Raw genomic sequence first — 56,700 nt, forward strand, 5'->3', positions numbered from 1 at the left:
TCAGATAATCATTGCCGGCGACTCTGCTGGTGGAAATCTTGCATTAACAACGGCTATTCGCTTGCGTGAAGCAAAGCAGCCAATGCCTGCGGCTCTCGTGCTTATGTCACCGGTTACAGATATGGCTGTAACGGGGGAGTCTGCGTTTACAAAAAGTAAAGATGATCCTTTTTTCGATTTAAGCAGCTTATTGTTGATGAGAAATAACTACATCGGATTGCAAAACCCTTGTGAGCCTGATGTCTCTCCTTTTTATGCCGATTTACATGGATTGCCACCGACTTTTATCACCGCTGGCACGGAAGAGGTCCTAATGGATGATGCTATTCGTACCGCCAATAAGATGAGTGAAGCAGGGGGAGATGTAACGATCAATATCGTTAAAGGTGTGCCTCATGTATACCCATTGTTTTATCAGCTAACCGAAGCGCGTGAAGCCATTAAGCTTATGTCTGAATATATTACAGGCAAATATAAAGAAGCTAAGCCATTAACGAAAAAGGCCAGCTAACCCCTTTCTTTCTGATAGCCTTTTTAACCGAAGGCTACCGTCCTAAAATCCTATCTCTTTGGCATTAATTTAAGTTGTATTGATTGTGCTTTCATATTGATACGTATCACTGTTTGTGGCGCCAAATTACATGCAGTTATTTACTTTGTGTATTAATTGATTATTACTTTATCAAAAAGTAATAAATACGTGATCTTGCCCAGATAAAGGTGTGATCAACACCATACTGTCACGAAAAAACTATAAGATAAGTATTCTGGTCTGTGCAGTTTTAGCGCCGTTTAGATGTAGATTAATGCTAGGGCTAGCCCAAAGGGCACGAAAGAATGAAGAAAGGTAATCAGATGAATAATGCAAACGTGTTAATGGTTGATGAAAAATACCAATCCTACCCAGAGGGGATTCGTGACAAGTTATTATCACTGCGTCAATTAGTGATTGATGTATCAAAGAAAATTGATTTGCCAGCGCAAGTTCAAGAAACAATCAATGCTAACGAACCCAGCTTTGTTGTTGATGGTGGTAGCCCGATTCGTATTGATTGGAAATCACATACACCCAATCAATATGCAATGTATTTTCAATGTAAAACTAAATTGGTCGATACATTTAAAGAATTATATGACGATACTTTCCGTTTTGATGATGATAAAGGCATTGTTTTTACCGTTGACGATGACATTGCAACTCGTGAGTTAGCACACTGCATTTCACTGTCGTTACGTTATCATCAAATTAAGCATTTACCGCTGCTAGGTGTGTAGGTTTTGAGTCAATCCTAAGCAGTTGAGACTGGAAAGAGTCAGATAGCATTTGTTAACATTGTGAATTACGTAGAATTAAGTAACTATACATCTATATAAATTGTCGCCTAAGAAGTGTGGCAATAAGACAATATAGGAAAAAGTATGGCGAAGAAATTTTACGTTGTTTGGGCTGGTCGAGAAACAGGTGTTTTCACAAGTTGGCCATATACGAAAAAGCTCGTCGATAAATTTCCGCAAGCACGTTATAAGTCATTTCCTACAGAGCAAGAAGCTGAAGCCGCATTTGCATCGGGTCGTGTAAGCACCCCAAGATCTTCAGTTAAAAAGACAGCGTCTAAGCCGTCTGCATCTCTTGCGCCTAAAACTTCCAACTTTGAAGTTAATATCTATTGTGATGGCGCGTGCGATCCTAACCCAGGTAAATCAGGCTCTGGTGTAGCTGTGTATCGCGATGGCGCATTAGCTGAGCTTTGGTATGGTTTATATAACCCTATGGGTACAAACAACACGGCAGAGCTAAATGCACTGCATCAATCGTTGCTTATTGCCAAGCAGGAAATTGAGAAAGGTCTGCGTGTTCAGGTATTAGCGGATTCTCAGTACGCGATTAATTGTTTAACGTTGTGGGCCTATAGCTGGAAAACAAAAGGCTGGAAGCGAAAGGTCGCAGGGGATATCAAAAACCTTGAATTGATTCAGCAAGCTCATGCTCTTTACGACACAATCAAAAACCGCGTAGTGGTGTCACACGTAAAAGCGCATATTGGTGTTGAGGGCAATGAACTTGCCGATCGCATGTCGGTATATGGCGCCGATCAAGAGCAGTACGACTTTTGCCAGTACTCAGATGCATTAGATATAGAAAAGATTTTAAATTATAAGCGTGGTTAATGCGTTTTATAATCATGCTATTTGATAAGTGACCAAAATAGAAAACGGGTCGTTAAGTCGGATTGTAAACCGATTTAACGACCCATTTTAGAATCATAATAAAGTATGACTTAGCCTTGTAAATCAGCCAATTTTACTTGTTGGTAGTTTTTCGCTGAATCAGAAATTTTGCCGCTATTACCAGTTTGTAGCCACTTTTTAATGCGACCAGCATCGCCAATAGGAGTGAGCTTGCCTTGCGCGTCAAGCATTACCATTAAAATTTCTTTACCATCAATCTTGGTGATCATTGTTAAACAGTGACCAGCAATGTCTAAATAACCCGTCTTAGTCATTTCTACATCCCATTTTTTACCACGAGCCAAAACATTTGTATTGGTGTAACCCAATTTGTATTTTGGTTTAGTAAAGTAAACGGTGTGAACGGGCGTTGTACTGTATTTACGGATCTTCGCATATTTATAGGCGGCTTTTGCCATCTTATTAATGTCTGAAGCTGTTGATACGTTTTTAGGATTGAGGCCTGAACTATCCACAAACCTTGTGTTGGTCATACCTAAAGCTTTAGCCTTCGCATTCATGGCTTTAATAAATGCGTCGTAGCCACCAGGGTAGTTCCCTGCCAGTGCTGCTGCAGCCAAGTTTTCAGATGACATAAGTGCAATGTGTATAGTTTCGCCACGGCTTAATCGTGATTCCATACGAATACGTGTGTAACCGTTATACATCCGTTTCTTATCAATCGGCTTGAAGGTTATTTTCTCATCTAAAGGCAATTTTGCATCGAGTGTAACCATTGCTGTCATAAGCTTAGTAATAGAGGCTAATGGCATTACCACGTTCTGGTTCTTTTTATATAAGGTTTTACCAGATTTTAAATCGGTCACATAAGTACTGACTGACGCTGTTTGAATGTTATTGGGATCTAATTTGGCAGTCGTGGCATGTGCGGAAGTGGCGATACTTACGCTTACCAGGGAAAAAATGAATAATAATGCTCTGCCCACAATTGCTCCTTGAGGATGAAATAGTCGAAATGGATAAAAAAGGAAAGAGTGCATTGTTCCCTTTAATGCCCAATACGTGCAAGTCAAGTTTATGTAAAAAAATGGAAAGATGCTGGATAATTAAGCAGTCAGACGCAGGTTTTAATGAAACGCAATGCAATTAGATGAATCAATATGCAGTGTGTGGATTATAATGAGAAAATATGTCTGACAAGTGTTGGTGAGGAGGTCATATGAAAATGGAACAATTGGAAAAATACCTGCTTAGCTTAAAAGGGGTTCAAGGTGGTTATCCTTTCGGCCCTGAAGCATATGTATTTAAAGTGATGGGGAAAATGTTTGCACTGACTGCCATTCATAATGACGCTCCCAGTATGACGTTAAAGTGCCTTCCTGCTGATGGTGATTTTTTAGTTAATGAGTTTGCCTCTATCATTCCTGGCTATCACATGAACAAGCAACATTGGATAACAATCGCTTTAACGGGTGAGCTATCAGAAAGTGTGCTGCAAGACTTAGCCGATAAATCTTATAATCTGGTTGTGAGTAAATTAACACGTGCCGATAAAGAGGCATTGTCTGCATTATAAGTGTTAGCTGCAATCGTTGCCTGTATCTACCATCAGCCTATTTAACCAGCTTCGTTCGCTGGCTAAATATGGGCTAGGTACTCATGGCTTAGGGCATTACTCAGCTTGATGCCATCGCTCGTTATAGGCCGCAGAGTAATCAGGTTCTGCTATCGTTTCTGATAAATCGGAAGTCGCGATTAAAGGCCCAATCACGGTGCGATAGGGTATAACACCAGCCCAAACGGGAATGTCGAGATCGGCGGCATCATCATTTACACCGTGTTTACCAATTTTAACTGACACTTCAGTTAGGGGTATAGCAAGAAGCTCTGTGGCGTTAAGTTCTTTATCGTTACTTAGTCTGATTGTTTCTGTACGCTTCGGAGCAATTTGTTCAATAAAGTGATTGAGTAAACGATCTTTTTCTTGGTTATCATCAATGGTTGTAAAAGTGCCAAATACCACGGCAGAACGATAATGTGCACTGTGATGAAATGCAGAGCGTGCCAATACCCAACCATCGAACAATGTGAACGTTAAACAGGTTTGTTGCCCGCCTTTAAGCCTTCTTAGTAATCGGCTGTTTTTCGCGCCGTGAATGTATAACGTCTCTTCTACACGCCATGCCAACATAGGAATAACCACCGGTCCGGTATCTTCCAAAATAGCAATATGAGCAATTAAGCTGTCATCAATGATTGCATGTAATTCTGTTGTATCGTAAACAGCTTTTATTTTGCCTTTTTTGATTGTTGTTCGTGGGGTACTTGAAAGCATAACGGCTCCTTTTAATTATGTCTTGTTGGCAATCTATCGCTTAACTGGTAGCTTAATAAGTACCACTTATTACTTTATTATGGATCCAGTTATGCCTGAGTCGTCGTTGCTGAACACCCCGATGAACGTATCATCAGTCTCGCAACCGATTGATACCGGTGACTTGAACTTGAGTCGTTTTTCTCTGGCTAATAAGAAGTTAAGCCGTCAGGAAGCATTATTTCATGCGATTCAAGAGAAAATAATTGAAGGTTTGTGGCCAAAAGGTGGAAAGCTCCCTTCAACCAGAAAATTAGCGGTCGAATTGCATGTAAGCCGTAATACTGTCATTTTTGCGTATGAACAATTAGCGGCGGAAGGCTACATCAATAGTAAAAAAGGCTCAGGGTTTTATGTGGCTGTTAAGTTACCTGAACAGTATTTATTTAAATCAGGCGAAACGTCAACGATAGCTGTCGACAAGATAGCTCCGTTGTGTGTTAACCCACTAAATATGAATAGTGCTTTTGCTCCTGGAATTCCTGACTTATCGGCTTTCCCTCACGCCAAATGGCAACGTTTTTTACAACGTCATACTTCAAGAAACGGTCTACTTGGTAACCAATCCATTCAAGGGGAATTATCGCTTCGAGAAGCCTTGAGTGATTATTTGGCCAGCAGCCGTTCTGTACGTTGTAACCCTGAACGCATTATTATTACTTCCGGTGCACAACAGGCATTGTCTATTGCTGTTATGGCAGCATTAGGTAGAGATAGTGCCGTGTTAATGGAAGATCCTGGGTATATTCAAATGAGAAAAGTACTTCAATTATTTGGTATTCCTATTGAAAATGTAAAAGTACATGAACATCAAGGGCTCGATTTAGATGCGGTGTTAAAGAGTAAGGCGCAAGCTTTGTATGTCACCCCCAGTAATCAATATCCGATGGGCACGACTTTAAATACGGAACAACGCTTACAGTTGATTGAATGGGCAAGTCAGAGTAATCGTTGGCTTATAGAAGATGATTACGATAGTGAGTTTCAATTCGCGCACCGTCCGTATACTAGTTTGCAAGGGTTAGCCGGGCAGATGGGGAAAGATGGTCATGTGCTGTATATAGGCTCGTTCAGTAAAGTCATGTTTAATGGATTACGTTTAGGTTACTTGGTAGCGCCAGAGCACCTTGTTGAACGCTGCCTAACAATAAAAGATGCACTCTCGGGCGATTCGCCAACTCATACACAAGCAGCGTTAGCCGATTTTATTATTGAAGGTGAGTTACTTCGCCACATTCGTAAAATGCGCCGTTTATACCAAGCAAAACATCAAACGTTGGTTGCGGCGATTACTCGCACGTTTTCTGGACGACTAGAAGTAATAAGTCAAGCTGCAGGGTTACATATAACGGTGAAATGGCATGGAGGGATTTCAGAGCAAGATTGGTGCGCGAGAGCACAATCGATAGGTATCATTATACGTCCGCTAACCTTCTATGAAAGCGACAGAGATAATAATGATACCAACGGTACAGAGAGTAGGGAATGGCGAAGTGTGGTCATGGGGTTCGGGAATATTGCACTGACTGATATAGAACCTACTATCGCTCAATTAGCCGACGTTTTTGATTAAGTTTATATATCCAGATTCGTTTTATAAACCAAAGTTGATATTGCACTCTGTTGATGCATTGCCAGCCAATAAAAAGCCAGCTCATTGAGCTGGCTGGTAATGCGAGTGACGTCAGTCTTTTTTTTTCAGTCAAAGAGGGGGATAGGCTTAGCTTGAAAAGTTATACGTTAAGCTAACTGGGCTTGTGATACTTTGAATTGATGATTCTTGTTTATCATCAAATTTAGCCAGTATCGAGTATTTACCTTTTGATACTTTTACTGAGACATTATTGCCGTTTCCTACTGGTAACCCATCAATGTAAAACACTGCATCTTTATTGCTTACAAGCAAGATATCAAATGAGTTAATGCCGACTTCTTTCATGATTTGAGCATTGATTTGTTCATTATATTGAACAAACAAGTTAAAGCTGACGTTGTAATCAACATTCCCTTCAAAGTCCATACTGGCTGAATTGACCGTAAATTGATTGGTACTGCTTGTAATATCAATCTGACCAAAGCGAGATTCAATGGCATCATTAACAAGCTTACTTGTGGTTTGTTTGCTTTCAAAGCAGGCACGAATAGACTCATAAGGGGAGCATTGCAGCTTACCTTCTATTTTAATAGGAAGGGGTTTTGAAAATTCAGTTTTTATACGGGTAACAACGCTATTTTTGATGGCTGTAAGCTTATCGCTATACACGTTTTTAGATTGGCGAATAGAGTGATTTAGCTTCTCAAGTTCCGCGTTATATTGAGTGACAAGTGCCGTATTTTTGTGAATTGTATCATTGTTCGTTTTAATCTTATTTGATGTCTTTTTCATTGACTCAAAGTAGTAATTTGTATTTTCTTCTGTGCCAGAGAGCATCTCTTTACTTAGTTTTTGTTGGTACTCTTGGTAGGCTTTTCTTTCGTTAACAATGGAGGCTTTTAACTGACTCGTCTGGTTGGTTAACGTGAATATACTGCTATTAACTTTCGTTAATTTTTGTAATTCAGCAGTATCATTAAACTGTTCTCTTACAGAGCTGACTTGCTCTTGCTCGGTTTTTGTTAGCAATGGGGTCGCTTGAGTACAAAACGAAACACCCACTGATATAAGAATAATGGCTTTTTTTAACATGATATAACGAACCTTAGAAATATGAGAATAGTATAAATTTTCTTTAAGTTAGTAATGTTTAGTCTGTAATTTTCGATAAGTAGTGAATTCAGTGTCTTTTATATTCCGGTTTGTCATATGACTATCGATTATCTCGAGTTTAAAAGGTTCGTACACGGTTATCCATTACGTGTAAGAACTGTACCAGAAGACTACTTTGAATATCTTTATATACTTAGGTTAGATATTTAATAATTATTCTTCTACAAAGTCATTATATTTATTAAATTTAACCATATAAATTATACATTTATCATTGTTTATGATATTTCCAATGATTCAATGCGCAATTGATTTCTTATCGTTTTGTACGTTTTATTTGAATAAAAGCTGTTTCGTCAAAAATAAGGCGATTAACAAGTCAAAATATCAACGAATTAATGGTGGAAATATAAGGGCAGATAAATAAAAAGCGGATACGCCGTAACATGATTCATATCGTTACGGCGCTGAATAAATTAGTTAACCAGTTCGTCTAATAAATCTTGGTGTGTGTAGAACGGCGACTTTGCAGATTCAGTTAAGTAAGGTTCTACCATTGAAATTAAACGTAATACGCCAGCACGAATGAGTTCCGTTTCACTGTATTTATCATCTAATAGTGTTTGGTAGTTTAACCAATTCAAACTGACTAAAAGTAAGTTATCTGATAATAGCGGTAGACTGTTATTATCGCATTGCAGCTTTCCTAAGCTAACTAAATGCGCAAGCATATCGCTACTGAGTTGCCGTAATTTTAAAATTAACGTACGAATTTTACGTTTTATCTGTGGGTTTTGACCATTCAAGTTATCTAAATTTCTGAACATGAAACGATAATGGGTAAAGAGTGCCATCACGGTATGCATGAACGGCCAGTAATCATCAAAATCTTGAACTTGTTTGGGGTACTCAATACTGATAGTTGATACTGAATTTTGTAATTCATTAATCAAAGTCGCAATAATCTCGTCTTTACCGCGAAAATGGTAATATAAATTACCTGGGCTAATTCCCATTTCAGTAGCAATGATCAAGGTACTCACTTGCGAGATACCATTCCGATTAAAAAGGTCAAGACTGACTGATAGAATCCGATCTCGAGTCTTCATTTTTCTTCCTTGTCTGACGTTTTTGGTTGTAGTTAGAATTTCGTTGTTACCAAAAGGTCTAGTGGCAACAACGAAAGGGTCAATAAGCACAACGATATTTCTATAGTCGTTTTGTAAACTTGCGTATTACTCTGTTAATAACGCAGGCAGTGCTTCAAGCAAAAACTCATATTCTGTCTGCATTTGCAGCTTTATGTCATCGCAAATGAACGAAACTAATGTGCTACCAATGAATGGCACAGATGAACTAATGGTCATCTCCACATTATTACGCGTTGTAGGGCCACTTTTTAGTTTTGCTGCGGGCTCACTAAATAGCATTTGACCAGTAATCGCCGCAGGCACACCGATAAGCTCAACTTGCATCTCACACTTTAGTTGATCACCTTCTAGCCAGTGCCATGTTTCAGATTGCTTTATTGTGTTGTAATTACCTAACAGGCTTTTTAGCATACCTGGTACATTCGCTGGCACTTCTCGTTGTGTCTCCACAAGGAAACCGTCTTCTGTTTCTTCAATTTTTACGATACGTACATTACGCGCACCGAGTTTTTGATACTTTTCGATAATCAATTCTTCTTCGCTGAAGAAACGTAAAATAGTATCGAGATCTTCTTGGTAATCATGAATCGCTGAGACTTGCATAATGTGTCCTTACATATGTATTTCACGGATGAGATTGGATAACGCCATTACGTCAGCACTATTTTGTTTAGGATCGCTGTCGTGTTTTTTCCCATCAGTTTCGGGTGCCATGTTAAAACCGGTATTCATTACCAGTTCACCTAATTTAGGGTAAACGCCGTGAACTAACGCGGCAAAAAGACCGATGCGGTTTGCAATACGTTTCGGCTTTTCAATAATTGCTTTGATAATTAAATCAGCGGCTTCCTCTGACGATAGCAGTGGAATGCCACCTTTTGCTTTACGATAATGATCGGCGATCATCGGGGTTTCCACTAACGGCATATTAATGGTCGTGAAGTTAACCCCTTGTCCACATAATTCAGCACTTGCTGTACGTGTAAATGAATCTAACGCCGATTTAGAGGCTGCATAAGCAGAAAAGCGAGGTTGGTTTGTTAATACAGCAACAGAAGACAAGTTGATGATATGCCCTGATTGCTGTTCAACCATACCTGGTAGGCTACTCAGAATTAAACGTAGCGCGCCAAAGTAGTTAATTTGCATGGTTCGTTCATAATCGTGCAATCGGTCTGTTGAATGCATAACAGAGCGGCGAATTGAACGACCTGCGTTGTTGATCAAAATATCGATGTTGCCGTGATGGCGTTTAATTTCATCCATCACCTTGTTACTTTCTTCTTCTTTGCTGAGATCCGCCTGATAGATGAACGCGCGTCCACCTCGGCTTTCAACATCATTTCGAGTTTGTTGTAGGCGTTCTAAATCACGGGCAATCAAGACCAATGTTGCGTTGGTGTCTGCCAGTTTTAATGCCGTGGTGTAACCAATACCTGAAGAGGCGCCTGTAAGTACAACCACTTTATTTTCGACACAGCCTTTTAAGGTGTGATCGATATGAAGTGATGGGTCAAGGTTGCGTTCCCAGTAATCCCAAATCTTTGGTGCGTAATCTGTTAAACGAGGGCAATTGATTGTGCTGTCTTCTAACGCTTTTAATGTGTTGTGGCAATCGAATTGGGTAGGATAATTAAACAAACATAATGCTTCTTTCGGTACTTGCATCTCTTGGCTTAACGCATCCATGAAACGACGAAGTACTGGTAACTGGCTTAACTCTTTCCATAAATGCGTTGGTATCATGCGGAATAGTCGCATATCTAAACGCATTGCCATACGTGGCGCGTGACCGGCTTCAGCAAAAATATTGATAACCTCACCTGCGCGGTAAGGGTCGGGATCGACAATATGGAAAGCTTGTCCGTCTAATTCATCTTTGTGGGCAATATGATCGATGCTATCAACAACATAATCGACAGGCACTAAATTTAAACGCCCACCTTCAAGGCCCAGCATCGGCATCCATTCTGGTAATGAACGACGTAGTTTTTGCAAAATCTTAAAGAAGTAATAAGGACCATCGACACGTTCAGCTTCACCGGTTTTTGAATCACCGATAACGATACCCGGTCGGTATGCTCGCCAAGGGATGGTTGCTGTTTCTTGAACCAGCTTTTCAGCGTCATGTTTAGTTTTGAAGTAAGGGTGTTCCAAATCTGTTGCTTGCTCTAGCATGTCTTCTCTAAACCAGCCACGAAATAGACCTGCTACGGCAATTGAACTTACATGATGGAAACAGCCTGCTTGAATTCGTTCTGCTAGCCGAAGGGCATTTTCTGTGCCTTCAACATTGGCACGCATTAAATCATTTTCATCTGCTTCTAAATCGTAGACTGCTGCAAGATGGAAAAAGTGCGTTATCTTGCCTGTTAAGTGTTTGATGTTTTCTGTAGAAAGTCCCAGATTTGACTCTGTAATTGAGCCTCTTACGGTATGAAACTTATCTTGAGGAAAAGCATGCTTTTCAATTAAATCTTGAAGTTTCTTCTCAGAAGATTCGCTACGCGCCAATACGTAGAATACTCCAGGACGTTTTGCCATACGTTGCAATAAATGGGATCCGATGAACCCTGTTGCGCCGGTAATGAAATAATTCATAACCACTCCTTACGCGTTTTTTGTTTTATAAATAAAGTCATCCACAACAGCAGCCAAACTGGTCGGATGAGGATTTTCATTATGCTACTTGTGGCGTAAATTCTCAAAGAGGAGCAACCAAAAATATCGAGTAGATCAATATTCCTTCATGGAATCTTTAGATTTAGAGTAACTGCTCACATTTGGGGTGTGCAGCGATGTGAAATCAACTCATTTAGTGCATTAGTTTTTGTATTGGTAATAGTGATGAGTCAAAGATAGAAGGTAAGCCGGTATTATATTTTTTGACTGATATACCTAGCATTAGACGTACATTTTGATCTCTGAGAATAGATAGCGGCTGGTGGCAGGGCGAATTCACCGTATCACTACAAATCAATGTTATATCGTGGTTTTCTACAAAGAAGAGATTATTCTACATAGTAAAAGCATTCATTTACTAAGAGGTGAATGACGATATTTTATTTTATGATGGCTTTTTGTGGCAAGGAATAACAGGTTGCTTGTCAGAATTGCAATCATTGTTGCTGTGTGGCCAGAGCAAATATTAAAAACGAAGCATTAAATACTTGCTCTGGTCCTGGCTATTACAAGCGTAATCCGTTGTGTAATACCATTCTGGATAAGTAAATGGTCAGATACTTGTCTAGATTAGTATTAGTTAGCACTCCATACTTGCTTGCCGCTGCGTGCAAAGTTATAACCGCCTAGTTGATCACCCTTGGCTTGTATTTCCATATCAGATAACGATTGCAGTAGCTGTTGTTGTAAGGTGCGGAAGTAAATGTTTTTAGGTATTACTAATTCAAATGCTTCTCTACATAAAGGTATAAAGCCCAAACCAAATTCACCAGCTGTGCTTTGGCTTGCACACCCCACATCTGCAAGCCCACGTGCTATGTAAGAAGCAAGCTCACGTTCACTGTTACACACATCAGCCTTTGTAAGCATACTGATATTAAAGGCATGACCATGTAACCATTCTTCTAAGGCGCGCATACTACCGGCACCTTCTTGGCGTAACGCCCAGCGCCAGCGTGAGGCGAGTAATTCTTGTGGGTTTAACGAACGTGAGTTAACGGCTTCTGCAATGTCATGACTCACGACTAGCCCTTGTTGGCGTTCGAAGGCATGTATTAGCACCCAGTTTTTATGACCTGGATATTGTTGTAATAGAGCAGGGTGACGCAAAGCCGCTTCTTCTGCATGGCCCCAATGAATTGCGCATATATCTACATGCCCTTTACTTAACATGGCTAACCCTTGTCGAGTACCTGTCGAGGTATAACCGACTAAGGCGGTACTGCCTAATTGGTTCGCCATTTTCCCAACCACCATCTGTAATAAAGGGTCGTCAGATCCCGCTATTAATAAGCGATCGTTTAACACGCCGTTATGGCAAGATTCTAATAGCCATTTATCGAGCATCGATTTAGGGAATAGCCATTTACCCGTTACTTTCGTTGCGGGTAACAATGCATCGTTTGCCAAGGAGTAGACTTTCTTTTCATTCAGATCTAAATATTCAGCGACTTGTTTAGCATTCATAAACTCTGGAAAGCTAGTGGACATTACGCCTTACCTCCAGAACGATCACCTCGATGTGCACCTTTGGCTTTATCATCTAAGTTGAAGCCAGACGCATCACCTTTCACATCTAAAATCAGGTTATCCATACCGTTATAAACTTGGAAACGATTTCCTTTCGCGCGGGCTATCATGGTAATTCCCAGCGTCTTTGCTAAGTCATAGCCCATCTGAGTCGCCCCTGAGCGAGAAAGCAGAACTGGGATACCCATTTGCGCGACTTTGATGATCATCTCTGACGTTAAGCGACCTGTTGTGTAGAAAATCTTGTCTTCACCGGTTTCGCCTTTTAACCACATCTCGCCGGCTAAGGTATCAACGGCGTTATGACGACCTACATCTTCAACAAAAGATAAAATACTGGTGTCTTTACATACTGCGCATCCATGAACGGCGCCTGCGGCTTTATAGGTTTCATTATGATGAGTAAGGGATTCAAGTAAACCGTATAAGGTTGACTGGGTTAATGTCGGTTGAGGTAATGTAACACCTTCTAGTTTCTTCATTACGTTACCGAACATGGTGCCTTGACCACAGCCTGAGGTAACGGTTTTCTTACCCAGTTTCTTCTCTAAACCGTCAGTGTTCTCTTTAGTAATTACCGCGGCAGAATTGGTATCCCAATCAATAATGACAGATTCAATGGCTTCAATATCATCAATAAACCCTTGGTTTTTTAAATAGCCCAACACTAGCGCAGACGGTCTTTCACCTAATGTCATTAAGGTAACAACTTCAATCCAATTTAAGTAAACGGTAAGGGGGTGCTCGCAGGCGATCTCTTTGGTCATCATGTCGCCGTATTCATCCATCACGTCGACGGTCATTGTCTGACTGACAGAAGAGTTTGTTTTTATAATTTTTGGCAATTGGGGCATCAGAAAATCCTGCTGGTTCATCAATGTCTGTAAACAGATTATATGTATTTTTATTCTAAGGGTTCAGTATTTTAGGTGCGTCATGTTTTCTTAAATACTGAACTCGCCATATCTCACATTAACACTATGCTATATAGAGCTTAGTACTTGAAATATAGATAGAGCGAGAGATAAAGCAAGGTTCATTCCAACTTAACGATTTTTTATTTTTAAGTTAACGAGATCGTTTATTTAGACGGATTTGTTACTAGGTGATACCTCCTCCTTAGGGGTAATCTTTCCTTTATTTTTCATAATTATTCAACTTGGTCTAAATATTGCTTTTGTACGGTAGAAGAGAATCACTGTTGAGCATAACAAACAAGGATTAAGGAGCATGTGTGCAACAACTCGATGAACATAAGCGACTACAAAAAGATGAATCTATTTGGCCTATTGCCTTTCGTTTAGTGTCGGAAGAAAAGCAAGTAGGTCGTTGGACGACACTGTCTTGGACGATTGAAGATGTTGTTCTTTACGATCAAGACAGGGTGCATGAAATTGATGAATCTAAAGGCAGTTATGAGCGATTTTTAACACTTTATCGTGATGAGCGCACAGACTATCGCTTTAACCTTAGTTCTCAAGACCCTCATTTATTCATTGTTTGTGAAGAAGATAATGAACAATTATCCCCGTTATTAATTACTGCTGCGCAAAGTGTCGCCAGTAGTTATATGGACGGTGACTACCAAGTTTTACACATTAAAACCCCATTACCTGTACAGGCGTGGATGGAAGCATTCATTGGGCGACATGGCGAGTTAATTGAATTCAAGCGCAAGCGCTGTAAAGACAAGAAAGGACGTTCTAGTGGCAACTAATTTTTTCCAACGTTGGTCTAGCCGTAAATTGACTGCCAAGGAAGAGCATGAAGAGCCAACTAGCAACGATGCTTCTGTATCTACCATAACGACAAGTACTGAAGCGCGAGAGGCTGCCAGTATTGATGATTCATCGGATAGTCTTGAATCAAAATATGTTGAACCTGAACTCGGTGAATCTGCAGAGACGGTTGAAGCTGATGCAACAGACTCGTCTGAATCATTGATTGATGTTACTGAAGATAAGACTTTAACGATAGAAGATGCAGCGGATGTCACGTTTGATAGTGGTGTTGCCTCTTTTTTAAAGCAAGGTGTTGATAAAAAAGTTAAAAAGGCAGCCTTGCAAAAATTGTTTCACTCTGATGAATTTAACTACATCAGCGATATGGATGATCACACCGAGGATTTCTCGAATATTCCAACGCTAGATCCTAACGTAGCAAAGCAACTGCGTGGTTGGGTGAATAATGTATCTGAAAGCATTAAGAAAGTAACAGATGCGTTAGATGATGGAAAAGAAAGTGCTGGTGGTGATCTGACTGACGCCAATCTTATTACAGATGCTAGCACTGCGTCAGAAGGTGACGCTGCAAATCTTACTACAACAGATGAAGCATTATTATCACAAGAGCTTCCTCAAGAACTGTCACTAGTAGAGATAGCAGAGGAACAAAAGACAACAGAAGAATTAACCGAAGGTGAATCTATCCCTACCTCTTTATCTCAGATTGATAGAGAAGAAGATTTGCTTGTCGGTGTAGAAACTTACAAAAATTAATAACGAAAAAGTCTTAAAGAAAGGCAGTTGAGACATTAAGGGAATAATAACCCTATAATTGATCGGGACAAATTGACGCATTTGCATTCAAGCGAAGAGACAAAATGTCCCGACCGAGGTTGTACAAACTGTCCCTTTCCGACTTTAGTTCCTTATAGGTCATTTTATTCCGTTAAAAGTTGGTTCGGTTATTGCTCTTATAGAAGCAGAAGAACTTATCCCGTTCTTTAATCGACACTGACTAACGGTGACGAGTACACAGGAATAAGAATGTTAAAAAGTACACTAGAAGCATTTTCTGATACGAATGGTCAAGCTCGACTGAATGCCATTATAGGCACAGTAGAATTGTCGAATTTGATTCCCCCTACGGTTTCTTATGAGAGTCGTGGTGATTTATTGATCATCGGTGCTCAAGATTCGATTACAACACTGGCAAACCAATTTTCAGCCCTTCACTCTGTAACGCTGCTTGCGACAGAAAAGACGGCGATTGATGAAACGTCAAAGTCAACGAAAACTGAAAAATGTGCAAATTTGTATTTCAGTAAAAAGGTTGCCATTAAAGGTTACCTTGGCGCGTTTGAAGTGACATGTCGTGTAGACGGAACCATTACAGAAACGAAAGCCAATTTTGCGAAAGTAGCTATTGGTCGTGATTGTTTTGATCTTGTATTAGACATGACGGAAGAAGGGATAATAGCGACTGAAATTCCTGCTCCGGGTTATTACCCTGTTGGCGCAGGTAAAGCGAAGTTGGCTGATGTGATTGAAGAACTGCCTGCTATGTTAGGTACGTTTGATAAGCCTAAATACTTTCGATTAGATCCTGATCTTTGTGCGCACTCTTCTCGTGGTGTGAATGGTTGTAATCGTTGTGTTGATGCATGTCCTGCAGGTGCCTTATCAAGCCTTGGTCATGCTATCGAAATTAACCCTTATCTTTGTCAGGGAGTGGGAACATGTGCAACGGCTTGTCCTACTGAAGCGATTACATACGCATTACCTGATCCTGAAAAAACACAAAATTTTGTGCATCGTTTACTTACTCGTTATCAAGAAGAAGGGGGTGAAAAACCAACGATCCTTTTTTATGGTAACCGCGATGAAGAAACCATTACTCAAACACTGACTACACTTCCTTCTAATGTCATTCCTATTGCTTTGGAAGAGTTAGCAACTGTTGGTGTTGATACTTGGTTTGGTGCATTGGTTTATGGTGCGCATCAAGTTTTACTTGCAACTAATACGGCTTATATTCCAGCAACGATTGATCGTGTTTTGGCTGATGAACTTTCGATTGCCAATAACTTTTTAACGGAACTGGGTTATGAAGAAAATCGAATTACGCTGTTTGATTTAGCTACGGCTGATTCATTTACGGTATTTGATAATCCACTTGTTGCGCTTACACATTCTCAAACATTTGCAGAGCAACTATCAGGCACTAAGCGTGAAAAATTGTTTGCTGCACTTGAACGATTGTATGCCAATAGCCCAGAGCAACCTGAATATTCAGCTGTGCCTGACAATGCGCCTTATGGTTCTGTTGAATGTAAAAGTGATGACTGCACATTGTGTATGAGTTGTGTGGCGGTATGTCCTACGCGTGCATTCCATGCTGTGGGTGGTCGTCCAGGATTACAACTTATTGAAGAAGATTGTATTCAATGTGGTTTATGTGAAAAGGCATGTCCAGAAAAGGTTCTCACATTAAAACCTGGCTTTAATTGGAATGCTGAAACACGTAAAGCCGCTGTTGTGGTTCATGAAGAAGAAGCAGCTTGCTGTACAAGTTGTGGTAAAGCATTTGCTCCTGCATCCATGGTTAAAATGTTGACGGAAAAATTACAGAGTCACTCTCAATTTAAAGGAGATGCGATTCGTCGTTTAGCTATGTGTGAAGATTGTCGTGTGCGCGATATTTTCTCAAATATGGAAGACGATCCTGAAAGTCAGCTAAGGGTATAGGGAAAATTATGGAATCACAAAATATGTCTAATTCAGAAACTATGCCTACATCAGAAACAATAGCGCTAACAGAAGATACTCGGTTGCGTGTTGATATTTACAGCATGTTGGCACATCTACTTCGTAAAGCACCCGATCAGAATGTGATCGATTGGTTAGCGGCATTAGATGTTGAAGCTCCTAACGCATTGAAGCAAACAACAGGTATGGCAGCGGCTTGGCCATTACTAAAACTTGCGGCACAGAAAACAACATTGATGGCGACAGAAAATGAATATCAAGATTTATTCATTGGTATTGGTCGTGGCGAGATTGTGCCTTTTTGTTCTTGGTATCTAACGGGGTCATTAATGGAAATGCCTCTTGCGCATTTACGTCATGATCTTAAACAACTGGGTTTTGAACGTGATGAATCTGTCAAAGAGCCTGAAGATCATATGGCGGCCTTGTTAGAAGTGATGGCGATGCTGGTGGAAGAGGGCGAGAACACCCTACAAGCCAGATTCTTTAATCGTCATATAGCAACATGGTGTGAACGCTTTTGTGCCGATTTGAAAACTGCCAAAAGTGCTGTGTTTTACAGCGCGGTTGGCGAGCTAGCATTGCAATTTTTGACTGTAGAAAAAACGCGATTCGTAGAAGCGAACTAATATTAACGCATTCGCTTTTATTGATGTAACGAATTATAGCTATAAAAAATAATCGATTTCCTATGAGAATCGAAGAATACGACGAAGGAGCAAGCTTTATGAGTGAGCAAAGTAAACCTAATGAAAGCCGTCGCCAATTGTTGAAAAACATTGGTTTAGGCATGGCAGTAAGCGCTGTTGCTGCTGGCACAACAACGGCTGCTCATGCTGCGGTTGATAAGCAAGACGATAGCAAAAAAGAAACCCAAACTACCGGCTATCACGAAACTCAGCATGTTCGTGATTACTACGAAACCTTGTAAGCGGAGCTTTAAATGAAATTAACAAAACGTTCCGATAATGTAAGCAAGGACGAAAACCAATTAGGTATTTCTCGTCGTTCCTTTATTCGTAATACGTCACTCGCTGCTGCAGGTGGCGTTGCTGGTGCCAGCATGTTTGCTCCTGGCATGATGAAAAAAGCAGAAGCTAAAATTGTCGACCCTACATCGCCAGTTGAAATTAAACGTACCATTTGTTCTCACTGTTCTGTTGGTTGCGGCATTTATGCGGAAGTACAGGAAGGTGTATGGACAGGGCAAGAGCCTGCTTTTGACCACCCATTCAATGCGGGCGGTCACTGTGCAAAAGGTGCTGCGCTGCGTGAGCACGGTCATGGCGCTAAGCGTATTAAATATCCAATGAAGTTAGTCGACGGAAAGTGGATAAAACTTAGCTGGGAACAAGCATTAGACGAAGTCAGCAAACAAGTGCTAAAGATTCGTGAAGAATCAGGCCCCGATTCTGTTTATTGGTTAGGTTCAGCAAAACATAACAACGAGCAAGCGTATTTATTCCGTAAAATGGTGTCGATGTGGGGGACTAACAATGTCGATCACCAAGCACGTATTTGTCACTCTACTACAGTAGCCGGTGTTGCAAACACGTGGGGCTACGGTGCGATGACAAACTCGTTGAACGACATGCATAACTGTAAGTCTATTTTATTTATCGGTTCGAACCCTGCTGAAGCACACCCTGTTGCTATGCAGCACATCTTGATCGCAAAAGAGAAGAACAGCTGTAAGATTGTAGTTGCCGATCCGCGTCGTACTCGTACGGCTGCAAAATCTGACCACTATGTTTCATTACGCCCAGGTTCTGACGTTGCTTTCGTTTGGGGTGTGTTGTACCACATCTTTAAAAACGGCTGGGAAGATAAAGAGTTTATTCGTCAACGTGTCTACGGTATGGAAGACGTACGAAAAGAAGTGGCAAAATGGGCACCTGCTGAAGTTGAACGTGTTTCTGGTGTTCCAGAAGCTGATGTTTATGAAACAGCAAAATTGCTCTCTGAAAATCGCCCTGGCTGTGTAGTTTGGTGTATGGGTGGTACTCAGCATACTACTGGTAATAACAATACACGTGCTTACTGTATTCTTGAGCTTGCTCTAGGCAATATGGGTAAGTCTGGCGGTGGTGCTAATATTTTCCGTGGTCATGATAACGTTCAAGGCGCGACTGACTTTGGCGTACTATCTGATAACTTACCAGGTTACTACGGCCTTTCTGAAGGGGCATGGAAACACTGGGCAGGCGTGTGGGATGTTGATTACGAATGGCTAAAAGGCCGCTTCGATCAAGCGGATTACCGCGGTAAAAAGCCAATGAACCATGCCGGTATTCCAGTATCTCGTTGGATCGATGGCGTACTTGAAAATAAAGATAACATTGAGCAAAACGATAATATTCGTGCAATGTTCTATTGGGGGCACGCTGTAAACTCACAAACACGTGGTCCTGAAATGCGCACTGCAATGGGTAAACTGGATATGATGGTTATCGTCGATCCGTACCCAGGTGTTGCTGCTGTTATGAACGGCCGTACAGATAACGTGTATTTACTACCGGCAACGACACAGTTTGAAACAACGGGTTCTGTAACAGCAACAAACCGTTCAATTCAGTGGCGTGATCAGGTAATTGAGCCGTTATTTGAATCTAAAGCTGACCATGAAATCATGTTTAGATTATCGCAAAAGCTAGGCTTATCCGATCAGCTATTTAAGAATATTAAAGTAGAAAATAATATCCCCGTTATTGAAGATATTACCCGTGAATACAACAAAGGTATGTGGACAATTGGCTATACAGGTCAAAGCCCTGAACGTCTTAAAACACACCAACAAAACTGGCATACCTTCCACAAAACGTCGCTAGAAGCTGAAGGCGGTGTGGTTGATGGCGAAACTTATGGTCTCCCTTGGCCATGTTGGGGTACGCCAGAAATGAAGCACCCTGGTACACATATTCTTTACGACACATCGAAAACAGTCGCGCAAGGTGGTGGTAACTTCCGTGCCCGCTTTGGTGTAGAGCGTGAAGGTGAAAGTTTACTGGCAGTCGATAGCTATTCACTCGGTTGTGAGCTTGAAGGTGGTTTTCCTGAATTCACTGATAAGTTATTGAAACAACTTGGTTGGTGGGATGATTTAACCGACGCAGAAAAAGCAAAAGCAGAAGGTAAAAACTGGAAAACAGATGTTTCTGGTGGTATCCAACGTGTTGCAATTAAACACGGCTGTATTCCTTTTGGTAATGCAAAAGCGCGTTCTGTTGTATGGACTTTCCCTGATGCTGTGCCTATTCACCGTGAGCCGTTGTACACGCCACGTCGTGATCTGGTTGCTGATTATCCTACGTGGAATGACAGTGAAGCAATGTTCCGTCTACCTACATTCTATAAGTCAATTCAGGATAAAGATGTCTCGGGTGAATACCCAATGATTCTAACATCTGGTCGTCTGGTTGAATACGAAGGTGGTGGTGATGAAACCCGTTCAAACCCTTGGCTTGCTGAACTACAACAAGAAATGTATGTAGAAGTAAACCCTAAGGATGCGAATGACCTTGGTTTCCGTGATGGCGATATGGTTTGGGTTGAAGGTGCAGAGAAAGGCCGTATTCACGTTAAAGCGATGGTTACTCGTCGTGTGAAGCCGGGCTTGGCATTTCTTCCATTCCACTTTGGTGGTTACTTTGAAGGTGAAGATCTTCGTGGTAATTACCCCGAAGGCTCTGCACCGTATGTGTCGGGTGAATCAGCGAACATTGCAACAACATACGGTTATGACCCTGTAACACAAATGCAGGAAACCAAAGTAACCCTATGTAAAATATCTAAAGCGTAAGGAGTCATTCAGATGGCACGTATGAAATTTCTTTGTGACTCTAAGCGTTGTATCGAGTGCAATGGTTGTGTTACCGCATGTAAGAACGAAAACGATGATGCATTAGAGTGGGGGATTCAACGTCGACGCGTTGTAACCCTTAATGATGGTGAACCCGGTGAAACGTCTATCTCCGTTGCTTGTATGCATTGTTCCGATGCACCATGTATGGCGGTTTGTCCTGCTGATTGTTTCGAGCAAACTGAAGACGGTATCGTTCGTCACGATAAAGATCTTTGTATCGGTTGTGGCTACTGCTTGTTTGCTTGTCCATTTGGTGCACCTCAGTTTCCTAAAGAGGATGCTTTTGCTGAACGAGGCAAAATGGATAAGTGTACTTTCTGTGCTGGCGGCCCAGGCGTTGAGCCTGGCTCGATTGAAGAGAAACAAAAATACGGTGCAAACCGTATTGCAGAAGGCAAGCTGCCTATGTGTGCATCGCTTTGTTCTACAAAAGCCTTGCTAGCAGGTGATGCAGCTAAAATCTCTGACGTCTTCCGTGAGCGTGTAGTTGCACGTGGTGCGAAAGAGGCGGGTTGGGCTAATGTTGATGATCTTGCATACGATGCAAGTAAAGAACAAAAAGCCTAATTTCTTATTTGAATCGCTCGTTTGTGTGTAACAGCACACGGGCGATCCACTGTAGAAAGATGATATAAAAATAATGAAATCAGCATGTAGTCACAAAGCTGGTTTCTTTTTACAGCTGTTTTGTATAAGCAGTTAGGAGTTTTAATGACTAAGCGAATCCTACGTTGGTTCACTTTATTGGTTACTGCATTTATGCTGACGTTTACTTTGTCGGCAATAGCCAGTGAAGAGTCGAACCAAAACACAAATAATGAGCGCTTAGGTGAATCTGTCATTAAAGGTGAAATGGCAGGTTTCGCTGGCGCTGACTATTGGCGCGCGGTCAAGAATGGTCAAGAAGGGACAACAACATCAAAATCACCAGAGCATGGTGTATTGATCAGTGTTCCCGGACAGACGTGGTACATTCTGAAAGAAAAGTGGATGTCACCGTTAGGCGCATTGGCTATCTTCGGTAGCCTTGCAATGGTTGCACTCGCGTACGTCACTATTGGCCCTTTGAAGCTAAGTAAACCTAAAACTGGTCGTAAAATTAAGCGCTGGAGCCGTATGGATCGAGCCTTACACTGGAGCATGGCGTTTACGTTCTTAACGTTAGCATTCAGTGGATTAACACTGGTTTATGGTAAGCATTTCATTAAACCCATAGTGCCATCAGAAATATGGGGTTGGGTTATTTATGCCGCGAAGCAATACCATAATTACATAGGGCCTATCTTTGCTATCTTATTGTTTACCGTTTTAATTAAGTGGTGGCGTAAGAGTATAGTTAACAAAGTAGATATAGAATGGTTTATGAAACTAGGCGGAATGGTAGGTAAGCATAAAGGCAAGCATCCATCCGCTGGATTTTCTAATGGTGGTGAAAAGGTCATTTTTTGGTTGCTGATTTGGTTTGGACTGTTTATTGCTGTAAGTGGGTTTGTATTAGATTTCCCTATATTCGGTCAAACACGCCGTGATATGGAATTATCTAATCTCGTGCATATGTTCTCTGCTTTAATCTTAATTTGTGGTTTTGTATTCCATATCTATATTGGACTATTTGGTATGGAAGCGGCATTAGACGGCATGATTACAGGTGAGGTCGATGAGACATGGGCGAAAGAACACCATGATTTATGGTATGACGATGTTAAAGATTTACCTGAAAATCAGCCCGGTTATGATGAAAAAATAGATGCTGAATCGAAAGGTAAAGCAAGCCAAGATAATGTGTAATAATTGACAAGTAGTTATGTAGTGCAGACATTACGAACGTGACGAGAAGCCGATGATTTAATTATCATCGGCTTTTTATTACCTGTCGAGTATATGAAATGCCTTTATTTATAAAGCCTTATCGTTCTGTTAGAATAAATCTAGTTGTATAGTAATAATGAAATTAGGCATTTTACTTATAAAACCCTAGCGCACTATAACTTTTTAGTTAGGAACAAATAAAACATAGAAACCGAGCTTGTTGAAACACTTCCCCAAAAATATAAATAGCTTAAAAGTCTGAATATTAATCATTCATTAAAGAGACTGTGAGCTTGATACAGCCTTATTAGACCATTGTCGTATACGAAGTAGGTTAAACCATATAAAAACAATGGTATAAATAGTATATCGTTGCAATAAGGACAGTGAGTATGCTTTTTCCCTACCGTAATATTGTCATTTTAACTGGTGCGGGTATTTCTGCGGAGTCTGGAATCAGAACATTTAGAGATCAAGATGGTTTATGGGAGAACCATCATATTGAAGATGTCGCAACGCCAGAAGGATACCGTCGCGATCCTAGTTTAGTCCAAAATTTTTATAATCTACGTCGTCAACAATTAGAAAGTGGAACTGTATCACCCAACGCAGCCCACCTTGCTTTATCTAAGCTTGAAGCCAAACTTGATGGCACTGTTACGATTGTCACGCAAAATATCGACAATTTGCACGAGATGGCAGGCAGCGAAAATGTTATACATATGCATGGTGAATTATTAAAAGCACAATGCAGCGGTACAGGGCAGAGCATTCAGTGGCAAGGTGATATAAAGTTAGATGACCATTGTCATTGCTGTCAAATCCCTTCACCTTTACGGCCTAACGTTGTGTGGTTTGGTGAAATGCCTATCGGAATGGAGCGCATACATGATGCGTTACTAAAAGCGGATTTGTTTATTTCGATTGGTACGTCTGGTGCTGTATACCCTGCTGCAGGGTTTGTTCATGAAGCTGCAATGCACGGTGCGCATACCATCGAATTGAACTTAGAACCGAGCGAAGTTCAAAGCGAGTTTGCTGAAAAGCGTTATGGACCAGCGTCGAAATTGGTACCGGAATTCATCGACGAAATATTAAGTGCCAAATAGTATTTGTTCTTGCTGTATTTATCTTATAAAAAAGAGGCTCATAAGAGCCTCTTTTTATTTTATGCGTCATATCTTAAAGCAATTATCGCAAGTCAATTACTGACCAGCTTTTAGCTTTTGGTAATACTCTTCATAAATTGTATTTGCTGTACCAACATTATCTTGCCATTCACCCGCATCAAGTACGTCTTGTGGTGGGAAGATATTTTGATCATTAACAAATTCAGCAGGTAATAGCTTTTTAGCTGTTGCTACTGGTGTAGGGTAGCCGATTTCGACGGCAATTTTTGCTGCGTTTTCTGGACGAAGTAAGAAGTCGATCATCTTATGAGCTGCTTCTGTATTTTTCGCTTTGGCTGGAATAGACAAACTATCCATCCAGAAAATAGCACCTTCTTTCGGCCATACGATATCAATTGGCGCACCTTCAAGACGCGCCATATATGCAGAGCCGTTCCATAACATACCCAGTGACGTTTCACCTGCCATGTATGGGTTTGCAGGGTAGTCAGAGTTGAATACTAATACGTTTGGCATTAGTTTTTTCAATTCTTCGTATGCTGCTTTAATTTCTTCAGGGTTCGTAGTGTTAGCTGAATAGCCTAATTTACGAAGGGCAATGTGGAAGAACTCACGCGAGTCATCCATCATCATTAATTGACCTTCCCATTTAGGGTCCCAAAGATCTGCCCAACCGCTAACTTCAGACTTATCCATCATATCGGTGTTAACACCAATACCTGTTGCGCCCCAAATATATGGAATAGAGTAGTCGTTATTAGGATCAAAAGGCTTGTTCAAGAAATTAGGATCAAGATCTTTAAAATGTGGCAGCTTCGTTCTATCAATTTTTTGTAGCATACCTTCAGAATGCATCTTAGATACATAATACGTTGATGGTACGATTAGGTCATAACCTTCGCCAAATGTTTTAAGTTTAGCGTACATGGTTTCATTTGATTCGTAAGTCGAATAAATAACTTTAATGCCAGTTTCTTTCGTAAACTGTTCTAGCACTTCCGACGGAATATACTCAGACCAATTGTAGAAATACAGTTCTTCATCTGCTGCCATCGCGACATTAGTAAACATTGCAGCAGCACAGATGCCGCTGGTCATTAAAGAGGACCATTTTTTCATTATGTTGTTGCTCCTAACAAACAGGAATATCGAGAGTGCTCTCTAGCGGTATATACCGCTTCTCCTAATAAAATGGAAAAACATATCAACGATTTAACGTTAAATGATATTTCCGTTTTAGTGTAATTAAAACAAGGGGTAATTATAGCAGATCTATAAAGCTAACGTCTTAAGTTAGCGATTATAAAGGCAATCAAATCTACTTATATAAACTGATTGCCTTGCTTAAATCTTCAGAAATTACTGGCTAGCTTTTAGTTCAAGAAAGTAATTTTCATAGCGGATGTTCATATCGCCAACTGCATCTTGCCACTCACCACGATCTAAATCTTCTTGTGGTGGGAAAAGAGTAGGGTCGTCTTTGTATTTTGCGTTAGATGCTTTAACCGCTGTTAAATAACCGGTTTCTTCAGAGATTTTCGCTGCAATCTCAGGGCGAAGCAAAAAGTCGATCATTTTATGAGCGGCGTCAACATTTTGGGCATTTTTAGCTATTGCTAAGCTATCTACCCAGAAAATACCGCCTTCTTTTGGCCAAATTAACTTAATGGGTAAACCTTCTTTTTGTGCTGCAGCTGCAGAACCATTCCAAAGCATACCTAAGCCTACTTCACCTGCTAAATAGGGTGCTGCAGGGTTATCTGAATTAAAAACTAATACATTAGGCATCAGCTTTTTCAGCTCTTCTTTTGCTTCATCGATTTGCTTAGGATCTGTCGTATTACCTGAATAACCCAGTTTGCGTAATGCAATATGGAAGACTTCACGCGTGTCATCCATTAGCATTAATTGACCTTTGAATTCTGGATTCCATAAGTCAGCCCAGCTATCAAAATCGGTAGGATCATACATATCGGTATTTACGGCTAAGCCTGTCATTGCGACCACATGGGGCATCGAGTAATCATTATTTGGGTCAAAAGGCTTATTTAGATAGTTTTCATCTAATTCATCAAAATTGGTCAGCTTTGATTTATCAATTTTCTGCAACATACCTTCGTCACGCATCTTTGCAACGAAATATGTTGAAGGTACCACCAAGTCGTAACCTTGCGGGTGTGTTTTTAACTTAGCGTACATTGTTTCATTCGATTCGTAAGTCGAATAAATAACTTTAATACCAGTTTCTTTCGTGAACTGTTCTCGAAGTTCCGTAGAAATGTACGGCCCCCAGTTCATAAAGACTAATTCCTTATTTGCTGCGTTTGCTGTAGTAGTAAACATAGCGGCTACACATGCAGCACCAGTAAATAAAGCAGACCATTTTTTCATTTTTGTATCAACTCCAAAGCCCCATTGGGGAATAAAAAAACAAGTGATTAATTAGATTAATCACCTGTGTTTAGTTGGCTAATGCCAATGATGTATTCGTTGTTAGTATAGCTCTATTTAATCTTATCTCTTGCCAAGAGTTGTGAACACACAACAAGGAAGAGAGATACAATCAGCATGATTGTCGCCAGTGCATTTACTTCAGGAGAAATGCCGACTTTAACCATTGAATAAATCTTCAATGGTAGAATTTCATAACTTGGGCCAGTTACAAACGAACTAACAATAACGTCATCGAGTGATAGGGTGAAGCTTAACAACCAACCTGCAGCAACAGCCGGTTTTGCTAATGGAAGAATGATTTGCTTTAAAATCACCCACTCACTAGCACCGAGGTCACGAGCGGCTTCTAACATCTTCACATCAAAACCTTTAAGGCGGCTATATACTGTTACTACCACGAAAGGCAGACAGAATGTGATGTGTGAAAGAAGTAGAGTTAAGAAACCCAACTGAGCACCCATTAATAAGAACAACGCTAATAGCGAAATAGCCATAACAATGTCAGGCGACATCATTACAACAAACAACATACCGTTGACGAACTTTTTACCGCGGAACTGATAACGAAAGAGTGCTACTGCCGTCAAACTACCAATAATAGCGGCTGCCGAGGCAGAGAATACTGCTATCGTGATCGAGTGCCATGCTGCTTGCATCAAGCTATCATTATTGAATAATTGCTCATACCATTTAGTTGTGAAACCACCCCATTTCATACCAAATTTGCTGGAATTAAATGAGTTCACAATTAAAATCAAAATCGGAGTATATAAAAAGGCATACACCAACGACATGAAGCCAAATTTAAAGGTACGTCCCATTATTCCAGCTCCACTTTACGGTTCAGTAATTTACCAGCACGGTAGTAGGCGTAAAGCATAATTGCCATTGAGGCCGTTAACGCAATACTGGTTGCAGAACCAAATGGCCAATCTCGAGCATTTAATACTTGGCTCTTTATCACATTACCTATTAGTAGGTTCTTCGCGCCACCCAATAGGTCAGACACATAGAACATACCGAGTGCTGGCAGCAGAACAAGTAAACACCCGGCGATAATACCCGGCATTGTTAATGGAAAAATCACTTTAATAAACGTTTGGAATTTTGATGCACCCAAATCACGGGCAGCTTCAATATACGTATTATCAAGTTTTTCGATGGCTGAATATAATGGCAACACCATAAACGGCAAAAGAATATACACGAGGCCGATCATGACTGCGTACTCTGTGTACATGATACGTAATGGCTTATCAATAATATCTAAATAGAGGAGGGTATTGTTAAGAATCCCACGCGTACCAAGCATGATTTTCAAACCATAAGTACGGATTAATGAGTTAGTCCAAAATGGCACGATAACCAAAAACAGCATAAACGGACGCCACTTTTCGGGCATCTTTGCAATGGCGTACGCAAACGGGTAGCCAATAAGTAAACACAACGCAGTTGCAGTAATTGCCATGTAGAACGAATGCCACATAACTTTTGCATACAGCGGATCAAACAACCTTATGTAGTTATTAAACGTAAAGGTCATTTCAATAAGATTTGCATCATCACGGGTCAGAAAACTGGTTCCGATGATCATCAAGTTTGGCATGAAAACAAATAAAACCAGCCAACTGACGATAATTGCTATGATGATGTTTTGTAGACTAAGCTTCTTGTTCATCAGCTAATACCACTTCCCAGCTTTCTACCCAAGTTACAGCAACTTTTTGATTAAGTGAGTGGTCAACATCTGGATCATCTTCGTTAAAGAACTCACTTACCATTACTGACATGCCTGATTCTAATTCTATGACTGAATCGAGTGTCATTCCTTTATAGGTACGTTCACGCACGTAACCGATAATGCCTTTTGCTTGTTCACCGTTGTTGATTTCTTCAAGGCGAATATCTTCAGGGCGTAACAGTACTTTCAGTTTATCGCCAGTGTTGACGGCAAGATCACAATGCACTTGTGCTGTGCGGCCTTCAACCTCTGCCATAATTCGTTTTTCGTCTAAACGCTCTTTTACGGTGGCATCAAACACGTTAATTTCACCAATGAAGCGCGCAACAAATAAGTTTGTTGGTTCTTCGTATATCTCACGCGGAGAGCCGTCTTGTTCGATATTACCGTCACGCATAACAATAATACGATCAGACATCGACAATGCTTCTTCTTGATCGTGTGTAACGAAAATAAACGTAATGCCTAATTTTCTTTGCAGTTGTTTTAGCTCGAGCTGCATTTGTTTACGTAATTTGTAATCAAGAGCAGAGAGTGATTCATCTAATAATAATACTTTTGGTTTGTTTACAACGGCACGCGCAATAGCAACACGCTGTTGTTGTCCACCAGACAACTGATGTGGTTTTCGAGGTGCAAACTTATCAAGCTGTACCATGCGCAATGCATCCATAACACGAGGTTCTATTTCACTCTCGTTTACTTTTTGCATGCGTAAACCAAACGCAACATTCTCAAATACTGTCATATGGGGGAACAGTGCATAGCTTTGAAACACCGTATTGACATGGCGTTGTTCTGCTGGAACCTGAGTAACATCATTATTGGCAATAATAACCTGACCAGCGTCAGAGTTTTCAAAACCTGCAATAAGACGAAGTACTGTGGTTTTACCACAACCTGATGGACCTAAGATGGTTAAAAATTCACCATCATTAACGTTTAGATCCAAACCAGCAATAATTTGCTTACCATCGAAGCTCTTGCTTAACCCTTTAAGCTGAATGACTGGTTTCTTAGATGTTGTTGAAGCGTTCAATTCTACGTTATCTCCATCCTGAGGCTTTGCTTACACCCCAATATAAAGGCTAATTTTAGGAGGCGCATAATAGACCTCAAATCGCGCAATTCAAAGCGTTTTTTTTCAGTGTTTTTTCTAGTGGGTGCAATACGTTGTGCCTAAATTCCTTCAATCGAAAAAATGTCACTTATTTGCTACAATTTACAGTTGTTATGAACATGAAAAATAGGCGTATTTAACATGACTTTTTACCCTTTGGAATGTGCACCTGTGAGCAATATTGTTTCAGTGCTATATCAACCGTAATGAAAACGCTAAGAACCAGCATAAAAAATGATATTACGTGCCATTATCGGACAAATATTGAACAATTCAACAAGTGGTAACTACTTTTTAGTATGGCTAGGTTTTTTAAAAACGTGTTGGTGTCGTACAATGGGCGTTCCTCACACAGAATGATATGTTTATGAAAGACGCGATGAATAAAAGTTTCCATGTTGGCGGGTCGGTTGAAAAAGCGTTAAAGGGAGATGTAGAGTTGCAAGCGGTTGCTGTTCTACAAGAAGCGTGGAAGATAACTGCTCGTAACATTCTCACATTCTTACCAGCTGTGATTGGGTTGTTTTTGGCGCAAATTGCGTTATTGCTTCTTGGTCTGCAAGTTCAGCTCGGTAATCCGGCAGTATTTTTCGATGCAGTGATTACAGGAAAAGAATTAACACAAGAGATCGTTCAAGCTGGCTACATGGCTAACTTTTGGTCTGATGTATTGAGTGCACCCTTGTATGTAGGCGTAAGCTTAATGGCGCTTAATCATGCTGTTGGTTTACCGTCTAAGCCCGGGCACTTAATCAAAGGTTTTCCGTTTACGCTTGTTTCTATCATTACTATGCTCCTGATATCCTCTCTTCAGGGGATTGGTAATGCGATATTCCCAATCATCGGCTTGTTGCTGTCTATGGGTTTTAGCATGGCAATTATACTTGTTTGTGAAAAACGTATTGCGCCACTTAAAGCGATTAAAATTTCATTGCAAGCGACATTCAAAAAATTCATGCCAATGACAGCTATTTTTCTGGTTGTTTTGATTATGTTTTTTGTTTCTTTCGCAACAGCAGGCATTGGTCTTCTTTGGACGATTCCATTTTTCTTTAATGTGAAAGCAATTATATATCGCAATATGTTTGGCATTACCTTGCAGGTAACATCAACTAAAACGAAGGAAAACACATCAGAAAACAACGTGCTAACTGGTCATCATCAATCAGAGAATAAACAGCAACAACCGACACCTGTTCTAGATGATGAAACTGAAACAACAGACTCTGCACCGACGCCAAATAAAGACCACGCTGATGATGAAAACGATAACCACCAGCAAGGTAGTGGAAATAAGCCACAAAACGATGACACAGAAAAAGGCGGTAAGGTATTTAACGCATAATGAATAAAAACAAGGTTATTATTGCAGCGTTAATGTCTGCATTTATAGTGGGGTGTGGTGAAACACCTAACCCAGATGATAGAGTTAATGCTGTATCACTTTCAAAACCTAATTTTTCTGCAATGACAGATGTGAACGAAAAAAAAGCGGCTTTCTTCGCGTATTTAATGCCATCTGTTGAACAAGAAAATAAGCGAGTGACGAAAGAAAGGGATTTCTTATTAAAAATAAAAGCGGAGCTGGATGCAGACAAGTCGCTAGATAGTGAAGAAATCGATCATGCTAGGCGCCTAAGTAAAATGTATGATGTTTCCTTCATGAGTGACGGTGTAACTGATTCTTGGCTATCTCATATGTTACTCCGAGTGGATGTTTTGCCTAAAGAGTTAGTCTTAAGCCAAGCTGCAAATGAATCCGCATGGGGTACATCACGCTTTGCCACTGAAGGGAATAATTATTTTGGTCAGTGGTGTTATCGTAAAGGCTGCGGACTAGTACCGCTAGCTAGAAATGAAGGCTCTACACACGAAGTCGCTGTATTTGAATCAGCCTATCGTTCTGTTAATGCTTATTTTATGAATGTGAATCGTAACCGTGCTTATTCTGAACTTCGTGAATTACGCGCCGCTCAACGTCGCGCAGGCGAGCAGATTGAAGGGGCAAAGCTTGCTGAAGGGCTAGTTCGTTATTCAGAACGTGGTAACGCTTACGTCACTGAAATTCAAAACATGATTAAACATAACAATAAATATTGGAGCCAAGGATAAATGAAGTTAACTCATTGGCTATTAGCAGGTCTGTTTGCAACAGGATCTGCTTATGCTCAAGATGCAGCAGCACAAAATATTGAAATGCGTTATAGCACGCTTTACGGCAAGCTAAAGCAAAATGTAAAAGAAGGGCATGACGACGTACGTGTTGCACTGTATCTGACAAATCAGGCAAATGGCGAAGTCTGTAAGATTCAAAAAGGTTCAATGCGTAAAGATGAGCACTATGAAGAATTAGTAATTCCAAGTAGTAATGAACTCGCTGTTCCTGTCGATAAGAACTTACGCTCTGCAAACCCAGATGTCACTTTCGTGATTGATGATGGTATTACGTGTGATGTCTCTATGCAGGTTATTGCAAATAAGACTTACGATAATGCTATCAGCCAAGCTGAACTTGCCAATCTTGTTCCTCAAATGAATAACATGATGGGTGACTTAGGTGGCATGTTCTCTAAATGGTTCATGCCTGAAGTGAAAGGGGTGGTTGTACACTTTGCAACACCATTATCGAACCCTATTACATTAAGTAATGGCAAAACATTAACCGTAAGCGATCAAACGCTTGTGATTAAGCTTGCTGATTTAACTGAAGGTGAAAATGTTCAGCTTCCAGAAAACCCAATAAAAGTGACACCTTGGATCCCACAAGATAGTTGATTTATCAGTAATTATTGATAACTTACTAAAAATTAAAGAGAGTACATTATTCTATGATGACTCTCTTTTTTTTCATCTTTGTCTATTAGCGCAGTATTTATTTTACTTATCCTCTTAAAAAATGACCCACCTCAAAGCCAGCATTGCTCATTGTGCATAATAATCACTGTTACATTTTGTAAGTACTTAGCTATTTTCGTAACAGTACTTAAATAACCTAATTAAGAGTGGTCTATGGATAATTTAGTTGAGCGTTTTCTACGTTATGTAAGCTTTGAAACTCAATCTAACTTCTCAGTTACCCACTGCCCAAGTACCAGTGGTCAGATTGTGCTTGCAGAACAATTAAAGAATGAACTTATCGAGCTAGAATTGGTTGATGTTGAGCTTGATGAGAACGGCTATGTAATGGCACGCTTGCCGTCAAATGTAGAGCATGATGTGCCAGCGATTGGTCTTATCGCGCATATGGACACAGCGCCAGATGCTTCAGGTAAAGATGTAATTCCCCAGATTGTTGAAAATTATCAAGGTGGTGATATTGCATTAGGTATAGGTGATGAAGTACTTTCGCCGATTCAATATCCTGAGCTTAAAAAGTTGCTTGGGCACAATATTATTACCACTGATGGTACAACATTACTGGGTGCTGATAATAAAGCGGGTATTGCTGAGATTATTACGGCTATTGCGCACCTTAAAGCGAACCCAGACATTAAACATGGCGATATCTGTATCGGTTTTACACCGGATGAAGAGATTGGTCGTGGTGCAAACTTGTTTAATGTTGAAAAGTTTGGTGCGAAATGGGCGTACACCATCGATGGTGGCCCTGTTGGTGAGCTAGAGTTTGAAAACTTTAATGCCACATCAGCCGATGTTATTTGCCATGGTGTGAATGTTCACCCTGGCACGGCAAAAAATAAAATGATTAACTCGATGAACATTGCAGCTCAGTTCCAGTTAATGATGCCAACAGAAGAAACACCAGAAGGTACCGAGCACTATGAAGGTTTCTACCATTTAAAATCTATGGAACCTTCTGTTGCAAAAACGGAACTCGGCTACATTATCCGTGATTTTGATCGCGAAGGGCTTGAACAGCGTAAAGCCTTTATGCAAAGTAAAGTCGATGAGCTAAACCGTTCATTAACGAAAGGGCGTGTTGAGCTTATTCTTACCGATAGTTATTTCAACATGCGTGAAATGGTAGAGCCACATCAGCATATTATTGAATTGGCGAAAGAAGCCATGATTGCGTGTGATGTGAAACCTGATATCAAGCCTATTCGTGGTGGTACAGACGGAGCTCGCTTATCGTTTATGGGCTTGCCTTGTCCTAATATTTTCACTGGCGGTTATAACTTCCACGGTATTCATGAATTCATTACGATTGAAGGCATGGAACAGGCTGTACGCGTTATCGTTAAATTAGCTGAGAAAACATCAGAGAAGTACCAGTAAATTTGATGTGTTTTTAGTTATTGACCTGTAAAGTTGCTCTGTAAAAAAAGCGCCGTATGATTATGGCGCTTTTTTGTATCAACCTAACGAAGAAGTTGCTCTTTTTATGCTAGAACAAACTCAACATCAATATGCGGATATGTCTGACTAAGCTGCTGACTTATGCCGTTTTTTGCTGTCAGTAAAGCTTCACTATCAATAGATGTCAGTTGCTTAGCCGAAAAGCTGATCACCACCAAATAGCTGCTCCCCGTCTTGCTGATGAACAAGGCTTCTTGCTTTAGCGCTTGTGCTGTCAGTGAATCACTGATGGTACTTTCAATACGTTGATAATCTTGTTGATTTTGTAATTGTCCGCCTGCCATTTCGATAAAGGCATTTCTGATGATTGAGATGGGCTGTTTTATCATCAGGCACGCCAAAATTAGAACCATAATGGCATCACCAATGTAAAGAAGAAAACCCCACCTACTGTCAGCATTCACGTACCCGATAATAACCAAAGCTGCACCGGTGCCTGCCGACATGAAGCCATCGACGAGCGATGCACTTTTATCGATACTGAGCATGCTGCTTTTATTGCCTACCTGTTTGTTTTGATAATGATAAAATAAAGATAAGCCAAAACAGATGATGACCATCGCAATGGAGTAAATCAGTATAGGGCCTGTTTTGAGTGGCGGTAATTCTGCTCCATTGATGTACTGGACAACTTTAGACAAGTTACCGATGATTGCAGCCAGTAGCACGCCGCCAATCAATAAGCCTTTAACCAAAGAATATAAGGCTTCTGTGATAAATAAGCCAAAAGGGAAAGTGTGAGAGCGCCGCGTTTTTATCTCTGCCACTTTCAGTGCTGCGATAGATGATAAAAACATAATGAACGAGAAGTTACCGTCGAGTAATAAGGCTTCAGACCCCGACAAGTAAAAAGTCGCCCAGCCGGATAGCGCCATTACCAGATTTGCAACAACACCAATAGTCAATGATTGCTGCTCGATAGATTGTAGTTTGTGAATCATAGTTTGCTCTCAACAAAAACTGCTAAAATACGTCGTTGTTTTACCATACCTGTTTTAAGCCACCTAACGTTAACTAATCTGCTAATTAATACGTTGTTTCTACGGTTTAAATCACCACTGTTGGTATTTTCAGCCGTACTGATAGATAGTGCTCCATTACGTTGTTCAATGGTATTGAGCTAGTTCTTAGGTCTGAATCGTTACGGGTTTAATAAAGAACACATGACGGACCATAAATGGACATTTAGTTAAATTTAGTCTATAAATATACATATAGAGTAAAATGAAGAGGGTGCTATGAATACAACACCAGCGACTCACCAACAAGCTCAACTCAATGCTGGAAATGCTGTACTGCCAGTTGTTTTCAATATTTTGGATAAATGGTCTTGTACACAAGCTCAGCAGATGGCTGTACTTGGCTTAACCAGCCGTTCAACTTTGAATAAATACCGTAGCCACCCAGAGTCTGCAAAAGTATCGAAAGATTTACTAGAGCGTATGAGCTACATATTAAATATTCACAAATGCCTCCGCATAATGTTTACCGCGGAAGAAAGTGTTTATAACTGGGTACAGAAGCCCAACACACATCCTTTCTTTGCTGGCCGAAGCGCAATGGATGTCATGATGCAAGGTAAAGTAATTGATCTTTACCAGGTAGCTTCACGCTTAAATGCTTGGCGTGGTGGAAAATCGTAATGCAGTATTCAATGAAATCTTTTTCAGAACAATTATGTTTTCGATTGATCCCATCTAAATATCCACCGATAAATCTTTATGAAGATGTGGCAAATCCAGAACAGCTAGAAGCTATTTTTGCCGTCGAAGCGATTACCAATCCAAGATTAGCTGAAGAAGTCGGCGATTTTAGTGGAGTACCAGTGAGCGATCGTCTGGTCGGTATTCCTCATTGCAGCTATGTTATGGCAGCATTTACACATATAAACCCTGATGGTTCGCGGTTTAATACAGCGGATTATGGTGTGTATTATGCAGCGCCTGATATCAATACTGCGATTAAAGAGACGGTTTATCATCTTGAGCGCTTAATGGGGCATACCAAAGAGCCCGCGCAAGATATTCAAATGCGTTGCATCGATGCTTGGTTTAGTGGTGAACTTGCTGATTTAACCGATCAAGGCTCTTTAGATTCAGAGGTTTATCACCCAACGAATTATACCCATTCGCAGGCTGTTGCTAATGATATTAAAGGTACAAAAGGTGACGGAATTCTGTATCAATCAGTACGTCACCAAGGTTACGATTGCTATGCGTTATTCAAACCTAATTTAGTCAATAAAGTATGCCAATCAAAACACTTTTCATATAAGTGGAATGGGACATCAGTAAATGCCGTTCTTGAGATTAGCTTGGTGTGATTGATTAGAAAGTATTAAGCCAGCAAGGAATTGCTGGCTTATAGAAGTAATCAAGTAGGTAGATGTTATAACTCACTCAATAACAACGACGTTCTATTTCAAACCTTTCTCGGCTTTTTCAGCTTCATCTTTAATGTCAGGATTTTTTTCAAGACCATCTACAATCCAATCATTTAAGTGTTTAAGAATTGCTGTGACAGCTTGTTTTTTTGTGCCTTTCTCGCCAGAAGGAATGTCTAATTGTTGTTGTGCATGCAAGCCTGTTTCATCTTCCGCAATGTGTAGCCAGTCAGGGTGCCAGTAAAATGAATTTCCTTTATCAGTAATCCAGTTATGTACGCCGCAATTTTCACCTTTGTAGTCTAGATTTTGTGCTTTGTACTTCATACTTATTCCTTCATTCATAAACAACATCGAATAATATTGCTAAATAAGTATAGAAAATAAATAGATAGATATTGTGATCTATGATTAAAAAATCATAATCAAGACGCTGAGGTGATGAATTAAAGAGGTAATAAAGATAAAAAGGTCAGCATAAGCTGACCTTCTAAATAGTACTGAAGAGAAACGGATTACTTTAAGTAACGATTTTCTAAATGTGCTTTAAAGTGAGCTGCATTTAAACGTTCACCGGTCGCTGCTTTTAATATATCGTCAGTTGATAATGTTGAAGCCTTCTTCCAAACATGGCGATCTAACCAATTAAATATCGGCGTTAGGTTACGCTCACGAATAAGGTTTTCAATATTCATTTCAGTACGCATAGCAGACATAAACTGGGCTGCGTACATTGCACCTAATGTATAAGAAGGGAAATAACCGAAGCTGCCATCTGTCCAATGAATATCTTGCATACAGCCATCGGTATAATTGCCTTTGGTTGAAAGCCCAAGATACTCATTCATTTTTTTATCCCAAAGTCTTGGAATATCAACCACTTCAATATTTCCTTCGATCAAATCACGTTCGATCTCATAACGAAGAATAACGTGTGCAGGGTAGGTTACTTCATCAGCATCTACCCGAATATACCCCGGTTTAACACGCGTATTAAATAGGGCAAGATTCTCATTTGTTAATGCTTTATCGTTTTCGCGTTCAAATGCTTCACGTGCAGAAGGAGCAAGTAAGGCGATAAATTCTGGGCTACGAGAAAGCTGCATTTCAAAAAATAAGCTTTGAGATTCGTGAATTCCCATAGAGCGCGCTTGGCCAACGGGTAACCCTTCAAATTGCTGAGGTAACCCTTGCTCATAACGAGCATGGCCCGTTTCATGAATAACCCCCATTAACGCTGAAGTGAAATCATCTTCATCGTAACGCGTAGTAATACGCACATCGCTAGGCACACCACCACAGAATGGATGGGTACTGACATCTAAACGGCCATGGTCAAAATCGAACCCCAACTTACTCATGACTTCCAAACTAAGAGATTTTTGGTCATCAATGAAGAAAGGCCCCTTAGGTGTTAAAACCACTTCTGTATTTTGTTTTTCACGTACTTGCTGGATAAGGGAAGGGAGCCATGATTTAACATCAGCAAATAATGAATCAAGCTCAGTAGTTGTCATGCCGGGTTCATAAATATCGAGCAATGCATCATAACGACTTAAGCCTGTTGCTTCTGCGCGAATAGCGGCTTCTTTTCGTGCTAGTTCAACAACTGTTTCTAAATTCTTACTGAAATCATGCCAGTTATTGGTTTGGCGCTGAGTTCGCCAAGCATGTTCACATTTAGAACCGGCAAGCGATTGCTCTTCTACAAGTTCAGCTGGAAGAATGTTGCTCATTTGCCAAACACGCTTCATCTCTTTTAGGCTAACAGTTTCTTCTGCCGTTAATGATTCAGCTTCTGCTTGATTGAACCAATCAGCTAAATGAGAGGCAGTGGAGAGTTCATGAGACATAACGGCTAATTCAGCCATAGCTTCTGAACGAGCATCATTACCACCTTCAGGCATCATTGCAGCCTGATCCCAACCGCAGATAGCCCCAAGATGTGATAAGCGGTTAATTTTCTTTGAGTGTTTTACTAACTTTTCATAGTAAGTCATCATCAATCCTTGCGTTGACTTAGTAGCTTTAACTACTAAGAATATCGATAAATACCGGAATAAAGAATGCCTTAACTAGCAAACAGGGTATTTTACCGCAGTTGGGTCATTTATTTGCGATTACGGTTGAATTTGGCGGGTTTTATTGGTCATTACAGAGTAATATGCTGGTTAATTATCCTATAAAACGCACATTTCTATTTATTGACACAAAACTGTCAGTATAAAAATGAATAGTGTTGAATCTGACTGGTCTTTTCTGCTAAAAAGACATTGTGAAATTAATAACGTATTTTCTAAAAATACCTCTCAGAAAATCACTGTAAATATATGTAATTGGTGTCATATTGTGTGATGTGATAAATGAAGCGTGATAAGCTCTAATGTGTCAAAACACTTACAGTTTCGTAAGAATTTGTAAAGTACGCGCGCATTGAATTGATAGTCGGATATAATGCCCAAAGTAGTCGTAATTAGGAATTTTCATACCAAAATGAAAAAGACATCAAAAATATCTTCAGCAGTCGCTGGTACTGTTTTTCTCTCGTTATCTTTGCCTGCTCTAGCCGTACCAACTGTGGTTCCTGACGCTCCTGTATTAGGCGCGAAAGGCTATGTATTGATGGACTACAACACCGGTCGAGTTCTTGTCGAAAAGAACGCGAATGTAAAATTAAACCCTGCCAGTTTAACAAAGTTAATGACCAGCTATGTGGCAGGGCAAGAGATGAAGCGCGGTAACATCAGCCAAGATGATATTGTTGTTATAAGCCGAAATGCATGGGCTAGAAACTTTTCAGATTCATCTAAAATGTTTATTGAAGTAGGTACTGAAGTCTCAATGATGGATTTGTACCGCGGCCTTATTATTCAATCGGGTAATGATGCCAGTGTTGCTATTGCTGAGCATGTTGCTGGTTCTCAAGATGCATTTGTTGGATTAATGAATTCATGGGCTAAAAATTTAGGCATGAATAACAGCCAATTTGCGAATGCACATGGTCTTGATAACCCGAACCTGTACAGTACACCTTATGATATTGCCTTACTTGGACAAGCATTGATCAAAGATTTACCTGATCTGTATCCACTATATAGCGAACGTTCTTTTACTTATAACAATATTACACAACGTAACCGTAACGGATTACTCGGTGATAAAAGTATTAATGTTGACGGCATGAAAACGGGCTATACCGGCGGTGCCGGTTATAGTTTAGCGAGCTCGGCAACACAGGGAAATATGCGTTTAATTTCAGTTGTTATGGGCTCTAGCAGTACCAAAAGCCGTGAAGCAGAAAGCAAGCAGTTGTTAAATTATGGTTTCCGTTTCTTTAGTACTATCTCGCCACATAAGAAAGGGCAAGAAGTACTGAGTGAACGTATCTGGATGGGCAACTCCGATACTATTAGCCTTGGTGTAGAGAATGATACTTACGTGACGCTGTCACGTAATGATGCTAAAAAAGTAACAGCCAATATTGAATTAACAAAAGATTTAATGGCGCCGCTTGCGATTGGTGATAATGTCGGTTCAATCTTCTACCAAGTGAATGGTGAAGATGTTGCAGAAGTGCCGTTAGTCGCTTTGGAAACTGTTGAAGAAGGCGGTATCTTTAGCCGCTTAGTTGATTATATTAAAATGTTTTTTGCGAACCTATTTAAGTAATTACTAGCTTAACTGGCTGAATCCGATTATCAATTTAGAATTGAACCCACTTTCTCTGTACAAGAGAAGGTGGGTTTTTTCTAGCATGCTAATACTAATTTAGACAACTATCTGATCAGCCTTACTGACCATATAGTTATCCATAGTGGTATTAAACGTTAGTTACATCGATGAACATTGATTCATCAATATTGATATTTGAAGACGATACTTCTGCTTCAGTAAATTCATACTCAGCTCTTGCACCATTTCTATCTAGTGGTAGGTTTTCAAAATCAAAAATATTTCTATCAGCTAGCTGGCTTGGACTAATATTTTGTGTTGATTTGAAAATGCTTTCTACACGACCTGGCGTTTGCGTGTCCCAATCAATCAGCATTGCTTTAATGTTTTGACGCTGAAGGTTTTCTTGCGAGCCACATAAGTTACAAGGAATGATTGGGTATTCGCGGTATTCAGCGTAAGCGATTAAGTCTTTCTCACGGCAATAAGTAAGAGGGCGAATAACAACGTTACGTTGGTCATCAGAACGTAATTTAGGCGGCATTGATTTTAATCTTGAGCCATAGAACATGTTCAAGAACATTGTCTCAACCATATCGTCCATGTGATGACCAAGCGCAATTTTAGTCGCTCCAATCTTCTCTGCGAAAGAATATAAGGTTCCGCGACGTAAACGAGAACAAAGACCACATGTTGTTTTACCTTCAGGTATTTTCTCTCTAACGACAGAGTATGTGTCTTTATCAACGATGTAATAAGGAATGCCCAGAGATTCAAAGTAGTTTGGCAAGATATGCTCTGGAAAACCTGGTTGTTTCTGATCCAGGTTAACAGCGATCACTTTAAACTTAATCGGTGCTGATTTTTGCAAACCCAAAAGAATATCAAGCATTGCAAAAGAATCTTTACCACCACTGATACAAGCCATTACAACATCTGATTCTTCAATCATGTTGTACTCAGTAATCGCATTGCCTACATTGCGTCGAAGTTTCTTTTGAAGCTTATTAAATTCAAGGTTTTCTTTGTGCGTATCTTGTTGATTCATTCTCAAATCTCGTACTACCGTAAATGAAGTAGTGAACAGCTGATGGATTAGCGGGGGATTATAATGCTTTTTTACATGTTCAGGGAAGTGTTCTTGTGCTTAATACCAAATCCATTAATTATCTGACCATTCAGAATACTACTGGGAGTTGAGTTCAAGGATAGTGTTAGTGGTTCTCTTTTAACTCTCGCTGAACTGATCAGATAATTAATGGATTTGGTATTAGTACATAAAGTGTAAAAACGCGTTAGATTTGAACAAAAACCAAGCTAACAATAAAACTGCTTTTGAATTAAGATATTAAAAGTGCCGCTACACCATAGTTGGCAGTAAGCAGTAAAGCCATATAGGCTGCCTCAATAATAAATACGTAAGCAATATTTACGTAAAAGGGATGGTAATGGATAAATTGCATCGATGTTTAATTGCTGGCGTAGCGATAATCGCTATATCTGGATGTTCAGCTAAGCAATCACAACAGCTAGGAATGCGAAGTAGTACCGTGACAAAGGTATCGCAACAAATGTCTAATTTAGAGCTTTGTGAGACGTACTTGTATGATCGAAGCACCACACAGACTCACTTTGCGATAGCCAGTGAATGGAGTCGACGTGGTTTAAGTCGTAAGTATTGTGAAGAAACAATTAACCAACTTTATATTTCTGCTTTAGCGAGCTGGCTAGTTGCCAACAAAGACAAAAAAACGACTGACGATGCAACAAAGCCTGTTCCTTTGCCAGCAACGAACCTTTAACTATTGATATCGATATAAGCTCTGTTCTGCACGTTATTTCTGATTAAGTCCCAAGAGATTAACTGAACCCACTTAGTATAATAAAAAAGCCTCTAACGAGGCTTTTTTATTACTGCGTTATTTATTAATCTACCCTAATCAATATTAGGGGCGAGAGGGCTTACATAGCCATCAGGTTTTAACGCAAGTAAGTCACAATTTAAACTATCAATTGTATGCTCAGCAGTATTGCCGATAAAAACCGCTGATAAGCCTGTACGGCCAGTCGTTCCTAAAATAACAAGTTCAGCGTCTAACTCTTCTGCCACTTTAGGTATGACGTCTTCAGGTAGCCCTTCGATAACATGCGTTTGCTCTTCACAAATACTATATTGTTGTCGTAGTGCTTTCATTGACGTTAAGTGATGTCCACGCACTGCATCGGTATAAGAAGCGGGGTCAAACTCGGGTAACTCAATGGTAATATTAACGGGTGTGGCTGGGTATGCGTTCACAAGGTTGATTTCTGCCCCTAAAATACTTGCGACACATTGAGCTTCTTTTACAATCGCATTATTAAGTGACTCATGTGTTTCACTATCTGCGGCTAAATTAACACATGCGACAATTTTCCCATTTTCAGGCCAACTATGATCTTTAACCATAAGAACCGGGCAAGGGCACTTACGTAATAAATGCCAATCTGTTGGTGTGAAGATAACCGAACCAATTTTATCGTGTTCATGCGTTGCTTTAATTAGTAGATCTATATGGCTTGTAAATACTTCAGCAACAATTGCCTCATATGGACGGTTATGCCAAACAACCTTTATGTCTATATCTAATCCGTCTTCAGCATGTGGCTGAATGAGATCCTTAAGCCATGCTTCTCTTTGCATCACAACGCCGCGGCGCATAGCTTGTCGCTCTTCAGACGAGAGCATAGACGTCATTTCGTATGAGAAATCATAAATGGCAAGAAAGAGAGTGATCTTTACGTCGGAAGACTTGTTGGCAAGATGAATGGCACGCGATAACGCAGGTTGGTGATCTTGAGCCGGATCGATAGCAACAAGAATATTATTGTATTTTTTCATAACTGCCCCCTTACACAACTGTGCTGGCAAAATACCTTTCTGAATGATAGCAGGTAAAACTGAGTCTAATCAGATTAGTATATTAACTGTAACGTATAGAAGGTATTAAAGGGAGAGGATATAGCAATAAATATAAAAAAAGTGATACGCATCAATAGTCGTATCACTTTTCCTGAAAACAAATAATCATTAATTAGATGCTTTTTTTACTAACACCAGCAAGGCGAGATAGTTCGTCATGATCAAGGATTGTAATGTACTTACCTTTAACACTCAGCATGTCTGATTTTTGGAAGCGACCCAATAAACGACTGATAGTCTCAACCGTTAAACCTAGGTAGTTACCAATATCACCACGCGTCATTGTTAGACGGAATTCACGAGGTGAGAAACCACGCTGCGAAAAACGTAGCGATAGATTGTAAAGGAAAGCCGCTAAACGTTCTTCTGCATTTTTTTTAGAAAGCAGTAAAATCATTTCTTGGTCACCTTTGATTTCATGGCTCATCAAACGCATGATTTGCTGACGTAGCTTTGGCATCTTGCCTGATAAGTCATCAAGAATTTCAAATGGGATTTCACATACCATTGATGTTTCAAGAGACTGTGCAAAGCTAGGGTGCATCATTTCATTAATAGCATCGAAACCAACAAGATCACCAGCAAGATGGAAAGCTGTAATTTGCTCATCACCTTGTTCTGTAATGGTGTAACTTTTGATCGTACCAGAGCGGATAGCGTAAAGAGATTTTAACTCATCGCCAGCTTTAAAAAGTTCTTGTCCTTTCTGGATCGGTTTTTTTCGTTCGATAATTTGATCGAGTTGATCAAGTTCAGACTCATTCAGTGTGAATGGAATACATAACTGACTAATACTGCAATCCTGGCAGTGAATAGCACATCCACCTGACTGGATACGTTTGGTTGTAAGTTTGTCTGAAATCATAAGCCTGTCTAACCAATTTGATGTAGGTCAATATTTTAACATATTATGAAGTAATATTACGAGTAATAAAAACTCTACAACATTTGTTTGATTGCGATGTAACCAGTATGAACGCCGTACGCCAATAACAGCAAGGCGCTCGCGCGTTTAAAGTAGAGGTTTTTTAAAAGTTGTTTTGCATGTTCAGCAACTGAGCCTATCAATAACATCGCAGGCAGTGTGCCTAAACCAAAAGCAAGCATTACACTAGCACCACCAATGGCACTGCCAGAGACTGCAGCCCAACTAAGAGTCGAATATACCAAACCACAAGGTAACCAGCCCCAGAGAACCCCAAAGGGTAGCGCTGATAATGGTGATTTCAACGGCAGAAAGGATCTCGCTGTGGGGGATATGTATTTCCAAAGAAATTGCCCGAGACGTTCAATTTTTGTGATGCCTTGCCACCATTGACCAAGGTATAGCGCCAAGCCTATCATCATAAAAGCGGCAAATAAGCGTAATGAAATCAATGCACTTGAATATCCACTGTATGCAGCCATGCCTGCGAAAGCCCCCCCGATGATGGCACCCGCAATTGAATAAGAAAATAAGCGCCCTATATTATAGGCCAGTAAATAAAGCCAACGATTATTACGTTCTTGACCCGGCATACCTAAGGCTAGTGCCGCGGCTACACCACCACACATACCAATACAGTGTCCTGCGCCCATCAGCCCAATAGCAAAAGCAGCATAGAAATCTATATTCACGATTTATCGCCAGTATTCTGGTTTTCTGCCGTCTTTGTAGTTGCCTCTATTTCTTCAGCAGAAGGTGCATTTTTTGACTTAGATTCTGTTTCATCAAACAAAATATCGAAGCCTTGGCGTTCAAGATCTTCGAATTGATCGGATTTTACTGCCCATAAAAAGATAGCAACTGCAATGCATACAAAAATAATGGCGATAGGTATTAATAAGTAAAGACTAGCCATTTTCTTTTAACAACCTTAAAGAATTTGATACAACAATGATCGAACTGGCAGACATGCCAACAACAGCAATGTACGGTGCAACCATCCCTGCGACAGCAAGCGGTAATATAATCAGATTATATCCTAATGACCAAGCAAGGTTTTCTCGAATAATCTTTTTAGTTTTCAACGCTAACCGACGAGCTTGTAAGATACGGGTTAATTGGTCTCCCAATAAGACCATATCAGCTGATGATTTGGCAATGTCTGTGCCGCCACCCATTGCAACAGAAAGGTGTGCCCCAGCCAGAACTGGAGCATCGTTCACACCATCACCAATCATTAGTGCTACATCTTTGTCATCTAAACTGCGTAAGTAATCCAATTTGCCTTCTGGTGTAACGCCTGATACCAACTTATCGACATTCAGTTTATCGGCAACAAGCTGCGCGTTAACGGAATTGTCGCCAGTTAACATAGTGACTTGAATACCTGCATACTGGAATTGTCGAATTAACTCAGCACTGTCTTCGCGGATAGGGTCATCTAATTTGAATGCTGCGACAAGTTGAGTGTCGCACGATAACCAAACTTGATAACTATTATCTGCTTGATTCACTAAAGATTCGGCGTTCGTATGCCCCTCAAGTACAAATTTGATCTGGCCAATACGCCATTCTTGTCCGTTTTTAACACCTTTAAGGCCACAACCAATCACATTCTCGACGTGATCAAAGGCAAAGGCTTGGTCTCTATGCGGTGTAAATGCGCGAGCGATGGGGTGATTGGCAAAACGCTCTAATTCAGCGGAATAAGATAAGGCATCACTCTCTGCCACATGAGTAAACAGCTGAGTATTGATTAAACGGATATTACCTTCAGTTAGTGTGCCTGTTTTATCAATGACTAATTGATTTACTTTGCAAAGCGTTTCTAATACATGGCCTCTACGAAGCAATATACCTAAGCGACCGAGACTAGAGGTAGAACAAGTGAGTGCGGTGGGTGTTGCCAAAGATAATGCACAAGGACAGGTTGCAACTAATACGGCTAAAGTGATCCATAGTGCATCTTCTGGTTGTTGCTGATGCCAATAAAGCCAAGTACCCGCAGCAATAATCAAGATCCCTGCAACAAAATACCGCGCTACTATATCGGCAAGCACAGCCACTTTGGGTTTAGACATTTGCGCTTCATCTTGAAGACGCACAATATTAGAAATTAATGAATTCTGACGATCTTTGGTAACTTTAATCGTGATATTACCATCGCCATTAATTGTACCTGCAAAAACTGGCTCACCGGCTGAACGAGCAATTGGCATTGGTTCACCTGTTAACATCGATTCATCAATCGCGGTTTCGCCCTGAATAATATCACCATCTGCAGGCAAGCTTTCACCAGGCAAAATAGTGACAACGTCACCAATATTTAATGTTTTCGCTGCGACTTGGGTACCATCTTCTAATGTAGCCATAGCAGGAACTAACTTTAATAAGTTTGCACTGGCAGCTGCGGCATGTCGGCGAGCGCGCATTTCAAGGAAACGTCCCAATAACAGAAAGAAAGTAAACATTGAAATAGATTCAAAGAATACTTCACCTTTTTCAGCGACTGTTGCATAAAGGCTGGCAACATAGGCGAAAAGCAGGGCAATTGAAACTGGCACATCCATCCCTAGCGTTCGAGCTCGTAGGTTTCGCCACGCATTCATGTAAAAAGGGAGTGCAGAATACAGTAGTACTGGGGTAGCAAAAATTAAGCTAACCCAGCGAAGATAGTTTCTAAATTCAGTGTCTAGATCGCTAAACACTTCAAAATATAGTGCCACAGCAATCATCATAACTTGCATAGTGGCGATGCCAGCAATACCCAACCGATACAAATATTGTTTCATTGTGTTGTGATATTGCTGTTCTTGCGCATCAGCTTCAAAAGGGGCAGCTTTATAGCCAAGTCGGTGAATTGCCGAAAGTAGGGTGCTGAGTTTAGTTTGTTCAGGGTTCCACTTTAATAAGGCACGGTGAGTGGTAGTGTTCACTTGAATTGAAACTAATCCCGCTTCTCGCGAAAGTTGTTTCTCTATAAGCCAAGCACATGCCGCACATGATACGCCATCAAGTGAAAGTGAAACTTCTTTACAATCATCAAGGTTACGAACAAATTCTTGTTGAACTTCTTCATGGTCATAAAGTAAGAGTGATTTAAGTTGCTGTGGTACTAAATCAGCTTTTTCTGCGGGGGCAGTACGATATTCATAATAAGAAGTAAGGCCACTTTCTACAATAGTTGTCGCCACTGCTTCACATCCTGGGCAGCACATGTCTCGTGCTTTACCTAAAATGTCTACTTCATAGTGGCAATCCTGAGGAACAGGATCGCCGCAATGATAGCAGTCGGTATCTCTGCTGATTTCTTTTGTCATCCCTTATTCTGCCCGTACAACGCAATCGGATCGGAAGTAGGTAAGTTTACACGACCTTGTAACATCCAGTCACCATCAAACGCTTCAACTTCGATAAACCATGGGCCTTGTAGTGGTTCTGGCGAGTTAAAGTGATAGGTACCTTTAAGATCTGCACTAACCATTTGAGTAAAGTCTTGGTTAGCAAGCGTACGGTGGGTAAAAGTAACACGTAAATTAGGATTACTTTTGAGTTCTCCTTTATCAAATTTAACCGCAATTTGATTTTCTTCTACTGCCACTGTTGCATGAAGTTTTAATGCATCTGCCACGCGAAGGCGAGAAATGTCGACATTAATTGCTTTGCCTTTTTTGTAATAATCTTCAGCAACAAGGTCAACTTGGTTTTGAGAGAAGATATAAACAGCCGTTAAACTGTAGACAACAGAGCTTGCAGGAAGAGCGATGACAAACCAAGGCCAAAACTGCTTATACCATGGCTTTTTTTGCATGAGGACAACCTTTGATATTCAGATGAAATTAGCCCCTGAAGTTAACAGGGGCTAGGTATTATGTCTCGGTAATAAATCACACATTGCTAATAAACATGTAACTGATTATTAACGAGTAATATTACTTATCGGCCTTTTCGCTTAGATTCCAAACATAGGCAGAAATTAGCTGAATTTTTTCTTCACCTAATACATCTTTCCATGCTGGCATCACACCATGACGACCATGCATAATAGTAGCTTCAACTGCACGACGAGAACCGCCGTACAACCAAGTATTATCTGTTAAGTCGGGTGCACCAAACGCAGGGTTACCTTTACCGTCCGTACCGTGACATGCAGCACATACAACAAAACGACTTTTCCCCGCTGCTGCTTCTTTTGCATTCACTTTACGACCAGATAGACCAAGAACATAACTTGTTACTTCTTTAACGCCATCTTTACCTAGTGCATCACCCCAAGCCGGCATTACACCTTGACGACCTTCCATGATGGTTGTTTTGATGGTTTCTGCTTCACCACCATATAACCATGCATTGTCAGTCAAGTTCGGGTATCCAGCTTGGCCACGAGCATCTGAACCATGACATTGTGAACAGTTCTGAATAAACAGACGCTGACCTACTTTAATCGCTTCTGAATTAGCGGCGATATCAGTAATAGGAAGTAGGGTATTGCCTGAGGCATCGTAAGCTAGAGTTTTGAATGTTTCACCGTATTTAGCTTCGGCTTCATCCAATTCTCTTGCGTACTGATTTAATTGTTTGTTCTGCTGAGCATTAGCAAGTGATGCCTTTGACTCTTCAATTGAACGAACAGTTTGGTCAGAACTTGTCCAGCCTAAAAAGCCTTTGTAGTTGCCTAATCCTGGGTAAAGGAAAAGGTAAAGTACAGCAAAGACAATCGTGCCCCAAAACATGTACGACCACCACTTGGGCAGTGGGTTGTTATTTTCACGAATACCATCGTATTCGTGTCCCATATCTTCACCTTCCTCGACACCCATTTTGTCGCGGCTACACCAAAAAAGTAGGCAACCGACACCGACTAAACTGCCAATAGTGATGATAGAGATCCATAGGCTCCAAAACGTACTCATGCTTCCTAGCTCCTGTCTTTCTCACGCGTGGCCAAATCTTGTTCTTCGTCAGCAAACACAAGGTTTGCTGCTTCACTGAACTCAGACTTGCGGCGCTTGCTATAAGCCCAAAGGATAATACCAATAAAGCTAATGAACAGCACAACAGTCCAGACACTGTGAACAGTTATAATATCCATGATATCTCCTTATTTCATCGCGTGACCAAGAGACTGAAGGTAAGCAATAACTGCATCCATTTCAGTCTTACCTTTAACGTCATCCCCTGCGCTGGCAACTTGCTCGTCAGTATATGGAACGCCGAAGTTATCTTTAAAGATCGCAAGTTTCTTAGAAGTTAATTTACCGTCAAGTACATTCTCTTCCAGCCATGGGAAACCGGGCATATTTGATTCAGGAACAACAGCGCGAGGATCACGAAGGTGCACACGGTGCCAATCGTCAGAATAACGTTGGCCAACACGTGCCAAATCAGGACCTGTACGTTTTGAGCCCCATAAGAATGGGTGTTCCCACACACTTTCACCCGCGACAGAGTAGTGACCATAACGTTCTGTTTCAGAACGGAATGGGCGAATCATTTGGCTGTGACAAACGTTACAGCCTTCGCGAATGTAAATATCACGACCTTCCATCTCTAATGCCGTATAAGGGCGAAGATTTTCTACTGGTTCAGTCGTTTGCTCTTGATAAATCAGCGGCGTAATTTCAACCAGCGCACCAAAGCTAATAGCGATGACGATAAGGATTGCCAAAAGGCCGACATTTTTTTCAACTATTGCGTGACGATTACTCATCTGTCGAACTCCTTATGCTGGTTGCTCAATTGCTTTTAGGCTTTCTTTCGGTGCTGAAATTGTTTTGTATGCGTTATACGCAAGCAAGAACATACCAGACAAGAAGATTAACCCGCCAACAAAGCGAACAAAGTAGAACGGATAAGAGGCTTGCAGCGATTCAACGAAGCTGTAAGTCAATGTACCGTCGGTATTTACTGCACGCCACATCAGACCCTGCATCACACCAGAAATCCACATTGCTACGATATATAGAACCGTACCAATTGTTGCTAACCAGAAGTGTACGTTGATCAATTTGATCGAATACATACGCTCTTGGCCAAACAGTTTTGGAATTAGGTGATATACAGAACCGATAGAGACCATCGCAACCCAACCTAACGCACCAGAGTGAACGTGACCAATGGTCCAGTCCGTGTAGTGGGATAGGGCGTTTACTGTTTTAATTGCCATCATTGGGCCTTCAAAGGTAGACATACCGTAGAAAGACAATGAAACAACAAGGAAACGTAAAATCGGATCGTAACGAAGTTTATGCCATGCACCAGATAAGGTCATGATACCGTTTATCATCCCGCCCCAAGAAGGTGCGAATAAAACAAGTGACATCACCATACCTAACGACTGAGTCCAGTCAGGTAGTGCTGTATAATGAAGGTGGTGAGGACCAGCCCAGATGTACAGAGAAATTAGCGCCCAGAAGTGTACGATAGATAAACGATACGAGTAAACAGGACGACCCGCTTGCTTTGGTACGAAGTAATACATCATACCCAAGAAGCCCGCAGTAAGCAGGAAGCCTACAGCGTTATGACCGTACCACCACTGAATCATTGCATCCACAGCTCCAGAATAAATCGAATATGACTTACTCATTGAAACTGGAATAGCAAGGTTGTTCACAATGTGAAGTACCGCTACCGTTAGAATGAAGGCACCGAAGAACCAGTTCGCAACATAAATGTGCGACGTGTTTCTTTTAATCATTGTACCGAAAAAGACAATGGCATAGGCTACCCATACAACTGCAATAGCGATACCAATCGGCCATTCCAATTCTGCGTATTCTTTACCTGTAGTCCACCCCATTGGCAATGTAATTGCCGCTGAAAGGATTATTGCTTGCCAACCCCAGAAGGTAAATGCGGCTAACTTCCCACCGAATAATCTTGTTTGACATGTACGTTGCACTACGTAATAAGACGTAGCAAATAACGCACTGGTACCAAATGCGAAAATTACTGCATTAGTATGCAGTGGACGCAAACGGCTGTATGTCAACCAAGGAGTATCGAAGTTTAGCGCCGGCCATACCAGCTGAGCTGCAATCAATACACCAACGCTCATTCCGACAATTCCCCATAGTATGGTAGCTAGGGTAAATTGACGAACGACCGTATAGTTATAGTTTTGTTCAAGCTGCTTTACTTGGCTCATGTTGCTACTTCCACTATATATTGTTCAACTACACTTATATTTCCTTGTGCGAACAACAAGTTGTCGCAATGCCACCCAAAGCTTATTGATAGCCTTGTTGTTTTTTAAACAACTCAACAATCAAATTGCTATTTTATTGTAAAAGTGGCATTTTCATTGCGCATAATACGTTAGTTAACAAGCGATTGACAGGCTGATGCCCACACATTGTTTACGGTTAAGCAACATTTATGTGAAAACTTTGAACTCTGTAACACGAGATGAGTGTAATTATGGCAGCAGAAAAATTAACAAAATCACGATTAATCCAAATTATTGTACTGATGGCTGTGCTCATTTCAGCATTTGTTTGGAGAACAGTCACCTATGAAGAAGTGCAATCAGCAGAACAAAAGGCTATTCACTGTACAATAAGTGAAGGAAAGTGCTTAATTGTTGAACAGGGCGATACTGCAGATATAACATTAACCCCATTGCCCGCTACTGCTGAATCGCCACTTGTACTACAAATCGGCAACATTAATGTTAAACCAACAGGTGTTGTTGAGGGCGTCGATATGTTTATGGGTACAATCCCAGTCATTTTTTCACAAAAAGGCGAGTATTGGGTGGGTAATTTTAGTGTTCCAGCTTGTATTCATGATGAAATGGATTGGAAGGCAACAATTACGCAAGGAAATCAAACCACAATAGTTACATTTAAAGTGAAAAAGTGATTAACATTCAAACTAGTTGAATGTTAATCACTTGCTTTGGCGAGGCTTGATTGAAGGGCTTATTTTAACAAAATAGAAATTAATTATTAAAAAGCAATAAGCCCCAAAATAAGCTTATTGCTTTGGTTTTCTGCTTCTAATCATTTTTTATTCTACGTAAATCATTTTCTTTGTCATTCCACCGTCAACAGTGAAATTTTGACCTGTAATAAAGCCAGACTGTTCACTAAGAAGAAAATTAACGATTGCAGCAGTATCCGTTATATCGCCAACTCGGCCAACAGGATGTTGGTTAGAATCAATATCCCTTAGTTGTTCATTGGTTGTGTTGATCCAACCGGGAGAAACACAATTAACTCTAATGTCGGGGCCTAAACTATTTGCCAAAGCGTGCGTTAAAGCCACTAAGCCACCTTTAGAAGCACTGTATAATTCCGTATTAGGTTCAGACTGTTGTGCGCGAGTAGAGCTAATATTGACGATGGAACCTTTCACTTTTTTTAATAAAGGTAAACACAATTTACTCATCAATAATGGCGCAGTAAGGTTAATGTTCAGAACCCGGTGCCATTCTATTAAGTCTAATTCTTCAAGCGGTGAATTGTAGGGGGTGGAGATAGCAGCATTATTGATTAAGCCATTTAAGTGACCATATTGTGTCGTGATCTCTTTAATGACCAACGCTATTTCTGCTTCGTTAGAAACATCTGCACATCTGAAACGAATACGAGGCTCTTCAGAAACTAACTTGAACCCCGCATTTTCATCAATATCAACCGCGATAACAATTGTCTCATTTCCACTGGTGTTATTTATCGCAGGGCTGTTCTCAATTAAGAATTCGCAAATTCCTTTACCGATGCCATTCGCACCGCCTGTTACCAAAATCACTTGATTAGCCATTGCATCCCTTCATTTGCTGCATACTCGAAAGATGATAATGAATAACGGCAAAAACAAAGCAGACTTTAATCAAAAAACCATAAAAAACTCAATCCTTTGCTGGATGCAAATGTAATAATGTTACTTATGTAGAAAAGTAATGACAGAAAGAAGAATAATGGATATCGCAACCAGCATCTCTGCTATTAATTCATCTGAAAGCGCTATTTTAGATGCAATTTGCAAATTACAGCAAAAAATCACAAACCCTAAGTTAGTCTTGGCGTATTTTTCAGAGCACCATGATGAAACTCTGATAAAGAACATATTGCATGAACAGTACCCTGACGCCCAAGTTTTGGGGTGTTCATCTTGCCGAGGCGTCATGACTGATGAGGGGTATAACTATGGCGATAGCATTGCTTTATGGGCGATGTGTGATTACAACGGTGCATTTGGAACTGCGTTAGTTTCTACTAATCAATCCCCATTCGAAATGGCTCAGCAAGCGGTATTAAGAGCAATAGAGAATAGTGGACGCCCTGGCGAACTTCCGGCATTGATTTTGCTACATGCCACTCCAGGGAGTGAAGAAGATGTAATTAGAGGTATTGAGCGTGAGTTAGGCGCATCAATACCGATTATTGGTGGTAGTGCAGCGGATGATTTTGTTAGCGGAAATTGGAAGCTATTTACTCATGAGCATACCAGTCAACATGGGGTCGGGGTTTGCGTTTTTTACCCATCTTGCCAAGTCAGTTATTCGTTTCACTCTGGCTATGCCAATACCAATCAATCAGCGGTTGTGACAAAAGTTGAAGGCCGAGAGATTGTTGAATTAGATAACGAACCCGCTATAAATATTTATGAAAAATGGTTAGACAAAAATTTAAGTCAAGCAAGCAATATCATTAACGAGAGTAGCCTTAACCCCTTAGGGCGCGTGGTGGGGAAAGTGCATGAGCTCGAATATTACAAACTTGCACATCCGCTAAAAGTAACAGAGCGCGGTGGAATAGAGCTTTTCGCAACGGTAGAAGAATCTGAAACCGTTTTTTGTATGATGGGAACCGATGAGCGTCTAATTACCAGAGCAGGCAGAGTGATTGACTCAGCCAATGATGTTGGTAGGAAAGGCGAGTTAGACCCTATTGGTGGCATTACCATTTACTGCGCTGGTTGCATGTTAAAAGTACAAGACAGAATGCATGAGGTCGCCAGTTATGTGAATCACGCCATGCATCAAGCTCCGTTTGTTAGTCCTTTTACTTTTGGGGAGCAAGGGCAATTTATTGGTGGTGAAAATGCTCATGGAAACTTAATGATTTCCGCCGTTCTTTTTCATAGGGATGAGTATGCTAAATTTTGAGTCGGAAAAATTACAAGAGACATTACTTGACTTGTTACGAAGCCAAGAAAGAGAGAGTCAGTTACGTGAAGAAAATTCGGCTATTTTAGCGGGTATTTCCGCTATGGCAGGTGCAAACAATAAACGTCAAGTATTCAATAGCTTATTATCTGTATTACGAAAATACATAGGCTTCGAGCACGCACTTGCTCTTACTCGCGACGACGAAACAGGCCCGCTAAGAGAGCTCGTAACAACATGTGATGTATTTGAATCAAGTTCATGGACCATTGATAGAACATTTGTACGTTGTATTAACGGTGAAAGTATCGCTTTATTCTCTCCCAAAGATGTTTCAGAGTTTAAAGAAATCTCTCCTCAAATACTCGAATACTGTAACTCAGCGTTAATGACAGGAGTGAAAGTTAGCTCTGGCGATGCTGTACTATTATTTGTGCATTCTAAAAAAGGGCAATTTACGCCTCAGTGTAGAAGAGTGCTCGACAGATTTAGACCGTTATTAGAACGTGCAATCATCGATATTGATTACCGCGAACGCTTACAATCTTTAGTAACAGCAAGAACACAAGAGCTCACACACAGCCAGCAGCGATTTAAAGATTTCGCAAAAACAGTCGGGGATTGGTTTTGGGAAGTCGATACCGACTATCAATTTACCTATATATCGGCTCCACACCTTGCGAATCATGTCATTGATAATACCACTATATTAGATATCTTTGGTGAGCAGTCTGAATTACGTGTTAAGCTATTAGACCAACTAAAAAGCAAAAAGACATTCGAAGATATTGAATGGAAATTACCTGAAGATGAAGGCGCTTTATGGATAACATTAAGTGGGACACCTTACTTCAATAAACAAGGTAAACTACTGGGTTATCGCGGCACTGCAAAAGATATTACACACAGAAAACAACGTTTAGTTGAATTACAACTCGCCAGAAAGCAGGCAGAAACAGCGAATAACGCAAAATCTGAATTTTTAGCAATGATGAGCCATGAAATACGCACTCCTTTAAATGCAGTGCTGGGCTTAATGGACACGTTAGTTGATTCGGGGCTTGATGAAAAACAAATGGAGTGGGTGAGTCAGATGGAACAATCTGCTCAATTGCTACTTACAATTATCAATGACATCCTCGATTTGTCACGCATTGAGTCAGGTAAATTTGAGCTATTCAATGCAGATATACATATTGCAGATAGTATTAACCTCGTCGTTAACCAACTAAACGAACAAGCAAAAAGAAAAAATATTACCTTAACTACTCAAATCGATGCATCTGTACCAGACAGCATGTTAGGCGATAAAAATCGAATAGCTCAAGTCATGTTTAATCTTATCGGGAATGCCATAAAATTCACCAATGTTGGTTCTGTTAGAGTCTCTGTAAAAGCAGTTAACAATAATATTGAGATTGCAGTTATCGATACAGGAATAGGCATAGCACCGTATGCACAAAAAACGTTGTTTAATCCATTCATCCAAGCTGATGGAAGTATTACACGACGCTATGGTGGTACAGGGTTAGGTCTTGCAATTAGTATGCATCTTATCAAAAAAATGGATGGTAATATCTCATTAGATAGCGTGCTAAATGTGGGTAGCTGTTTTACCGTTTCAATACCAATAACATCTGTAGTTGACGAAACAGAAAAAGATCTTCCAGAGCAATACCCAATATCAACCCGATCATTAAATATCTTGCTCGCGGAAGACAGTAACACGAATCAACTGGTTGCTAAATTAATGCTTGAAAAGCGTGGGCACCGAGTACAAATTGCAAATAATGGTGAAGAAGCTATAAATGCCTTAAAAAATGATTCACATTATTTTGATATTGTTTTGATGGATATTTCAATGCCAGTACTTGATGGGATCCAAGCCACTAAGTTATTACGAGAAGAAGAGATCACCATACCAATCATTGCACTAACAGCAAACGCAATGCAGTGCGATCAAGTTGAATATAAAAAAGTTGGAATGGATGATTTCTTAGCTAAGCCAATAAGAGCAATCGAACTTAATCAAATGCTGAGTAAATACCAATACATAACCGCATCTAAGCTGTGTGGTTAAGAATTCATAAGCTTAAAAAATCTAATAGAGCTATTAAATGCTGTCGCACTTAATAGCTCTGTAATTAATACCGAACTTGAAGAACAAGGCAAACTGACCATTTGCCGAAGAGCTTAAAGTAAGGTGCTAATTACCTATTTTATGGTAAATAGCCAATACTGTTAAATAGCACCGCATGAAACAACAAAAAGAAAGAGAGTAGAAAGAGAAGCTTTTAAATTAAGTCATTTAAATATGTCTCATTATACTCAATTTAACATAATATACATAATGCGCACTGACGGATACCAATACCAAACGCCATAAATCCAGTAATACCAAGGCTTAGGCGCTCAAATCCTTGGCTACTTAATTTTGCCGTGATGTCCTGCCAGGCTTGTTGGGCTTTATAAGTCTTAGCCTTATCTGCTGCAAGATATATCAATGCTTCATGAATATCAGTTTTTGTATGCTCTGCTAAAAAAATCACTTCGTTTTCAGTTAGATAACGGTCGCCTTTGCGTATTCTGCTTAGCTTGGCTCCGTCTATACCTAAATCTGCCGCAATTTGTTTGTCTTGAATGTAATTTTTAGCCTGTTTATAGGCATCTAACAGCTTGTTTATGTACATTGCGAAACCTCCGTTTTGTTCATTGTAGCTCTTTAATTGCCATTTTTGGCATCTTGTAATTGTCGTTATTGGCAATTAGGATTGTCGAAAGTGACAATTCATAAGCATTTGGGGTTATATATGGCTATCAACATTCAACTTAATGACGGTGTTCGTTTCTTTGATAACGGTCGAGAAATCGTTGTTGTTACCGCTGCATACGCTCCCAAGTATTTACAAGCCAAGGCTTACTCAAACAAAGAAGCTGTTGAGGTTGATGCCTTAACAGCTGAGGTTCTTGCGGGTCGCACGTTTTCTTTCTGGTCTGGTTCAATCCAGTCAATCAAGTAAGCGTTGGACTTCTCATGATGAATCACTCGCCATACTCAACCCAACAGCAGTTAAGCAATCAAGC

The 56,700-nt window shown here is 40.4% G+C and carries 55 protein-coding genes (1 of these 55 cut by a window edge); 26 read left to right on the plus strand and 29 right to left on the minus strand.

Annotated elements, in window-relative coordinates; all coding sequences use genetic code 11:
• The 3 genes from C9J48_RS22400 to C9J48_RS22410 all read left to right on the plus strand — a co-directional run.
• A protein-coding gene (locus tag C9J48_RS22400; RefSeq protein ID WP_006231819.1) for an alpha/beta hydrolase crosses the window boundary here: on the plus strand, nt 1–511 show its 3' portion. 425 nt of this gene lie to the left of the window's left edge; the window shows 511 of its 936 coding nt (coding positions 426–936); the start codon falls outside the window, past its left edge; its stop codon occupies nt 509–511.
• A 344-nt stretch (nt 512–855) separates the two neighbouring features.
• A complete protein-coding gene (locus tag C9J48_RS22405) occupies nt 856–1,275 on the plus strand; it encodes a DUF1801 domain-containing protein (RefSeq protein ID WP_036803666.1) in 420 nt (139 codons plus the stop codon).
• 144 nt (nt 1,276–1,419) lie between these two features.
• Entirely contained in the window at nt 1,420–2,169 is a 750-nt protein-coding gene (locus C9J48_RS22410; RefSeq protein WP_006231821.1) for a ribonuclease H family protein, read from the plus strand.
• A gap of 110 nt (nt 2,170–2,279) precedes the next feature.
• Here C9J48_RS22410 and pbpG read toward each other — a convergent pair whose 3' ends face one another.
• Nucleotides 2,280–3,176, minus strand: a complete 897-nt coding sequence (gene pbpG / locus C9J48_RS22415; protein WP_006231822.1) for a D-alanyl-D-alanine endopeptidase — start codon at nt 3,174–3,176, stop codon at nt 2,280–2,282.
• A gap of 233 nt (nt 3,177–3,409) precedes the next feature.
• Here pbpG and C9J48_RS22420 point away from each other — a divergent pair, with 233 nt between their 5' ends.
• Complete coding sequence (locus C9J48_RS22420) at nt 3,410–3,766, plus strand: MmcQ/YjbR family DNA-binding protein (protein WP_006231823.1); 357 nt, start codon at nt 3,410–3,412, stop codon at nt 3,764–3,766.
• A gap of 96 nt (nt 3,767–3,862) precedes the next feature.
• Here C9J48_RS22420 and C9J48_RS22425 read toward each other — a convergent pair whose 3' ends face one another.
• Nucleotides 3,863–4,525 carry a pyridoxamine 5'-phosphate oxidase family protein gene (locus tag C9J48_RS22425; protein ID WP_006231824.1) on the minus strand — a complete coding sequence of 221 codons (663 nt, stop codon included), beginning with the start codon at nt 4,523–4,525 and terminating at the stop codon, nt 3,863–3,865.
• Nucleotides 4,526–4,616: 91 nt separating this feature from the next.
• Between C9J48_RS22425 and pdxR the strand changes: the two genes are divergently transcribed.
• Nucleotides 4,617–6,137, plus strand: a complete 1,521-nt coding sequence (gene pdxR / locus C9J48_RS22430) for a MocR-like pyridoxine biosynthesis transcription factor PdxR (protein ID WP_006231825.1) — start codon at nt 4,617–4,619, stop codon at nt 6,135–6,137.
• Between the two features lie 147 nt (nt 6,138–6,284).
• Here the strand turns inward: pdxR and C9J48_RS22435 are convergent, their stop codons facing one another.
• The 6 genes from C9J48_RS22435 to fdhD form a co-directional block, all read right to left on the minus strand.
• Nucleotides 6,285–7,250, minus strand: a complete 966-nt coding sequence (locus C9J48_RS22435) for a hypothetical protein (RefSeq protein WP_006231826.1) — start codon at nt 7,248–7,250, stop codon at nt 6,285–6,287.
• Nucleotides 7,251–7,747: 497 nt separating this feature from the next.
• On the minus strand, nt 7,748–8,380 hold the full coding sequence (locus C9J48_RS22440) for a TetR/AcrR family transcriptional regulator (RefSeq protein ID WP_006231827.1): 633 nt from the start codon (nt 8,378–8,380) through the stop codon (nt 7,748–7,750).
• A 126-nt stretch (nt 8,381–8,506) separates the two neighbouring features.
• Nucleotides 8,507–9,025, minus strand: coding sequence for a DUF2505 domain-containing protein (locus tag C9J48_RS22445; RefSeq protein ID WP_006231828.1), 519 nt, complete (start codon nt 9,023–9,025; stop codon nt 8,507–8,509).
• 9 nt (nt 9,026–9,034) lie between these two features.
• Nucleotides 9,035–11,023: an SDR family oxidoreductase gene (locus C9J48_RS22450; protein WP_006231830.1), complete on the minus strand. Its 1,989-nt coding sequence runs from the start codon at nt 11,021–11,023 to the stop codon at nt 9,035–9,037.
• A 657-nt stretch (nt 11,024–11,680) separates the two neighbouring features.
• Nucleotides 11,681–12,595, minus strand: coding sequence for a substrate-binding domain-containing protein (locus C9J48_RS22455; RefSeq protein WP_006231831.1), 915 nt, complete (start codon nt 12,593–12,595; stop codon nt 11,681–11,683).
• The gene (fdhD, locus tag C9J48_RS22460; protein ID WP_006231832.1) at nt 12,595–13,488 is read right to left on the minus strand and encodes a formate dehydrogenase accessory sulfurtransferase FdhD; all 894 of its coding nucleotides are present in this window, start codon (nt 13,486–13,488) and stop codon (nt 12,595–12,597) included. Before fdhD ends, C9J48_RS22455 begins: the two co-directional genes overlap by 1 nt.
• A gap of 380 nt (nt 13,489–13,868) precedes the next feature.
• Between fdhD and C9J48_RS22465 the strand changes: the two genes are divergently transcribed.
• The 9 genes from C9J48_RS22465 (at nt 13,869) to cobB (ending at nt 23,904) form a co-directional block, all read left to right on the plus strand.
• Nucleotides 13,869–14,351 carry a DUF3305 domain-containing protein gene (locus C9J48_RS22465; protein WP_006231833.1) on the plus strand — a complete coding sequence of 161 codons (483 nt, stop codon included), beginning with the start codon at nt 13,869–13,871 and terminating at the stop codon, nt 14,349–14,351.
• Nucleotides 14,341–15,132 (plus strand): DUF3306 domain-containing protein, encoded by a 792-nt coding sequence (locus C9J48_RS22470; protein WP_006231834.1) that lies wholly within the window; start codon nt 14,341–14,343, stop codon nt 15,130–15,132. Before C9J48_RS22465 ends, C9J48_RS22470 begins: the two co-directional genes overlap by 11 nt.
• 270 nt (nt 15,133–15,402) lie before the next feature.
• Nucleotides 15,403–17,103, plus strand: a complete 1,701-nt coding sequence (locus C9J48_RS22475) for a 4Fe-4S dicluster domain-containing protein (protein ID WP_006231835.1) — start codon at nt 15,403–15,405, stop codon at nt 17,101–17,103.
• Between the two features lie 8 nt (nt 17,104–17,111).
• Nucleotides 17,112–17,753, plus strand: a complete 642-nt coding sequence (locus C9J48_RS22480; RefSeq protein WP_006231836.1) for a TorD/DmsD family molecular chaperone — start codon at nt 17,112–17,114, stop codon at nt 17,751–17,753.
• Between the two features lie 98 nt (nt 17,754–17,851).
• Nucleotides 17,852–18,055 (plus strand): hypothetical protein, encoded by a 204-nt coding sequence (locus C9J48_RS22485; RefSeq protein ID WP_006231838.1) that lies wholly within the window; start codon nt 17,852–17,854, stop codon nt 18,053–18,055.
• Nucleotides 18,056–18,067: 12 nt separating this feature from the next.
• Nucleotides 18,068–20,923: a formate dehydrogenase subunit alpha gene (locus C9J48_RS22490; protein ID WP_006231840.1), complete on the plus strand. Its 2,856-nt coding sequence runs from the start codon at nt 18,068–18,070 to the stop codon at nt 20,921–20,923.
• A 12-nt stretch (nt 20,924–20,935) separates the two neighbouring features.
• Nucleotides 20,936–21,553 (plus strand): formate dehydrogenase FDH3 subunit beta, encoded by a 618-nt coding sequence (gene fdh3B, locus C9J48_RS22495; protein ID WP_006231841.1) that lies wholly within the window; start codon nt 20,936–20,938, stop codon nt 21,551–21,553.
• A gap of 144 nt (nt 21,554–21,697) precedes the next feature.
• Nucleotides 21,698–22,774 carry a formate dehydrogenase subunit gamma gene (locus C9J48_RS22500; RefSeq protein WP_006231842.1) on the plus strand — a complete coding sequence of 359 codons (1,077 nt, stop codon included), beginning with the start codon at nt 21,698–21,700 and terminating at the stop codon, nt 22,772–22,774.
• Between the two features lie 413 nt (nt 22,775–23,187).
• Nucleotides 23,188–23,904 carry a Sir2 family NAD+-dependent deacetylase gene (gene cobB / locus C9J48_RS22505; protein WP_006231843.1) on the plus strand — a complete coding sequence of 239 codons (717 nt, stop codon included), beginning with the start codon at nt 23,188–23,190 and terminating at the stop codon, nt 23,902–23,904.
• Nucleotides 23,905–24,000: 96 nt separating this feature from the next.
• Here the strand turns inward: cobB and C9J48_RS22510 are convergent, their stop codons facing one another.
• The 5 genes from C9J48_RS22510 to potA form a co-directional block, all read right to left on the minus strand.
• Complete coding sequence (locus tag C9J48_RS22510; RefSeq protein ID WP_006231844.1) at nt 24,001–25,044, minus strand: extracellular solute-binding protein; 1,044 nt, start codon at nt 25,042–25,044, stop codon at nt 24,001–24,003.
• A 240-nt stretch (nt 25,045–25,284) separates the two neighbouring features.
• Nucleotides 25,285–26,316 (minus strand): extracellular solute-binding protein, encoded by a 1,032-nt coding sequence (locus C9J48_RS22515; protein ID WP_006231845.1) that lies wholly within the window; start codon nt 26,314–26,316, stop codon nt 25,285–25,287.
• A 113-nt stretch (nt 26,317–26,429) separates the two neighbouring features.
• A complete protein-coding gene (gene potC / locus C9J48_RS22520) occupies nt 26,430–27,200 on the minus strand; it encodes a spermidine/putrescine ABC transporter permease PotC (RefSeq protein WP_006231846.1) in 771 nt (256 codons plus the stop codon).
• Entirely contained in the window at nt 27,200–28,057 is an 858-nt protein-coding gene (gene potB, locus C9J48_RS22525; protein ID WP_006231847.1) for a spermidine/putrescine ABC transporter permease PotB, read from the minus strand. The genes potC and potB overlap by 1 nt, the downstream gene beginning before the upstream one ends.
• Complete coding sequence (potA, locus tag C9J48_RS22530) at nt 28,041–29,159, minus strand: spermidine/putrescine ABC transporter ATP-binding protein PotA (RefSeq protein WP_006231848.1); 1,119 nt, start codon at nt 29,157–29,159, stop codon at nt 28,041–28,043. Before potA ends, potB begins: the two co-directional genes overlap by 17 nt.
• 448 nt (nt 29,160–29,607) lie before the next feature.
• Between potA and C9J48_RS22535 the strand changes: the two genes are divergently transcribed.
• The 4 genes from C9J48_RS22535 to pepT all read left to right on the plus strand — a co-directional run bounded on the left by C9J48_RS22535 (nt 29,608) and on the right by pepT (nt 33,479).
• Nucleotides 29,608–30,585 carry a DUF2189 domain-containing protein gene (locus tag C9J48_RS22535; protein ID WP_258191569.1) on the plus strand — a complete coding sequence of 326 codons (978 nt, stop codon included), beginning with the start codon at nt 29,608–29,610 and terminating at the stop codon, nt 30,583–30,585.
• The gene (locus tag C9J48_RS22540; protein WP_006231857.1) at nt 30,585–31,352 is read left to right on the plus strand and encodes a glucosaminidase domain-containing protein; all 768 of its coding nucleotides are present in this window, start codon (nt 30,585–30,587) and stop codon (nt 31,350–31,352) included. The genes C9J48_RS22535 and C9J48_RS22540 overlap by 1 nt, the downstream gene beginning before the upstream one ends.
• Nucleotides 31,353–32,015 (plus strand): DUF2987 domain-containing protein, encoded by a 663-nt coding sequence (locus tag C9J48_RS22545; RefSeq protein WP_006231856.1) that lies wholly within the window; start codon nt 31,353–31,355, stop codon nt 32,013–32,015.
• A gap of 234 nt (nt 32,016–32,249) precedes the next feature.
• Nucleotides 32,250–33,479, plus strand: coding sequence for a peptidase T (gene pepT, locus C9J48_RS22550; RefSeq protein WP_006231855.1), 1,230 nt, complete (start codon nt 32,250–32,252; stop codon nt 33,477–33,479).
• A 104-nt stretch (nt 33,480–33,583) separates the two neighbouring features.
• On the opposite strand, the gene C9J48_RS22555 is transcribed toward pepT, so the two are convergent.
• Nucleotides 33,584–34,501 (minus strand): cation efflux transmembrane domain-containing protein, encoded by a 918-nt coding sequence (locus C9J48_RS22555; RefSeq protein ID WP_006231854.1) that lies wholly within the window; start codon nt 34,499–34,501, stop codon nt 33,584–33,586.
• Nucleotides 34,502–34,798: 297 nt separating this feature from the next.
• On the opposite strand from C9J48_RS22555, the gene C9J48_RS22560 reads away from it, so the two are divergent.
• Nucleotides 34,799–35,203: an MbcA/ParS/Xre antitoxin family protein gene (locus C9J48_RS22560; RefSeq protein WP_006231853.1), complete on the plus strand. Its 405-nt coding sequence runs from the start codon at nt 34,799–34,801 to the stop codon at nt 35,201–35,203.
• The gene (locus C9J48_RS22565) at nt 35,203–35,883 is read left to right on the plus strand and encodes an RES family NAD+ phosphorylase (RefSeq protein WP_006231852.1); all 681 of its coding nucleotides are present in this window, start codon (nt 35,203–35,205) and stop codon (nt 35,881–35,883) included. The genes C9J48_RS22560 and C9J48_RS22565 overlap by 1 nt, the downstream gene beginning before the upstream one ends.
• A gap of 93 nt (nt 35,884–35,976) precedes the next feature.
• On the opposite strand, the gene C9J48_RS22570 is transcribed toward C9J48_RS22565, so the two are convergent.
• Nucleotides 35,977–36,270, minus strand: a complete 294-nt coding sequence (locus C9J48_RS22570; RefSeq protein ID WP_006231851.1) for a hypothetical protein — start codon at nt 36,268–36,270, stop codon at nt 35,977–35,979.
• Nucleotides 36,271–36,458: 188 nt separating this feature from the next.
• Entirely contained in the window at nt 36,459–37,943 is a 1,485-nt protein-coding gene (locus C9J48_RS22575) for a carboxypeptidase M32 (RefSeq protein ID WP_107281257.1), read from the minus strand.
• A gap of 493 nt (nt 37,944–38,436) precedes the next feature.
• On the opposite strand from C9J48_RS22575, the gene C9J48_RS22580 reads away from it, so the two are divergent.
• Complete coding sequence (locus C9J48_RS22580; protein WP_036803382.1) at nt 38,437–39,612, plus strand: D-alanyl-D-alanine carboxypeptidase family protein; 1,176 nt, start codon at nt 38,437–38,439, stop codon at nt 39,610–39,612.
• A gap of 151 nt (nt 39,613–39,763) precedes the next feature.
• Here the strand turns inward: C9J48_RS22580 and ttcA are convergent, their stop codons facing one another.
• Complete coding sequence (gene ttcA, locus C9J48_RS22585; RefSeq protein ID WP_006231860.1) at nt 39,764–40,663, minus strand: tRNA 2-thiocytidine(32) synthetase TtcA; 900 nt, start codon at nt 40,661–40,663, stop codon at nt 39,764–39,766.
• A gap of 400 nt (nt 40,664–41,063) precedes the next feature.
• Here ttcA and C9J48_RS22590 point away from each other — a divergent pair, with 400 nt between their 5' ends.
• On the plus strand, nt 41,064–41,417 hold the full coding sequence (locus C9J48_RS22590; RefSeq protein WP_006231862.1) for a hypothetical protein: 354 nt from the start codon (nt 41,064–41,066) through the stop codon (nt 41,415–41,417).
• A 134-nt stretch (nt 41,418–41,551) separates the two neighbouring features.
• On the opposite strand, the gene uspE is transcribed toward C9J48_RS22590, so the two are convergent.
• From uspE to ccoN, 10 genes are all read right to left on the minus strand, one after another.
• The gene (gene uspE, locus C9J48_RS22595; RefSeq protein ID WP_006231863.1) at nt 41,552–42,493 is read right to left on the minus strand and encodes a universal stress protein UspE; all 942 of its coding nucleotides are present in this window, start codon (nt 42,491–42,493) and stop codon (nt 41,552–41,554) included.
• A 193-nt stretch (nt 42,494–42,686) separates the two neighbouring features.
• Complete coding sequence (gene fnr, locus C9J48_RS22600) at nt 42,687–43,439, minus strand: fumarate/nitrate reduction transcriptional regulator Fnr (RefSeq protein WP_006231864.1); 753 nt, start codon at nt 43,437–43,439, stop codon at nt 42,687–42,689.
• Between the two features lie 74 nt (nt 43,440–43,513).
• Nucleotides 43,514–44,191 (minus strand): sulfite exporter TauE/SafE family protein, encoded by a 678-nt coding sequence (locus C9J48_RS22605; protein ID WP_006231865.1) that lies wholly within the window; start codon nt 44,189–44,191, stop codon nt 43,514–43,516.
• A complete protein-coding gene (gene ccoS / locus C9J48_RS22610; protein WP_006231866.1) occupies nt 44,188–44,415 on the minus strand; it encodes a cbb3-type cytochrome oxidase assembly protein CcoS in 228 nt (75 codons plus the stop codon). The genes C9J48_RS22605 and ccoS overlap by 4 nt, the downstream gene beginning before the upstream one ends.
• On the minus strand, nt 44,408–46,819 hold the full coding sequence (locus C9J48_RS22615) for a heavy metal translocating P-type ATPase (protein ID WP_006231867.1): 2,412 nt from the start codon (nt 46,817–46,819) through the stop codon (nt 44,408–44,410). The genes ccoS and C9J48_RS22615 overlap by 8 nt, the downstream gene beginning before the upstream one ends.
• Nucleotides 46,816–47,310 carry a FixH family protein gene (locus C9J48_RS22620; protein ID WP_006231868.1) on the minus strand — a complete coding sequence of 165 codons (495 nt, stop codon included), beginning with the start codon at nt 47,308–47,310 and terminating at the stop codon, nt 46,816–46,818. The genes C9J48_RS22615 and C9J48_RS22620 overlap by 4 nt, the downstream gene beginning before the upstream one ends.
• A gap of 121 nt (nt 47,311–47,431) precedes the next feature.
• Nucleotides 47,432–48,412, minus strand: coding sequence for a cytochrome-c oxidase, cbb3-type subunit III (gene ccoP, locus C9J48_RS22625; protein WP_006231869.1), 981 nt, complete (start codon nt 48,410–48,412; stop codon nt 47,432–47,434).
• A 5-nt stretch (nt 48,413–48,417) separates the two neighbouring features.
• The gene (locus C9J48_RS22630) at nt 48,418–48,591 is read right to left on the minus strand and encodes a cbb3-type cytochrome oxidase subunit 3 (protein ID WP_006231870.1); all 174 of its coding nucleotides are present in this window, start codon (nt 48,589–48,591) and stop codon (nt 48,418–48,420) included.
• A 9-nt stretch (nt 48,592–48,600) separates the two neighbouring features.
• Entirely contained in the window at nt 48,601–49,209 is a 609-nt protein-coding gene (ccoO, locus tag C9J48_RS22635; RefSeq protein WP_006231871.1) for a cytochrome-c oxidase, cbb3-type subunit II, read from the minus strand.
• A 12-nt stretch (nt 49,210–49,221) separates the two neighbouring features.
• The gene (gene ccoN / locus C9J48_RS22640; RefSeq protein WP_006231872.1) at nt 49,222–50,649 is read right to left on the minus strand and encodes a cytochrome-c oxidase, cbb3-type subunit I; all 1,428 of its coding nucleotides are present in this window, start codon (nt 50,647–50,649) and stop codon (nt 49,222–49,224) included.
• Nucleotides 50,650–50,921: 272 nt separating this feature from the next.
• On the opposite strand from ccoN, the gene C9J48_RS22645 reads away from it, so the two are divergent.
• Nucleotides 50,922–51,365: a hypothetical protein gene (locus C9J48_RS22645; RefSeq protein WP_006231873.1), complete on the plus strand. Its 444-nt coding sequence runs from the start codon at nt 50,922–50,924 to the stop codon at nt 51,363–51,365.
• 147 nt (nt 51,366–51,512) lie between these two features.
• Here C9J48_RS22645 and C9J48_RS22650 read toward each other — a convergent pair whose 3' ends face one another.
• Nucleotides 51,513–52,268, minus strand: a complete 756-nt coding sequence (locus tag C9J48_RS22650) for an SDR family oxidoreductase (protein WP_006231874.1) — start codon at nt 52,266–52,268, stop codon at nt 51,513–51,515.
• A 157-nt stretch (nt 52,269–52,425) separates the two neighbouring features.
• Here C9J48_RS22650 and C9J48_RS22655 point away from each other — a divergent pair, with 157 nt between their 5' ends.
• Complete coding sequence (locus C9J48_RS22655; protein WP_006231875.1) at nt 52,426–53,616, plus strand: FIST signal transduction protein; 1,191 nt, start codon at nt 52,426–52,428, stop codon at nt 53,614–53,616.
• Nucleotides 53,603–55,696, plus strand: coding sequence for a response regulator (locus C9J48_RS22660; protein ID WP_006231876.1), 2,094 nt, complete (start codon nt 53,603–53,605; stop codon nt 55,694–55,696). The genes C9J48_RS22655 and C9J48_RS22660 overlap by 14 nt, the downstream gene beginning before the upstream one ends.
• Nucleotides 55,697–55,949: 253 nt before the next feature.
• On the opposite strand, the gene C9J48_RS22665 is transcribed toward C9J48_RS22660, so the two are convergent.
• Entirely contained in the window at nt 55,950–56,306 is a 357-nt protein-coding gene (locus C9J48_RS22665) for a DUF3693 domain-containing protein (RefSeq protein WP_006231877.1), read from the minus strand.
• A 120-nt stretch (nt 56,307–56,426) separates the two neighbouring features.
• Between C9J48_RS22665 and C9J48_RS22670 the strand changes: the two genes are divergently transcribed.
• Nucleotides 56,427–56,636 carry a hypothetical protein gene (locus C9J48_RS22670; protein ID WP_006231878.1) on the plus strand — a complete coding sequence of 70 codons (210 nt, stop codon included), beginning with the start codon at nt 56,427–56,429 and terminating at the stop codon, nt 56,634–56,636.
• The last annotated feature ends 64 nt before the right edge of the window (nt 56,637–56,700 follow it).

The organism is Photobacterium profundum (assembly GCF_003026285.1).
GTDB classification, from domain to species: Bacteria; Pseudomonadota; Gammaproteobacteria; order Enterobacterales; family Vibrionaceae; genus Photobacterium; species Photobacterium profundum.

What these genes read in the sequence shown, in the direction of transcription:
- C9J48_RS22405 (WP_036803666.1), top strand. Translation starts at nt 856, where the DNA reads ATGAATAATGCAAACGTGTTAATGGTTGATGAAAAATACCAATCCTAC.
- C9J48_RS22410 (WP_006231821.1), top strand. Translation starts at nt 1,420, where the DNA reads ATGGCGAAGAAATTTTACGTTGTTTGGGCTGGTCGAGAAACAGGTGTT.
- C9J48_RS22420 (WP_006231823.1), top strand. Translation starts at nt 3,410, where the DNA reads ATGAAAATGGAACAATTGGAAAAATACCTGCTTAGCTTAAAAGGGGTT.
- C9J48_RS22425 (WP_006231824.1), bottom strand. Translation starts at nt 4,525, where the DNA reads ATGCTTTCAAGTACCCCACGAACAACAATCAAAAAAGGCAAAATAAAA.
- pdxR (WP_006231825.1), top strand. Translation starts at nt 4,617, where the DNA reads ATGCCTGAGTCGTCGTTGCTGAACACCCCGATGAACGTATCATCAGTC.
- C9J48_RS22435 (WP_006231826.1), bottom strand. Translation starts at nt 7,250, where the DNA reads ATGTTAAAAAAAGCCATTATTCTTATATCAGTGGGTGTTTCGTTTTGT.
- C9J48_RS22440 (WP_006231827.1), bottom strand. Translation starts at nt 8,380, where the DNA reads ATGAAGACTCGAGATCGGATTCTATCAGTCAGTCTTGACCTTTTTAAT.
- C9J48_RS22445 (WP_006231828.1), bottom strand. Translation starts at nt 9,025, where the DNA reads ATGCAAGTCTCAGCGATTCATGATTACCAAGAAGATCTCGATACTATT.
- C9J48_RS22450 (WP_006231830.1), bottom strand. Translation starts at nt 11,023, where the DNA reads ATGAATTATTTCATTACCGGCGCAACAGGGTTCATCGGATCCCATTTA.
- C9J48_RS22455 (WP_006231831.1), bottom strand. Translation starts at nt 12,595, where the DNA reads ATGTCCACTAGCTTTCCAGAGTTTATGAATGCTAAACAAGTCGCTGAA.
- fdhD (WP_006231832.1), bottom strand. Translation starts at nt 13,488, where the DNA reads ATGCCCCAATTGCCAAAAATTATAAAAACAAACTCTTCTGTCAGTCAG.
- C9J48_RS22475 (WP_006231835.1), top strand. Translation starts at nt 15,403, where the DNA reads ATGTTAAAAAGTACACTAGAAGCATTTTCTGATACGAATGGTCAAGCT.
- C9J48_RS22480 (WP_006231836.1), top strand. Translation starts at nt 17,112, where the DNA reads ATGGAATCACAAAATATGTCTAATTCAGAAACTATGCCTACATCAGAA.
- C9J48_RS22485 (WP_006231838.1), top strand. Translation starts at nt 17,852, where the DNA reads ATGAGTGAGCAAAGTAAACCTAATGAAAGCCGTCGCCAATTGTTGAAA.
- C9J48_RS22490 (WP_006231840.1), top strand. Translation starts at nt 18,068, where the DNA reads ATGAAATTAACAAAACGTTCCGATAATGTAAGCAAGGACGAAAACCAA.
- fdh3B (WP_006231841.1), top strand. Translation starts at nt 20,936, where the DNA reads ATGGCACGTATGAAATTTCTTTGTGACTCTAAGCGTTGTATCGAGTGC.
- C9J48_RS22500 (WP_006231842.1), top strand. Translation starts at nt 21,698, where the DNA reads ATGACTAAGCGAATCCTACGTTGGTTCACTTTATTGGTTACTGCATTT.
- cobB (WP_006231843.1), top strand. Translation starts at nt 23,188, where the DNA reads ATGCTTTTTCCCTACCGTAATATTGTCATTTTAACTGGTGCGGGTATT.
- C9J48_RS22510 (WP_006231844.1), bottom strand. Translation starts at nt 25,044, where the DNA reads ATGAAAAAATGGTCCTCTTTAATGACCAGCGGCATCTGTGCTGCTGCA.
- C9J48_RS22515 (WP_006231845.1), bottom strand. Translation starts at nt 26,316, where the DNA reads ATGAAAAAATGGTCTGCTTTATTTACTGGTGCTGCATGTGTAGCCGCT.
- potC (WP_006231846.1), bottom strand. Translation starts at nt 27,200, where the DNA reads ATGGGACGTACCTTTAAATTTGGCTTCATGTCGTTGGTGTATGCCTTT.
- potB (WP_006231847.1), bottom strand. Translation starts at nt 28,057, where the DNA reads ATGAACAAGAAGCTTAGTCTACAAAACATCATCATAGCAATTATCGTC.
- C9J48_RS22535 (WP_258191569.1), top strand. Translation starts at nt 29,608, where the DNA reads ATGAAAGACGCGATGAATAAAAGTTTCCATGTTGGCGGGTCGGTTGAA.
- C9J48_RS22540 (WP_006231857.1), top strand. Translation starts at nt 30,585, where the DNA reads ATGAATAAAAACAAGGTTATTATTGCAGCGTTAATGTCTGCATTTATA.
- C9J48_RS22545 (WP_006231856.1), top strand. Translation starts at nt 31,353, where the DNA reads ATGAAGTTAACTCATTGGCTATTAGCAGGTCTGTTTGCAACAGGATCT.
- pepT (WP_006231855.1), top strand. Translation starts at nt 32,250, where the DNA reads ATGGATAATTTAGTTGAGCGTTTTCTACGTTATGTAAGCTTTGAAACT.
- C9J48_RS22555 (WP_006231854.1), bottom strand. Translation starts at nt 34,501, where the DNA reads ATGATTCACAAACTACAATCTATCGAGCAGCAATCATTGACTATTGGT.
- C9J48_RS22560 (WP_006231853.1), top strand. Translation starts at nt 34,799, where the DNA reads ATGAATACAACACCAGCGACTCACCAACAAGCTCAACTCAATGCTGGA.
- C9J48_RS22565 (WP_006231852.1), top strand. Translation starts at nt 35,203, where the DNA reads ATGCAGTATTCAATGAAATCTTTTTCAGAACAATTATGTTTTCGATTG.
- C9J48_RS22570 (WP_006231851.1), bottom strand. Translation starts at nt 36,270, where the DNA reads ATGAAGTACAAAGCACAAAATCTAGACTACAAAGGTGAAAATTGCGGC.
- C9J48_RS22575 (WP_107281257.1), bottom strand. Translation starts at nt 37,943, where the DNA reads ATGACTTACTATGAAAAGTTAGTAAAACACTCAAAGAAAATTAACCGC.
- C9J48_RS22580 (WP_036803382.1), top strand. Translation starts at nt 38,437, where the DNA reads ATGAAAAAGACATCAAAAATATCTTCAGCAGTCGCTGGTACTGTTTTT.
- ttcA (WP_006231860.1), bottom strand. Translation starts at nt 40,663, where the DNA reads ATGAATCAACAAGATACGCACAAAGAAAACCTTGAATTTAATAAGCTT.
- C9J48_RS22590 (WP_006231862.1), top strand. Translation starts at nt 41,064, where the DNA reads ATGGATAAATTGCATCGATGTTTAATTGCTGGCGTAGCGATAATCGCT.
- uspE (WP_006231863.1), bottom strand. Translation starts at nt 42,493, where the DNA reads ATGAAAAAATACAATAATATTCTTGTTGCTATCGATCCGGCTCAAGAT.
- fnr (WP_006231864.1), bottom strand. Translation starts at nt 43,439, where the DNA reads ATGATTTCAGACAAACTTACAACCAAACGTATCCAGTCAGGTGGATGT.
- ccoS (WP_006231866.1), bottom strand. Translation starts at nt 44,415, where the DNA reads ATGGCTAGTCTTTACTTATTAATACCTATCGCCATTATTTTTGTATGC.
- C9J48_RS22615 (WP_006231867.1), bottom strand. Translation starts at nt 46,819, where the DNA reads ATGACAAAAGAAATCAGCAGAGATACCGACTGCTATCATTGCGGCGAT.
- C9J48_RS22620 (WP_006231868.1), bottom strand. Translation starts at nt 47,310, where the DNA reads ATGCAAAAAAAGCCATGGTATAAGCAGTTTTGGCCTTGGTTTGTCATC.
- ccoP (WP_006231869.1), bottom strand. Translation starts at nt 48,412, where the DNA reads ATGAGTACGTTTTGGAGCCTATGGATCTCTATCATCACTATTGGCAGT.
- C9J48_RS22630 (WP_006231870.1), bottom strand. Translation starts at nt 48,591, where the DNA reads ATGGATATTATAACTGTTCACAGTGTCTGGACTGTTGTGCTGTTCATT.
- ccoO (WP_006231871.1), bottom strand. Translation starts at nt 49,209, where the DNA reads ATGAGTAATCGTCACGCAATAGTTGAAAAAAATGTCGGCCTTTTGGCA.
- ccoN (WP_006231872.1), bottom strand. Translation starts at nt 50,649, where the DNA reads ATGAGCCAAGTAAAGCAGCTTGAACAAAACTATAACTATACGGTCGTT.
- C9J48_RS22645 (WP_006231873.1), top strand. Translation starts at nt 50,922, where the DNA reads ATGGCAGCAGAAAAATTAACAAAATCACGATTAATCCAAATTATTGTA.
- C9J48_RS22650 (WP_006231874.1), bottom strand. Translation starts at nt 52,268, where the DNA reads ATGGCTAATCAAGTGATTTTGGTAACAGGCGGTGCGAATGGCATCGGT.
- C9J48_RS22655 (WP_006231875.1), top strand. Translation starts at nt 52,426, where the DNA reads ATGGATATCGCAACCAGCATCTCTGCTATTAATTCATCTGAAAGCGCT.
- C9J48_RS22660 (WP_006231876.1), top strand. Translation starts at nt 53,603, where the DNA reads ATGCTAAATTTTGAGTCGGAAAAATTACAAGAGACATTACTTGACTTG.
- C9J48_RS22665 (WP_006231877.1), bottom strand. Translation starts at nt 56,306, where the DNA reads ATGTACATAAACAAGCTGTTAGATGCCTATAAACAGGCTAAAAATTAC.
- C9J48_RS22670 (WP_006231878.1), top strand. Translation starts at nt 56,427, where the DNA reads ATGGCTATCAACATTCAACTTAATGACGGTGTTCGTTTCTTTGATAAC.